This window comes from Nostoc sp., from assembly GCF_036917275.1.
Lineage (GTDB): Bacteria > Cyanobacteriota > Cyanobacteriia > Cyanobacteriales > Nostocaceae > Nostoc.
In genome coordinates this window covers 1-57,671 of sequence record NZ_JBALDF010000062.1, presented here as the reverse complement: position 1 = coordinate 57,671, position 57,671 = coordinate 1, and the positions used below count along the sequence as shown (strand labels likewise).

57 protein-coding genes and 2 pseudogenes (1 of these 59 running past the window's edge) are annotated in these 57,671 nt (G+C 40.9%); 37 read left to right on the top strand and 22 right to left on the bottom strand.

From position 1 onward, the window contains the following. The 5 genes from petD to V7K35_RS25140 all read left to right on the top strand — a co-directional run. Positions 1-282, top strand: the 3' portion of a protein-coding gene (petD, locus tag V7K35_RS25160; RefSeq protein ID WP_334722787.1) for a cytochrome b6-f complex subunit IV. 201 nt of this gene lie to the left of the window's left edge; the window shows 282 of its 483 coding nt (coding positions 202-483); its start codon lies off the left edge, out of view; its stop codon occupies positions 280-282. Positions 283-930: 648 nt separating this feature from the next. Next, entirely contained in the window at positions 931-1,374 is a 444-nt protein-coding gene (locus V7K35_RS25155) for an ATP-binding protein (RefSeq protein WP_334793050.1), read from the top strand. 631 nt (positions 1,375-2,005) lie between these two features. Then, positions 2,006-2,995 (top strand): GDP-mannose 4,6-dehydratase, encoded by a 990-nt coding sequence (locus V7K35_RS25150; RefSeq protein WP_335082675.1) that lies wholly within the window; start codon positions 2,006-2,008, stop codon positions 2,993-2,995. A 10-nt stretch (positions 2,996-3,005) separates the two neighbouring features. Continuing rightward, the gene (locus V7K35_RS25145) at positions 3,006-4,196 is read left to right on the top strand and encodes a glycosyltransferase family 4 protein (protein WP_335082673.1); all 1,191 of its coding nucleotides are present in this window, start codon (positions 3,006-3,008) and stop codon (positions 4,194-4,196) included. Positions 4,197-4,466: 270 nt separating this feature from the next. After that, positions 4,467-4,838, top strand: coding sequence for a hypothetical protein (locus V7K35_RS25140; protein WP_334793047.1), 372 nt, complete (start codon positions 4,467-4,469; stop codon positions 4,836-4,838). A gap of 33 nt (positions 4,839-4,871) precedes the next feature. Here the strand turns inward: V7K35_RS25140 and V7K35_RS25135 are convergent, their stop codons facing one another. Beyond that, complete coding sequence (locus V7K35_RS25135) at positions 4,872-5,303, bottom strand: hypothetical protein (protein ID WP_334793046.1); 432 nt, start codon at positions 5,301-5,303, stop codon at positions 4,872-4,874. A 382-nt stretch (positions 5,304-5,685) separates the two neighbouring features. Here V7K35_RS25135 and V7K35_RS25130 point away from each other — a divergent pair, with 382 nt between their 5' ends. From V7K35_RS25130 to proB, 10 genes and pseudogenes are all read left to right on the top strand, one after another. After that, entirely contained in the window at positions 5,686-6,030 is a 345-nt protein-coding gene (locus V7K35_RS25130; protein ID WP_334793045.1) for a hypothetical protein, read from the top strand. Between the two features lie 187 nt (positions 6,031-6,217). After that, positions 6,218-8,377: a pentapeptide repeat-containing protein gene (locus tag V7K35_RS25125; RefSeq protein ID WP_335082671.1), complete on the top strand. Its 2,160-nt coding sequence runs from the start codon at positions 6,218-6,220 to the stop codon at positions 8,375-8,377. A 173-nt stretch (positions 8,378-8,550) separates the two neighbouring features. Then, positions 8,551-9,042: a hypothetical protein gene (locus tag V7K35_RS25120; protein ID WP_335082669.1), complete on the top strand. Its 492-nt coding sequence runs from the start codon at positions 8,551-8,553 to the stop codon at positions 9,040-9,042. 145 nt (positions 9,043-9,187) lie between these two features. Further along, positions 9,188-9,394, top strand: coding sequence for a hypothetical protein (locus V7K35_RS25115; protein ID WP_298918420.1), 207 nt, complete (start codon positions 9,188-9,190; stop codon positions 9,392-9,394). A gap of 224 nt (positions 9,395-9,618) precedes the next feature. Continuing rightward, the gene (locus tag V7K35_RS25110; protein WP_335082667.1) at positions 9,619-10,860 is read left to right on the top strand and encodes a GNAT family N-acetyltransferase; all 1,242 of its coding nucleotides are present in this window, start codon (positions 9,619-9,621) and stop codon (positions 10,858-10,860) included. Then, complete coding sequence (ruvX, locus tag V7K35_RS25105; protein ID WP_334793041.1) at positions 10,857-11,333, top strand: Holliday junction resolvase RuvX; 477 nt, start codon at positions 10,857-10,859, stop codon at positions 11,331-11,333. Before V7K35_RS25110 ends, ruvX begins: the two co-directional genes overlap by 4 nt. Before the next feature lie 141 nt (positions 11,334-11,474). Next, positions 11,475-12,047: a DUF3727 domain-containing protein gene (locus V7K35_RS25100; RefSeq protein WP_298918427.1), complete on the top strand. Its 573-nt coding sequence runs from the start codon at positions 11,475-11,477 to the stop codon at positions 12,045-12,047. 343 nt (positions 12,048-12,390) lie between these two features. Then, a pseudogene (locus V7K35_RS25095) lies at positions 12,391-12,594 on the top strand (hypothetical protein); the annotation flags it as partial. Positions 12,595-12,689: 95 nt separating this feature from the next. Then, positions 12,690-13,229 carry a YqeG family HAD IIIA-type phosphatase gene (locus V7K35_RS25090; RefSeq protein ID WP_335082665.1) on the top strand — a complete coding sequence of 180 codons (540 nt, stop codon included), beginning with the start codon at positions 12,690-12,692 and terminating at the stop codon, positions 13,227-13,229. Positions 13,230-13,594: 365 nt separating this feature from the next. Beyond that, entirely contained in the window at positions 13,595-14,704 is a 1,110-nt protein-coding gene (proB, locus tag V7K35_RS25085; protein WP_335082663.1) for a glutamate 5-kinase, read from the top strand. A 160-nt stretch (positions 14,705-14,864) separates the two neighbouring features. Here proB and V7K35_RS25080 read toward each other — a convergent pair whose 3' ends face one another. Then, a complete protein-coding gene (locus tag V7K35_RS25080) occupies positions 14,865-15,857 on the bottom strand; it encodes an ROK family protein (RefSeq protein ID WP_335082661.1) in 993 nt (330 codons plus the stop codon). A gap of 117 nt (positions 15,858-15,974) precedes the next feature. Here V7K35_RS25080 and V7K35_RS25075 point away from each other — a divergent pair, with 117 nt between their 5' ends. Further along, complete coding sequence (locus tag V7K35_RS25075; RefSeq protein WP_335082659.1) at positions 15,975-16,196, top strand: hypothetical protein; 222 nt, start codon at positions 15,975-15,977, stop codon at positions 16,194-16,196. A gap of 18 nt (positions 16,197-16,214) precedes the next feature. On the opposite strand, the gene V7K35_RS25070 is transcribed toward V7K35_RS25075, so the two are convergent. Further along, entirely contained in the window at positions 16,215-16,967 is a 753-nt protein-coding gene (locus V7K35_RS25070) for a Mut7-C RNAse domain-containing protein (RefSeq protein WP_335082689.1), read from the bottom strand. 1,108 nt (positions 16,968-18,075) lie between these two features. Here V7K35_RS25070 and V7K35_RS25065 point away from each other — a divergent pair. Next, positions 18,076-19,053: a sucrase ferredoxin gene (locus V7K35_RS25065; RefSeq protein WP_335082657.1), complete on the top strand. Its 978-nt coding sequence runs from the start codon at positions 18,076-18,078 to the stop codon at positions 19,051-19,053. A gap of 227 nt (positions 19,054-19,280) precedes the next feature. On the opposite strand, the gene V7K35_RS25060 is transcribed toward V7K35_RS25065, so the two are convergent. Then, positions 19,281-20,876 carry a helix-turn-helix domain-containing protein gene (locus V7K35_RS25060; protein ID WP_335082687.1) on the bottom strand — a complete coding sequence of 532 codons (1,596 nt, stop codon included), beginning with the start codon at positions 20,874-20,876 and terminating at the stop codon, positions 19,281-19,283. A 1,072-nt stretch (positions 20,877-21,948) separates the two neighbouring features. Between V7K35_RS25060 and fdxB the strand changes: the two genes are divergently transcribed. The 7 genes from fdxB to V7K35_RS25025 all read left to right on the top strand — a co-directional run bounded on the left by fdxB (position 21,949) and on the right by V7K35_RS25025 (position 29,536). Further along, entirely contained in the window at positions 21,949-22,242 is a 294-nt protein-coding gene (gene fdxB / locus V7K35_RS25055; protein ID WP_335082655.1) for a ferredoxin III, nif-specific, read from the top strand. 521 nt (positions 22,243-22,763) lie between these two features. Beyond that, positions 22,764-23,741 carry a cytochrome c oxidase subunit II gene (locus tag V7K35_RS25050; protein WP_335082653.1) on the top strand — a complete coding sequence of 326 codons (978 nt, stop codon included), beginning with the start codon at positions 22,764-22,766 and terminating at the stop codon, positions 23,739-23,741. 199 nt (positions 23,742-23,940) lie between these two features. After that, a complete protein-coding gene (ctaD, locus tag V7K35_RS25045; protein ID WP_335082651.1) occupies positions 23,941-25,629 on the top strand; it encodes a cytochrome c oxidase subunit I in 1,689 nt (562 codons plus the stop codon). A gap of 430 nt (positions 25,630-26,059) precedes the next feature. Then, positions 26,060-26,659: a cytochrome c oxidase subunit 3 gene (locus V7K35_RS25040; RefSeq protein WP_298918626.1), complete on the top strand. Its 600-nt coding sequence runs from the start codon at positions 26,060-26,062 to the stop codon at positions 26,657-26,659. Between the two features lie 684 nt (positions 26,660-27,343). After that, on the top strand, positions 27,344-27,829 hold the full coding sequence (locus V7K35_RS25035) for a hypothetical protein (RefSeq protein ID WP_335082647.1): 486 nt from the start codon (positions 27,344-27,346) through the stop codon (positions 27,827-27,829). Between the two features lie 202 nt (positions 27,830-28,031). Beyond that, positions 28,032-28,643 carry a cupin gene (locus V7K35_RS25030; RefSeq protein WP_335082645.1) on the top strand — a complete coding sequence of 204 codons (612 nt, stop codon included), beginning with the start codon at positions 28,032-28,034 and terminating at the stop codon, positions 28,641-28,643. A 392-nt stretch (positions 28,644-29,035) separates the two neighbouring features. Next, positions 29,036-29,536 carry an ArsC/Spx/MgsR family protein gene (locus tag V7K35_RS25025; RefSeq protein ID WP_335082643.1) on the top strand — a complete coding sequence of 167 codons (501 nt, stop codon included), beginning with the start codon at positions 29,036-29,038 and terminating at the stop codon, positions 29,534-29,536. A 242-nt stretch (positions 29,537-29,778) separates the two neighbouring features. On the opposite strand, the gene V7K35_RS25020 is transcribed toward V7K35_RS25025, so the two are convergent. From V7K35_RS25020 to cysK, 3 genes are all read right to left on the bottom strand, one after another. Further along, positions 29,779-30,648, bottom strand: coding sequence for a hypothetical protein (locus V7K35_RS25020; RefSeq protein ID WP_335082641.1), 870 nt, complete (start codon positions 30,646-30,648; stop codon positions 29,779-29,781). Between the two features lie 198 nt (positions 30,649-30,846). After that, positions 30,847-32,073: a vanadium-dependent haloperoxidase gene (locus V7K35_RS25015; RefSeq protein ID WP_335082639.1), complete on the bottom strand. Its 1,227-nt coding sequence runs from the start codon at positions 32,071-32,073 to the stop codon at positions 30,847-30,849. 527 nt (positions 32,074-32,600) lie between these two features. After that, the gene (gene cysK, locus V7K35_RS25010) at positions 32,601-33,560 is read right to left on the bottom strand and encodes a cysteine synthase A (protein ID WP_335072506.1); all 960 of its coding nucleotides are present in this window, start codon (positions 33,558-33,560) and stop codon (positions 32,601-32,603) included. A 1,036-nt stretch (positions 33,561-34,596) separates the two neighbouring features. Between cysK and V7K35_RS25005 the strand changes: the two genes are divergently transcribed. The 7 genes from V7K35_RS25005 to V7K35_RS24975 all read left to right on the top strand — a co-directional run bounded on the left by V7K35_RS25005 (position 34,597) and on the right by V7K35_RS24975 (position 39,332). Beyond that, positions 34,597-35,019, top strand: coding sequence for a hypothetical protein (locus V7K35_RS25005; protein ID WP_334793023.1), 423 nt, complete (start codon positions 34,597-34,599; stop codon positions 35,017-35,019). A gap of 39 nt (positions 35,020-35,058) precedes the next feature. Further along, positions 35,059-35,340, top strand: coding sequence for a hypothetical protein (locus V7K35_RS25000; protein WP_335082637.1), 282 nt, complete (start codon positions 35,059-35,061; stop codon positions 35,338-35,340). Between the two features lie 2 nt (positions 35,341-35,342). Next, the gene (locus tag V7K35_RS24995) at positions 35,343-35,654 is read left to right on the top strand and encodes a hypothetical protein (protein ID WP_334793021.1); all 312 of its coding nucleotides are present in this window, start codon (positions 35,343-35,345) and stop codon (positions 35,652-35,654) included. 318 nt (positions 35,655-35,972) lie between these two features. Continuing rightward, positions 35,973-36,335, top strand: a complete 363-nt coding sequence (locus tag V7K35_RS24990) for a hypothetical protein (RefSeq protein WP_335082635.1) — start codon at positions 35,973-35,975, stop codon at positions 36,333-36,335. Positions 36,336-36,356: 21 nt separating this feature from the next. After that, positions 36,357-37,364 carry an LLM class flavin-dependent oxidoreductase gene (locus tag V7K35_RS24985; protein ID WP_335082633.1) on the top strand — a complete coding sequence of 336 codons (1,008 nt, stop codon included), beginning with the start codon at positions 36,357-36,359 and terminating at the stop codon, positions 37,362-37,364. Next, a complete protein-coding gene (locus V7K35_RS24980; RefSeq protein WP_335082631.1) occupies positions 37,354-37,728 on the top strand; it encodes a hypothetical protein in 375 nt (124 codons plus the stop codon). The genes V7K35_RS24985 and V7K35_RS24980 overlap by 11 nt, the downstream gene beginning before the upstream one ends. Before the next feature lie 134 nt (positions 37,729-37,862). Further along, positions 37,863-39,332: a Fic family protein gene (locus V7K35_RS24975; RefSeq protein WP_335082629.1), complete on the top strand. Its 1,470-nt coding sequence runs from the start codon at positions 37,863-37,865 to the stop codon at positions 39,330-39,332. A 218-nt stretch (positions 39,333-39,550) separates the two neighbouring features. Here the strand turns inward: V7K35_RS24975 and hypB are convergent, their stop codons facing one another. The 7 genes from hypB to V7K35_RS24940 form a co-directional block, all read right to left on the bottom strand. Beyond that, the gene (gene hypB / locus V7K35_RS24970) at positions 39,551-40,375 is read right to left on the bottom strand and encodes a hydrogenase nickel incorporation protein HypB (RefSeq protein WP_335082625.1); all 825 of its coding nucleotides are present in this window, start codon (positions 40,373-40,375) and stop codon (positions 39,551-39,553) included. After that, a complete protein-coding gene (gene hypA, locus V7K35_RS24965) occupies positions 40,366-40,707 on the bottom strand; it encodes a hydrogenase maturation nickel metallochaperone HypA (RefSeq protein WP_335082623.1) in 342 nt (113 codons plus the stop codon). The genes hypB and hypA overlap by 10 nt, the downstream gene beginning before the upstream one ends. Before the next feature lie 20 nt (positions 40,708-40,727). Continuing rightward, positions 40,728-41,831 (bottom strand): hydrogenase expression/formation protein HypE, encoded by a 1,104-nt coding sequence (gene hypE / locus V7K35_RS24960; protein WP_335082621.1) that lies wholly within the window; start codon positions 41,829-41,831, stop codon positions 40,728-40,730. 72 nt (positions 41,832-41,903) lie between these two features. Continuing rightward, on the bottom strand, positions 41,904-43,088 hold the full coding sequence (gene hypD / locus V7K35_RS24955) for a hydrogenase formation protein HypD (RefSeq protein WP_335082617.1): 1,185 nt from the start codon (positions 43,086-43,088) through the stop codon (positions 41,904-41,906). Positions 43,089-43,247: 159 nt separating this feature from the next. Next, on the bottom strand, positions 43,248-43,508 hold the full coding sequence (locus tag V7K35_RS24950) for a HypC/HybG/HupF family hydrogenase formation chaperone (protein ID WP_335082615.1): 261 nt from the start codon (positions 43,506-43,508) through the stop codon (positions 43,248-43,250). Between the two features lie 46 nt (positions 43,509-43,554). Then, positions 43,555-45,903, bottom strand: coding sequence for a carbamoyltransferase HypF (hypF, locus tag V7K35_RS24945; RefSeq protein ID WP_335082613.1), 2,349 nt, complete (start codon positions 45,901-45,903; stop codon positions 43,555-43,557). Next, positions 45,893-47,110, bottom strand: a complete 1,218-nt coding sequence (locus tag V7K35_RS24940; protein WP_335082611.1) for a hypothetical protein — start codon at positions 47,108-47,110, stop codon at positions 45,893-45,895. The genes hypF and V7K35_RS24940 overlap by 11 nt, the downstream gene beginning before the upstream one ends. Positions 47,111-47,317: 207 nt before the next feature. On the opposite strand from V7K35_RS24940, the gene V7K35_RS24935 reads away from it, so the two are divergent. Next, positions 47,318-47,611 carry a hypothetical protein gene (locus V7K35_RS24935; RefSeq protein ID WP_335082609.1) on the top strand — a complete coding sequence of 98 codons (294 nt, stop codon included), beginning with the start codon at positions 47,318-47,320 and terminating at the stop codon, positions 47,609-47,611. A 69-nt stretch (positions 47,612-47,680) separates the two neighbouring features. Here V7K35_RS24935 and V7K35_RS24930 read toward each other — a convergent pair whose 3' ends face one another. The 4 genes from V7K35_RS24930 to V7K35_RS24915 form a co-directional block, all read right to left on the bottom strand. Further along, positions 47,681-48,526 (bottom strand): NifU family protein, encoded by an 846-nt coding sequence (locus V7K35_RS24930; protein ID WP_335082685.1) that lies wholly within the window; start codon positions 48,524-48,526, stop codon positions 47,681-47,683. A 166-nt stretch (positions 48,527-48,692) separates the two neighbouring features. Next, entirely contained in the window at positions 48,693-48,917 is a 225-nt protein-coding gene (locus V7K35_RS24925) for a hypothetical protein (RefSeq protein ID WP_335082607.1), read from the bottom strand. Positions 48,918-48,925: 8 nt separating this feature from the next. Beyond that, entirely contained in the window at positions 48,926-49,192 is a 267-nt protein-coding gene (locus V7K35_RS24920; RefSeq protein WP_335082605.1) for a hypothetical protein, read from the bottom strand. 72 nt (positions 49,193-49,264) lie between these two features. Then, on the bottom strand, positions 49,265-50,233 hold the full coding sequence (locus V7K35_RS24915) for a hypothetical protein (RefSeq protein ID WP_335082603.1): 969 nt from the start codon (positions 50,231-50,233) through the stop codon (positions 49,265-49,267). A 435-nt stretch (positions 50,234-50,668) separates the two neighbouring features. Between V7K35_RS24915 and V7K35_RS24910 the strand changes: the two genes are divergently transcribed. From V7K35_RS24910 to V7K35_RS24895, 4 genes are all read left to right on the top strand, one after another. Continuing rightward, positions 50,669-51,460 (top strand): Rpn family recombination-promoting nuclease/putative transposase, encoded by a 792-nt coding sequence (locus V7K35_RS24910; protein ID WP_335082601.1) that lies wholly within the window; start codon positions 50,669-50,671, stop codon positions 51,458-51,460. Positions 51,461-51,480: 20 nt separating this feature from the next. Further along, a complete protein-coding gene (locus V7K35_RS24905) occupies positions 51,481-51,666 on the top strand; it encodes a hypothetical protein (RefSeq protein ID WP_335082599.1) in 186 nt (61 codons plus the stop codon). A 441-nt stretch (positions 51,667-52,107) separates the two neighbouring features. Then, complete coding sequence (locus V7K35_RS24900) at positions 52,108-53,070, top strand: hydrogenase small subunit (RefSeq protein WP_335082597.1); 963 nt, start codon at positions 52,108-52,110, stop codon at positions 53,068-53,070. A gap of 160 nt (positions 53,071-53,230) precedes the next feature. Beyond that, positions 53,231-54,826, top strand: coding sequence for a nickel-dependent hydrogenase large subunit (locus V7K35_RS24895; RefSeq protein WP_335082595.1), 1,596 nt, complete (start codon positions 53,231-53,233; stop codon positions 54,824-54,826). Positions 54,827-54,917: 91 nt separating this feature from the next. Here V7K35_RS24895 and V7K35_RS24890 read toward each other — a convergent pair whose 3' ends face one another. Then, complete coding sequence (locus tag V7K35_RS24890) at positions 54,918-55,271, bottom strand: DUF5615 family PIN-like protein (protein ID WP_334811318.1); 354 nt, start codon at positions 55,269-55,271, stop codon at positions 54,918-54,920. After that, a complete protein-coding gene (locus V7K35_RS24885) occupies positions 55,268-55,600 on the bottom strand; it encodes a DUF433 domain-containing protein (RefSeq protein ID WP_298918554.1) in 333 nt (110 codons plus the stop codon). The genes V7K35_RS24890 and V7K35_RS24885 overlap by 4 nt, the downstream gene beginning before the upstream one ends. Positions 55,601-55,782: 182 nt before the next feature. On the opposite strand from V7K35_RS24885, the gene V7K35_RS24880 reads away from it, so the two are divergent. After that, positions 55,783-56,016: an antitoxin family protein gene (locus V7K35_RS24880; RefSeq protein ID WP_335082593.1), complete on the top strand. Its 234-nt coding sequence runs from the start codon at positions 55,783-55,785 to the stop codon at positions 56,014-56,016. A 57-nt stretch (positions 56,017-56,073) separates the two neighbouring features. On the opposite strand, the gene V7K35_RS24875 is transcribed toward V7K35_RS24880, so the two are convergent. Both V7K35_RS24875 and V7K35_RS24870 read right to left on the bottom strand, forming a co-directional pair. Next, positions 56,074-57,087: a hypothetical protein gene (locus V7K35_RS24875; RefSeq protein ID WP_335082591.1), complete on the bottom strand. Its 1,014-nt coding sequence runs from the start codon at positions 57,085-57,087 to the stop codon at positions 56,074-56,076. A 396-nt stretch (positions 57,088-57,483) separates the two neighbouring features. Beyond that, positions 57,484-57,671, bottom strand: a pseudogene (locus tag V7K35_RS24870) (hypothetical protein); the annotation flags it as partial.

Genomic DNA, 57,671 nt, shown 5'->3' with positions numbered 1-57,671 from the left:
CCTTTCGCCACCCCATTGGAAATTTTGCCGGAGTGGTACTTGTATCCAGTTTTCCAAATTTTGCGATCGCTTCCTAACAAACTTTTAGGAGTGTTAGCAATGGGTTCGGTACCAGTGGGGCTAATCCTCGTTCCCTTTATTGAGAACGTCAATAAGTTCCAAAACCCTTTCCGCCGTCCAGTTGCAACCACAGTATTCCTCTTTGGTACCCTTGTCACCCTGTGGCTGGGTATTGGTGCTGCCTTACCATTGGATAAATCTTTGACCTTGGGACTATTCTAAATTAGTCACCACAAAGTGCTTTGACGCCTGTGAGTTTCAAAAGAATATGCAGATGTGCTTTTGAAATAAATTTACAGGCGTTAATTTTAACAATAAACAATTCATTAGCCCAACCTCAATTGGAGGCTGCGCCAACGTGTCATCACCCAAGGGGAACGACTGCTTTGCTCATATCACTAAAGTTGTAGCAAGTAGTCTGGGGGATAACGCATCCTCTTCAAGTCTTTCAGCGTCAACCGTAGTCATACGGGGATTGAAGGACTCCTGAATAAACGGTGAAACACCACGCCAAATTGAAAATTTGGTGTAAAAGAATTTAGTGGCAGTTCTAAATTCTTCACGAAAAGATTCCTGAGTTCTGGATTATTTTTTAAGAGTCCAGCTTGCATTCGGGATCTTCAGTTTTGGATTGAAAAGCTATTCCAAAATCCAAAATCATCAAAAGTCACCAAATAAAAACATTTTTTACTTACTTAACGTAAGTTGCTAGTTATAATCCTGGAAGCGCCAAAATAGTTGATGCTTTGTATTTTGGTACACAGAATATCTATATCTCAATTGAGATTTTCCTATATCAGAGAAATTTTGCGCTATTGGCAAAATTTAATAACTAGCAACTTGGGTTTACTTGTACTTAAGTCACAGTTAATGCTTAGTATAGTGCAGCAAGACCATCTGACGGTTAAGAGCGAACTCAGTCTCCTAAACCAGGTGCAAGAATGGTTCGAGCAATTTTGTCTGCAACATTTGTCTCAACTTGGCTGGTCAAAAACCCAACTTGATCGCCTGAATTTAGCATTAGCAGAAGGCTTTACCAACGCTGTTCGTCACGCTCATCATGCTTTACCCCCGGAAACAACGATTGAGATTAAGGTTTATCTGTGGATTGACCGACTAGAGATTAGAATTTGGGATTATGGAAAACCTTTTAATCCTGATGCGATCGCAGAACCAGCCCCAGGGACTCTGCAAGTAGGCGGGTATGGATGGTTTCTCCTGCGGCGGTTGGCTGACCGTGTTGTATACGAACGTGGTACAGATGGTAGAAATTGTCTTTTGATCGTCAAATACTCTGTAGAAGCACAAAAGTAAAAGTGAAGCAGTCAAGGCTAAAGGAAGGTAGAATATTTCCGATGCCAATTTTCGGTTTTGGGAAAGGAGTACCAGCATCGGGCGCGTTAATCCTCCTACCATCTCAATTGACAAGACTTGGGGCAAAATCCCTTGTTCAAGGTAGGCAAACTGACACCGACCTGTACTAGTCAACTCTTGGAAATGCTGCGCGTAGCTCGATTATATTTAGGAGTAAGACAAGCAGAACTTCTCCTCTGGTCACTGTTGTATTATGCGTATAAATATTTACGTAGGTACGGAGATTTTACCCTGAGTTGAGCCACTCACTTCAAAACAAAAGCATCAGCAGAATAAGTCTCTGCTCAAATATGTAGTTATTTGATTGATAAAAGCGTACTTATTTTTCAAGAATATGTGATGTAAATCGGGATAATATGTTTTTTACGTAAAATTGCTTAGTGATTATGATTTTTTTGTAAAGCCTCAAAGAATATTGTTGTATAAAAAGAATTAACGAATACAGTAAAGATAGCATTCGAGTTATACTAGCTCCCTTGTTAAGATTTGTCAGCAGTGTTGAGAGTTTTAATTTTTGTTCTCTAACAAGTGCAATTTAGTGCTTCATAGAGATAGAGGAGATAGGGGACATATGACTAAGACAGCCCTAATTACAGGAATAACTGGTCAAGATGGCTACTATCTCAGCCATTTGCTTCTCAACCGAGGTTACCGAGTTGTAGGATTAGTACCCCCGCATCGACAACCTAATTTGACAAAACTGGGAATATTGGCAAATCAGGTAGAAATTTTTACGGTTGACTTGAGAGATAATGCGGCGCTGTTGACCGCAGTTGAACAGCTGCGTCCCCAAGAAATTTACAATCTGGCGGCTCCCAGTTTTGTACCCGACTCTTGGAACGACCCGTTGGCAACCCTGGATCTGATAACTGGTACGGCTACCAGGCTTTTGGAAGCAGTACGACAGGTTGGTTTGTCTACCAGGTTTTATCAAGCTAGTAGTTCGGAAATGTTTGGCGATGTATTTATTTCGCCTCAAGATGAGGAAACTCCTTTTCGTCCCAAAAATCCTTATGCTGCGGCCAAGATGCACGCCCACTGGACAATGGTGCATCACAGACAGCGCTATGGACTATTTGCCTGTAGTGGAATTTTATATAACCATGAGTCCCCTCTACGACCACCTCAGTTTGTCACCCGCAAAGTTTCTTTGGCAGTTGCATCGATTAAATTAGGTTTAACTGACACTTTAGAAATGGGTAATCTAGATGCCAAACGCGATTGGGGATTTGCAGGAGATTATGTAAAAGCAATGTGGCTAATGTTGCAAGTTGATCAGCCAGAAGAATATGTGATTGGCACTGGGAAACTACACAGTGTTAGAGATTTAGTTGCCACAGCCTTTGAGTCTGTGGGATTGGATTGGACGCATCATGTAGTCCAAAATACCAGCTTATTGCGAAAGGATGAGCATTTTCAACTAGTGGCTAACCGCAGTAAAGCTAAAAGAAACCTCGGCTGGGAACCCCAAGTGAGCTTTGAAGAACTTTTAGAGAAAATGGTAAAAACAGATTTAGATCGGTTACAAAGCGGTATAATCGCGCCTTTACCGCGAGTGTAAATAATCTAACATGCGTATCACTCCAGTGACAGAAAACCTAAAGTTAGGTGATAAAGTTAACAAAAAGACTAACCATGTCTTTGTGTTTTTAGAAATTTTTGCCCACGAAGGTGGTATTCAATCATATATAAAAGATATTTTTCGCGCCTATCTGAGATTTAGCCAAGTCTACAAGGCAGAAGTCTTTTTGCTGCGAGATAGTCCTGATAGCTTAAATCCGTTTGAAGACGAGAACTTAAAATTTCATTACTTTAAAAATCAGTCTCCTTATTTGGGGAGACTGCAAATGGCAGCAGCTTTACTTAAGTGTCTGTTGCAAAGCCGACCGCAGCAAGTTTTCTGCGGTCATATTAACTTAGCAGTATTAGTACAAACTCTTTGCCAGCCCTTGGGGATTCCTTATACCGTACTAACTTACGGCAAAGAAGTCTGGGAACCCCTGAAAAATCAAGAACGTCACGCCCTGACATCAGCAAATAGAATTTGGACAATTAGTCGCTACAGCCGCGATCGCGCTTGTCTTGCTAATGCTCTAAACCCCAAAATCGTAGAAATGATGCCTTGTGCAATTGATGGGGATAAATTTACTCCTGGTTGTAAGCAGCCAGAATTAATCCAGAAGTATGGCTTAACTGGTGCTAAGGTATTAATGACAGTCGCGCGGTTATGGTCAGGGGATATTTACAAAGGTGTAGATGTAACGATTCGGGCATTACCACAAATCGCTCAGGTTTTCCCAGAAGTGAAATATTTGGTAATTGGTCGCGGTGATGACCAACCGCGATTAGCTAAACTTGCAAAAAATTTAGGTGTGAGCGATCGCGTCATGTTTGCTGGTTTCGTTGCTACAGAAGAATTAATGGAGCATTACCGCCTTGCTGATGCCTACATTATGCCTTCCCAAGAAGGCTTTGGCATTGTTTATCTGGAGGCAATGGCTTGTGGAGTACCTGTATTATCCGGTGACGACGATGGCTCCGCTGACCCCTTACAAGATGGTAAACTGGGATGGCGAGTACCACACCGCAGTCCTGATGCTGTAGCAGCGGCTTGTATAGAAATGCTTCAAGGGGATGACCAGCGCTGTGATCAAGAGTGGCTGCGAGAACAAGCGATCGCTCTGTTTGGTATAGATGCCTTCCAACAGCACTTGCAAAAAATGCTTCTATCCTCAGTAATAGATCCATTTAAGTCCAAATGACTTATGCCTAAAATCGCTATCTTAGAGGGAGGGAAAATAAAACTAAGCTGAAAATAATGGATAAACAATGGCTAAAAGCTTAAAAAAAATACTCGTTAAAATAAGATAAAGGTAGGGTGGGCTACACCCGAATTTACGCTTGTGGACAAGAAGGAGTTGACTCCTTTGGTTGAAACAAGAAGCAGACCCTCTAAAGTTTTCTTTAGTTGAATGACTAGCTCTGAAAAAGTTTAGTCAAGTTTTGTATAGCAGCAGGACGACATTTAAAAAATGAGCCTTAAGTCATTTCAATTGAATCTTTTAAATCTCCGCCCTTGGCTCACCCTACTAGCAGTTATTTGGTTGCTGGCATCAGTGGGCTTGGGTTGGTTGGTTAATTCGTTACTAATTATTTTCGGGTTGCTGTTGTTGGCACCCATTGTGGCTTTTTTTGGCTTTCGTTGGTGGCTGCAACGCAACTTGGTTGCTGATCAATGTCCCGTCTGTGAATATGAATTTACAGGTTTAAATAACAGTCAGTTGCAATGTCCTAACTGTGGAGAGTCGCTGTTAGTACAAAATAGTCATTTCCAGCGCTTCGCACCAGAAGGCACAATTGATGTCACTGCTGTCGAAGTTCCAGCCCAATCACTGGAAGATTAGTCAAGGATTGCTGCTCACTGGTCAAATGACTATTTATTTTGTTTGTTGCGAGATTGAGAGGGTGTAGCTATACTGTTGCTTGGATAATTCGCCCACATACAGCGAGTATTTTCCTGCCTGCCAGTAACCAGAAACTTCTGACTTGCCTCCTGAGTAACTATCTGCCATTACACAAAAGCGCCCCCCAGGCCCATTGAGCAACAGCGTTGGCTTGCCTTGACTCTCTACTGTCAATCGCAAATAAGGAAGTGATTCTGTAACCTGGATCACTTGACTAGGTTCAGTGGTAATATTACCACAATTACTTTTGACTGTTCCTCCAGAGTTTCCCTTCAAAATTAGTGGATCTGATTGGAGATTCCGATTAATTTGGATTGTTGGTGTCTGTGCCAAATTAGCCTCAGTGAAAACTAAACTCATCGCCAAAGCTGTGGGAACAATTGTAAGTAGCCTAAGCGTTTTCATTTTAATTAATGCTCCAGATTTTTTCTAGAGCAATGTTATATAGTCTGATTTAATAGACGACAGCAATCCGTCTTGGTTCCAAAAGCTGTCGTATAAAGCAATACCATTCATTTAAGGATTGTTTGTGAAGATTGATGGTCTCTACACCCATCAATCGTGCAAATTATCTATGTTCTATGGCGCTTTTACACCAAAAGATTTCACCGGACATTTCGCACTTCAATCCGTAACACGTTAATCTTCCATAAATCATCATAATTTTTACCCGTCAGAAAGGCATTGCACACACAGACATTAGCTAAAATCACTAAGACAAGCACCAAAAATAAAATTTGATTGGTTTGCTGTCGAATAAGTGACCTAGCTGAGGTATAAAAAATTGATGAATCCTCAAAGAGAAGAAGACTTGCAGCGTCGCCTCGATAAGCTAGAGGCAGAGATTAATTCTTCGCCTAAAGTGGTTCCCCAACCACAAGAACAAAAACACGTACGTCAGTCTGTTTTTGCCAACTTGAACTTGCAACTGGAGCGATTTCAGATTTGGTTCAACAGCTTATCTGGGGCGAAAAAGCTGGTAGTTTCGGGTGTGACGGTGCTAGTAGGCTTGGCGATGCTGCAAGCAGTGTTTAAACTAGTTGCATCTGTAATTAGTCTGGCATTTTTGGCAGTGTTAGTGTATGTTGGATACAAATTTTTTGCATCTAATAGCTTTCAAGGTAAGCAATAATTGATGTTAATATGCATTTACTTTGCACTCTGCCTGGAGTCATGAAAGTCAGGAGCCAGAATACAAAAGGCTTCTGACTTATGACTTCTAAATTCTATTTCAATATGCTTTTGTTTTTGCTGATTAGCTTAGTCTATTTTAATTGTGCCGATCGCGGCGTAGAAATAATGTCAAAGGGAATTATGCGATGACGACACCAATTCTCAACAGAAGTAATCAATCTGGTCAGTCAAAAAAACCGGAAAGAGCCAATTCGCTGTTGCTATCAAGTAGGCGTTTTGCTGCTTGGGCGGCTGAAATCACACTAATAGTTACCAGTGGGTTGATTCCCTTCGGCATTGGTGTCTATGCCAATTCTAGAAGCGATTTTAATCGAGTGCCCCTTAACCCCATACTGGTAGTCACCGAAAGAGCGATCGCTAGACCCCTGGCTCTACCTGTAAGCTATGGCATTCGTAACGTAGCATGGCCGACTAATATTTTGTGGACAATCGCCCTGTTAGCGCCTGTAACTCTCTCGTGGTGGCAATTGTATTTACTGGCTAAGACTGGTAGCACAATTCCTAAACGTTGGTTAAAGGTGCGGGTTGTCAACGAGCAAGGCAAGCCACCGGGATTGGGGGCAGTTGTAATTAGAGAAGGAGTTGGGCGTTGGACTGTACCCATTTCCATCGCCTATCTACTGTGGCGCTACAGCTTTGCTTTTCCTAATTTAGGATTATTCACATTTTTGTCTTTGTTAATGATTGTGGGTGAAGGGATCGGCTTACCATCGCGCCGGGGGCGTCGCGCACTACATGATCAACTTGCAGGCACTTATACAATAGATGCGGCTCGCCCCTTGCCATCCTCACTCTTAGCTAACAACAGACAAGCTCAGTCTGCTGGCGGTAATGATCAAGCAGAAGAATGGCAAGAGGGAAATGAAGAATTAGCAGCAGCCCAAACCAACCAGTCGCCTAATCTATGGCGGCAGATCCAGCAAAATCCTAATCTGACTTTGTTTGGGGTAGGGCTTACAAGCATGACTGCTGTGTTGGCAACTTTAATCGGCACTCAAGTCTACATCCAAATTCAACAATCCCAGCGAGCAACTAAGCAAATCAACAGCCAACAGTTTCTCGAACTCGTCAAACAATTGAGTCCCAACTCTGGGGCGAGTAATGAACAACGCCAAAGTGCAATTCTGGCTATGGGTGGTCTTAATGACCCACAATCTATTAAATTTCTGGCGGATCTCTTAGTTAGCGAAACCAACCCCAGCCTCGTAGATACGATTCAACAAGCTTTGACAACTGTCGGGCCCAAAGCCATCCCGGAACTAAAAAATAAGAATCTATTTTTAGTGGGTAAACTGGAGTCTGTGGGTAGTACTGCAAGCCAAGAGCGGGAATTGCGGCAAGGGCGGCTACAAAGAAACCAGCGGACGATCAACAAGATTCTCTCTGTTTACAGCGGTAAAATCGAGGGCGTTGACCTTAGTAGCACCCAATTAGGTCAAAGCGGTACTCCGGGAAGTTCCTTTTTTAACTTGGTATTAGACAACGTTGATTTATCAGGAGTTAAGTTAAAGTCTGCAAATCTTAACCAAGCCAGTTTGAAGGGTAGCCGCTTCCGGAGTGCGGGTGAGGATGGACGTTGGGATACCTATGACGATGTGATGGCTGATTTAAGCCAAGCTCAGTTGCAGCAAGCCAATCTTACTGATGCTAACCTCAGTCGCGTCTTGATGAACCGGATCGATTTGAGCCGCGCCATTCTCAACAGAGCCAACTTATCTAATGCGCGTCTATTTGACGCTAAACTCAACAGCACCCAACTAGTAGGAGCCGATCTGCGAAACGCAGTTTTGGAAAAAGCCAGCTTGACTGGAGCAGATTTAGGCGACGCTAAATTGAACGAAGCAAATCTGTACGCTGCGCGTTTAGGTCGCGTCACTGCTATCGGAACACAATTATCCTTTGCCAACTTAACTAACACTGATTGGCAAGGGGCAGATTTATCAGGAGCCTATTTGGATCGTGCTAATCTCAGTAATGCTAACCTGAGTGCCACACGTCTGGCTGGTGCCGTTTTGCGCTCTGCCCAGATGGAAAACGTCAACTTACAAAATGCCGACTTGAGTCTTGCAGATTTACGAGGGGCAAATGTAGCAGGAGCAGATTTTAAGGGGGCAATTCTCGCCCCTAGCAAACAAGATCCAGCAGATCAATTTGTCCAAACTCCAGATTTAGGCTCAGTATCTGCCGTAGTCCAAGGCGTTGATTTTTCTCAAGCCAAAAATTTAGATGCCAAGCAATTAGCGTACATTTGTACTCAAGGAGGCATTCATCCCCGTTGCCCGTAGAATGGAGGGGGGCAGGGGAGCAGAGGGGCAGGGGGAGCAGGGGAGAATGAGGGAGAGGAAAAGTTATTCCCAATGCCCCATACTTCTCTACGAAAAGCCGCGCCAAAGACGCCGCTCAGTACAAGTGCCCAATGCCCAATGCCCAATAACAAAATGGTGTGAGGAATTCGGTTATGAAGTATATTCCATATTTGGTTTCAGTTTTAGGGGCTGGTTTGGTCTTGAATCTGGCGAGTACGAAACCAGCACAAGCTCAGGTAGCCTATGGCAGTTATATCGGTATAGGCCCCAGTATTGGTTTTACTGATGGTATCCAATTTGGGGGAGTTATAGCGGGACGCTACAAGCTTTTGGAAGCGCCAATTTCCCTCCGTGCCCAAGTGTTAATTGGTAATAATACGGCAGTTGTGCCAACGGTTTCTTACGATTTCCCTCTTAACTGGCAAGCTGATGTCTACCTGGGTGCTGGGTTAGTGTTGGCTGGTGGTGGTGGTTCTTCTCCTGTAGGGGACAAAATTAGCTTTGCTTTACAACCGGGCATTGATTATATGATCCCAAATAGTAATACTGTCCTTTTTGGCAACGCCATCATTGCTTTTGATGCCTACCGTGATAGCGGTGGTACAGCGATCGCCGTACAAGGTGGTGTAGGTTTGAGATTTTAATGGGCAGATGAAAACCCTTGAGCGATCGCTATCCCTAAAAAGCGTTAAAGTTCATTGCAAATTCATAAGTTAGTCCAAACAACGTGATAGTTTTTGGTTATTGAAGAGAGACAGCACAGGATTAACACAGGAGAACACAGTGGCAATGGAATCAAATTTATTGACAAATGCGGGCGCAGATGAAGTGAATCAAGATTTCAGTGAATATGTCGCCAACCTGCAACTTCATATGACTCTGCAAGCTCGCAATCTTGTTCCAACCCTGAAGCAAACACTGGTAGATAGTCGCCAGCAATTACTCCATCAAACCCAAGCCCACTTTGAAAAGCTAGTTTCTCGACAAGGGCTGTAAATATATACAAATTTTAATCAAAATTCAAATAAAATAAAGGCAGATGTTGTTGGGTCAATGCCAATGGTGTTCTCACAAGGTCTGCTTTTTCTGCCTTTTTTAAGTATTGAGTTACTAAAATCACCCTTTTGGCCCAATTATGAAAGGGCAGAAACTAGTTAATATTATTGCAGCAGTTCCTTTGAAGAGCAGTTAATTAAGGCTAAATAGCGGCTCGAATTAAAATGACTTCATTACTTCCCAGAAACCTCAGCGTTGTTATCCGACCAGTCCAATACCGGGATTTGGACGGCATTGAGCGCATAACTCAAGAGTCATTCGCAGCCCTTACTCCCCAAGGAGCAGGTTTTGCCATCAGCCAGATGCTCATGCTGCGTCGCTGGTATGGATTACTCAAATTTTTGAGTTGGTTCCCCAACCCGCTCCAGTATCGCCTCTGTGCTTATGTTGCAGAACAAGGGCGGATGCTTCTAGGAATGATTCAAGTATCACCCTTTAACCGGACACGCAGCACTTGGCGCATTGATCAAGTATTGTTAGAGCGTGGTGTCGATAAACAAGGAATTGGCTCGCAACTTTTGCGTCATTGCTTTGAATCGATTTTGGAAGCTCGCACTTGGCTACTGGAAGTTAACATCAACGATATTGAGGCGCTGGCACTATATCGACAAAATGGATTCCAGCGTCTTGCAGAAATGACGTATTGGGAAATTGGGCCAGAATTACTGGCTGAATTGACACAAGCAGAACCAGATTTGCCCAATCTCTTGCCAGTGAGTAATGCTGATGCCCAGTTGCTATATCAACTAGATACAGCATCTATGCCACCTCTGGTACGTCAGGTTTTTGACCGCAATACCCGCGATTTTAAAACCAGTTTGTTTGGTGCTTTAACTGATGCTGTGAAGCAATGGTTGACCAAAACAGAAGTAGTCAGTGGTTATGTATTTGAACCCCAACGCAAAGCTGCGATTGGCTATTTTCAGGTGCAACTTGACCGGAAGGGGGAAGTTCCCCACTCTGCAACGCTGACAGTTCATCCTGCTTACACCTGGCTGTATCCAGAATTGCTATCTCAACTGGCTCGGATTGCCCAAGATTTTCCTCAGCAAGGGTTACAACTTGCCTCCTCAGACTATCAGGCGGAGCGAGAAGAATATTTGGAACGAATTGGCGCAAAACGCATAAAGCATACATTAGTTATGTCTCGCTCTGTGTGGCACAAGCTACGGGAGTCTAAATTTGTCTCCTTAGAAGGGATTCAGTGGACTGATATGCTGCAAGGTTTACAACCAGCACGTAAACCGATACCCGGTGGAATGTCATGGATACAACCAGGAAAGCTGCCATCTTCAGATAAACCACTGCAAAGCTTGTCAGAACCAATTAACTTTTCGGTAAAAAACCCTAGCATAGAAGTATCGCCGATTCCAGAATCAGCAGATGCAGAGCAGGAGAATGAATGAGATCGCAGGAGCAGCCAAAACCGTTTATTTCAGCGTTGGGACTAGATTTTGGTCGCAAGCGGATTGGTGTGGCTGGGTGCGATCGCACGGGTTTAATTGCCACGGGGATCACCACAATTGATCGTACATCTTTTGAGCAGGATGTTGAGCAAATCCGGCAAATAGTTAATGAACGTGAGGTGCAAATCCTAGTTATGGGCTTACCTTATTCAATGGATGGCTCAATAGGATTTCAGGCACGTCAAGTTCAGAAATTTACTACAAAACTTGCTAGAGTACTGAAACTGCCTGTGGAATATGTGGATGAGCGATTAACTTCATTTCAAGCAGAGCAACTGCTGATAGCTGAGAACCGCTCCCCGTCACGCCATAAAGGTTTGATTGACCGCAAGGCAGCCGCTTTGATTTTACAACAATGGCTAGATGTTAAGCGTGCTAAATCCCGCAGTTCAATGGCGGCTATTGAGTATTGATACCTTTTAACATGATATTCTGAAAACGATTAGCCAGCAGTTGTATCTACGTATCAAGCTATTTGATAGACATAATATGTGATTAAATAGTTGAGCAATTTCCAAACTTGCTGGTATTTATTAAATTTATACATTTCGGCTATGTTTTCCTCTCCATTCCCTGAAGAAAATGATAACGCTCATGCAGGTTCCATCACTTTAACCGATGACAAAGGGCGATCGCTCGAATGTTACATAGAGCATTCCCTGGAGGTAGATGGACAAGAATACGTTTTGCTTCTTCCTGTAGACTCACCTGTAGAAATTTTTTCTTGGGAAGGTGACGGCGAGGAAGAAGAAGCGGTTCTGGTAGAAGATGACACCACCATTGATCAAATTTTTGCTAATGCCCAAGCTGTACTATCTGAGCAGAACCTGATACTGAAGAACACAGCCTACGCTTTGACAGTTGCAGGTGATTTACCGCCAGTTGAAGAATCAGAACTCTTCACCTTAGAAATCGAAGATGAAGAGGCAGATTTAGAGCCAGAGCAATTACAGCTACTCGCTAGCTTCTATGATGAAGATCAGGAGTATGCAATTTATACACCCCTCGATCCCCTGTTGTTTTTTGCACGGATAGCAAAAACAGGTGAACCTGAATTACTCTCTCCAGAGGAGTTTCGCCAAGTGCAACCTCTGTTAGAGGAACATCTTTTTAATGAAGTGGAATAAGATAAAAATTCAAAATGTAACATTTTCATTTTGAATTTTTTACTTGAGAATTTTCATTGTGATCAAAATCTACTTAAACCTTTTGTCATGTCCGATTAAATGTGGAAGCAATGAAACATTGACAATAAATTGGGATATTTTGTGTTAGTTAAGATTTTGAAAAAAGCATTTTGGCAAGGATTTTCAATCTAAAATTCAAGTTGCGCTGGAAGCGCATCAAAGGTGCGACCCAAAATCCAAAATTGGTATGAGGTGCTGAAAATGACTTATAGCGACTTTACACTAAGTAAATTTAAAAAGTCATTTAGCATCCGTATTGGTGAAGAAACTGATTTATGGATAAGGTGGATTAGGTCAATGTGCGGCCGCAATGTTGGCAGCACAATTGTTTAATCAATAAGAAGGAAATAAAATCAGAAAAATTTACGGTGCGTTAACAACAAAGGATATTTGGAAGTTTTTGAAGTTAGAAGAAAACGATATATTTCTTGATTTGAGTAATTATTACATCAAAGAGATAGATAAGATTTTAGGGATTTTATCTTAAAGTGTTCAGGGAGATATTCCAGGATGGAGTTCGATTAACTAAACTATATTGGGTTATGCTCATTTGTCTGAGCTATCTACATTTGACTGTTGACTATGATCTGGAACAATCTTTTACAGCCTGACTTGATTTTAGAGGGTTCAGTGTTGAACCTAACATCAGATATTATCCAAAAATACGGTCTGAAGGGACTGGTATTGGATGTAGATGAAACCTTAGTACCTTTTAGAGTAGGGGTGGCTTCACCAGAACTACAACGCTGGGTAGAGCAAATTCGTGCCAGTACTGCATTGTGCTTGGTGAGTAACAACCTCAGTGAAGCGCGAATTGGTGGAATTGCGCGATCGCTTAATCTACCTTATTACTTAGGTGCAGCCAAGCCTTCCCGACGCAAAATTAGGGCAGCGCTTAGGGCAATGGATCTACCAGTGCATCAAGTGGGGATGGTAGGCGATCGCTTATTTACCGATGTTTTAGCAGGTAATCGCTTGGGGATGTTTACCATTTTAGTCGAACCGATTGTCCATGTAGATGCAGCTCTCCGTTCTCATCCTATCCGCAACTTTGAAGTTTGGATATCTGAAATTCTCGGAGCCTCTATTACCCCCAAGAAAACCAAGATTCACAAAAGTTGAGAAATCGTCAGGAAAGTAAATCTAAAGAAATGATTAAGGAATCTGGATGTGATTCAAAAGTCGGGGATCATAAGTATTAATAACATGAGGTCAGCCAAAAAAGACCTTAACTCATACTAAGTAAATATACTTCCGTAAAGCGTCAACCTTCACTATAGAGGGATTGGCGCTTTACAATTTTGGATTTTAGATTTTAGATTTTGGATTGAATCTAAAATAGACTTCTCTGTAGGTGGATTAAAGCTTAAAAGGCTGTTTTGATAGACTTTAGTCTGTTCGCGTAGCGTGTGACTTAGGGCAGTCTAAAAAAACTTATGCAAGATGTCTAATCTAAAATCTAAAATTTAAAATCTAAAATTGTAAAGATGTCACTAACAATTGTTGTCAAAATCGGCACTTCTAGCCTAACTCAACCAGAAACAGGACAATTAGCACTTTCTACCATTGCCACTTTGGCGGAAACACTCTGTCATTTAAGACGCCAGGGACATCGAGTAATTTTGGTTTCTTCTGGTGCTGTGGGGGTGGGATGTGCGCGGTTGGGCTTAACCGAACGTCCCAAGGCGATCGCTCTAAAACAGGCTGTAGCAGCAGTCGGCCAAGGCAGGTTAATCCGGGTATACGATGATTTATTTACTACTTTACAACAGCCAATTGCTCAAGTATTACTGACTCGGACTGACTTGGTACAGCGCAGCCGCTATCTCAATGTCTACAATACTTTTAAGGAATTGGTGGGACTGGGAGTGATTCCTATAGTCAATGAAAATGATACCGTAGCAATAGACGAACTAAAATTTGGCGACAATGACACCCTTTCGGCATTGGTTGCTAGCCTAGTAAAAGCAGATTGGCTATTTTTGCTCACCGATGTCGATAGGCTGTACTCAGCCGATCCGCGTTCCGTGCCAGATGCTCAACCGATCGCTTTAGTTAGTAGCATTAAAGAATTGGCTCAATTACAGATACAAACAAGTTCCCAAGGTTCTCAGTGGGGCACTGGCGGTATGGTAACAAAAATTTCGGCTGCAAGGATTGCCATTGCTGCTGGAGTGCGGACTGTAATTACCCAAGGGCGATTTCCCCGAAATATAGAAAAAATTATCCAAGGTGAACTTATTGGGACGCATTTTGAACCGCAACCTGAACCAACTTCTGCGCGTAAACGTTGGATAGCTTACGGTCTTCTACCTGCGGGTAAATTGTATTTAGATGAAGGTGCGATCGCGGCACTTTCTCTAGCGGGAAAATCGTTATTAGCAGCTGGAATTAAGGCAGTAGAAGGAAAGTTTGACGCACAAGACGCTGTGCAATTGTGTGACACCAACGGTAACGAAATTGGTAGAGGACTTGTGAATTACAACAGCAATGAACTGCAAAAGATTTGTGGACATCATTCACGGGAAATTTCGACAATTTTAGGTTATGCCGGCGTAGAAACTGTGATTCACCGGGATAATTTGGTTTTGACTTAAGATGGAAATAAAATAAATTTCGGAGCAACAATTGGATACAGTTATTTTGAGGATAATAACCTTTGCGTCAATACAGAATTTTATATAGAAGAAGTTGAACAATTTTTATTAGTCCCTTCGCTGCTTCACCATAAGAATTAGCATCCCTTTAAAGCAGATGTCAGACTAACATAGAAGCGATCGCCACAGCCCCCCACAAAGGCGCATCATCACCCAGCACCGCCGGCACAATTTCAAAATCAACTTCCGGCAAAGCCGTCTCCCGCGCCACCTGACGCATCACCTGCCAAAAATCCTCCCCCGCCTTCGTCACACCACCTCCCAACACAAAGCGCTGCGGATTCATCAAGTTGGCCACATTGCCAATACCTACACCTAGCGCCCAAGCAGCCTTGTGCAAAACTTCCTTGGCCAAATCATCCCCAGCCGCCGCCGCTTCACTTATCAACTGCCCCGTCAATAACGTTAAATTATCCCCCACCAAACCCCTTAAAACTTCTCCATCTCTGAGTCCTCCGCGCCTCTGCGGTACCCTGCGGGAAGCCGCTAGCGCGTCTATGTTTTCCAAAATTTCCCTAGCATTTTGCGCCATATAAGGCCCAGAAGCCAAACGTTCCACACATCCCCGCTTGCCACATAAACAAACTGGCCCAGCAGGATCTACAACCATGTGTCCAATTTCGCCAGCCATTCCACCAGCACCCCGCCAAGGTTTACCGTTGAGTATCCAACCACCACCCACGCCAGTGCTGACAGTAATGTAAAACAAACTATCGTATCCCTGTCCCGCACCAAAACGATGTTCTCCCAAAGCAGCAACATTAGCATCATTATCTACACCAACAGGAACACCAAACTCATCCTCCAACAAGCTTTTGAGAGGAATGTTTTCCCATCCAGCGACATGATGAGATAGTCGCACCGTCCCTGTGGAAGCGTCAACTGGCCCCCCAAAACTGACACCGATCGCAGCAGGTTTTGTGTCTTGCAGCAAAGAGTAAATGAGCGATCGCATAATTTCCAAGTCAGTACTAGCATTTGCATTCACTGGTGAGAGACGACGTTCATAACGCAACCACTTTCTAGAACCGATATTTACCAATCCTGCTGCCAACTTAGTTCCGCCAAAATCGAGAGCTAAAATTAATGTCATAATTTTTTATACCTCTTTTGAATTATGACAATACGTGGTTTATTTCTCAAGAAAGATGTTTGCAAGCAAAATAAATTAAATACTACTAAAGAAAACAGCATAATAATTTAGTAACTTATGACTCCCAATCAACCCAATCCACTCATCGATTTATCTCACGCCAAAGAACCTCCTCGCTCTATTGATATGGATAAAGCTCAAGAGGCAGATGTCATTGAACCAGACGAAGTTAGTGGACAGAGTAAGCAAAACCCCACTCCTGATGATTTGAATCGCCAAGATAAAGATCCCAGAATTGGGGGTAGTCAAATAATTAGTGGGAATATTTCAGCTGGGTAAATAATTATCATGACTAAATTACTCACCTCTTTGGGAGTCAAGTACTCCATCAATAAACTGTTGTAATCGTTCATAATGCGAACCTTTCCAATAAATGCGATCGCAGTCTTGGCAACGCTGGAATTGATCTATTTGCGATCGCACATTTTCTGGCACTTGGTCAATGATCGATTGCTTATCTACAGATTCTAATAATCCATTGCAACGTAAACACCGTTTAAATGGTGAGATTAATTTAAACAAGTCAAAGCGTTGCAGTACTTCTAGGATTTGTTGTTGAGGGTTAGTGTTTCTAACGTAATACCCATACATTACCAAACTACGCATCAATAGACCTTTATCACGAGTCAAGAGAATCCGCCCTTGGCTAGAGGATATTTGGGCTAATTTCTCATCCTCGTAGTCATTGCGGTATAAAGTATCAAAACCTAAAAGTCGTAGAGATGTCGCAAGCTTCCCCAAATGAATATCTAAAACAAAACGGATAATACTGAGCGGTTTTGGTTGAACCGAAACGCTTGGTATAATAACACCCCTAGCTGAAATTGGATAAACATTAATCGTATCTCCATCCGAAACTATGTAATAAAAATTTACATATTCACCATTAACATTTATAAAATCAACTTCTGGATGAGGGACACCCAAAGACTCAATCATGTCCTTAATTGAGGCTTTCTCCTCAAAAAAATGGGAGATTCTCACTTGCTTGTGATGCCGTGGTAAAAAATGATTCAATTCTGCATGAAAATAGAAATATGCGATCGCCATAGCCACAGATATTTGGATTAGTAGGGTAGCACAGGTGTGTACCCTTACTGGCAACAATTCTGTCACAATTGCTAAACTTTATCTATTGTATTCAAAGAATCAATGCTTACTCAAGTGAGCTATCTCCAGGATAAAATGCCTGTTAACCTTGATTTAACCAACCTTCTAGAGGCGACAAAGTATAAAGAAATTATAAAGATTCTCAAACACTTGCATTTATTATTGAGTTCAGTTACAGTCAAAGCAGATGGATATAATCAAACCCTGACATGAGCTTCAGGAAGTTAGATTAGGTAAAAGGGTAAATAACAGGTTTGTTAATGTTGATGTCAGTGACGCTGCTAATAATTAGTCACTAGTTTTGAACATTATATTTATGAGGCATGAAGTACGGGGCACTAAAGCATTTACCCCTAACTTAATTGTTTTTATTTTTCTCAGTTAATTGAGAATTATTTGCAATATAAATATATGGATAAATAGATTAAAAGGAGATAGTGGGGAAAAAGTTTTAAAACAGTATTGGGCTAGTAAAAAATTTTATTTTTGTCATGTATTATAGCATCTATCTTTAGAAATATATTCATTACAAAAATAGTAGAAAATTAGAGATTTATGTGTAAGAACAGGCACTTTAACTTGCTATGTAGATAATTTTAGCAAAACTTCAGATAACTATGTTGCTATAGGAATATTTTTGATTGTAATATCAGCTACATCGATATTATAAGCGAGTTTATTGCCTATTACTCTCCAAGGGATTGCACAAAATTGAACATATTTGATTTTGGGAAAGAAACCAAGTTCATAAAAGCCGAGTTTCAACAAGTGAAAATTTATAAAATACCAAATAGTAATAAAACTACATACAAAATTAACACCGCTCATACGGAAAAATCTATCTTGACACTGTTTATCTTTATTGTGGAGAATTTATTAACCGGAAAGACCTCGCTCAATAATGATGTTATTAAGTGGCTACCTAGTTTGAACTGGGAAATCAATATTGTTCTTTTTTATCTCCTTTAGCCAAGGGTATTGTAGCTAAGAACACAATTGTATTTTGTAATACCTTTTGTCCAGAAAATATGCTAATGAGTACAGCGAGATGAATACTTTTTTTTGTTCTGACAATTCACTGCAAGCGGGAGAAGATGTTATTGGTAGCGCCACCAATTATCAAACTTATATTTTAGTTGAATGTCCTTTACCTTGGACATCAGAAGCCTTTAATTCCAAATGGGTGCCTGAGAATTTGAGGATTTTGGTAAAGGAAGTGAAGCGTGCTAAACTACCGATTAGATTCCTCTTAATTGCTAATGATGTATCACATAAAGTAAACCACACTACGCTTTTGATTTATCAAAAAGAAGAGGGACTAAGTAATGGATACCAGAAGCAAGAGTTTAAGCTAGCAAATATTGAGCAAGTAGCAGCAGTTGTCCAAAAATGGTTATGGGGTATCAGTTCTAATTCTGAGGTAGAAACCAGTGCAACTAAAGATATTTTAGTGTGTACCCACGGTAGCCATGATAAGTGCTGTGCCAGATATGGCGCTCCCTTTTACTTCAATGTTACAGCGAGTAATGCTGATTTGTGCTTGGACAATGTGCGAGTTTGGAAATCATCGCACTTTGGTGGACATCGGTTTGCACCAACAGTCATAGACTTGCCAGAAGGAAGATACTATGGTCGTATCGATCAAGCTTCATTTAGATCAATTTTGACTCGGACTGGCGATATTCAATGCTTAAATAAAGTTTATCGAGGCTGGGGAATTCTGCCTGCTGCACTTCAGATTTTGGAAAGAGAACTAATCCTCTGCAATGGATGGGATTGGTTTAACTACAAAGTTGCAGGCAAAATTTTGGAGCAAAGTTTAGACAATAATACTATTCTGGGTGAGCTAAGTTTTGAACAACCTTCTGGTTCTCTCTACACTTACCAAGCTAAACTTGTGAAAGATGAAACTAAGACTCAACAACTGAAGAGTTCATGCAATGCTACACAAGAGTTAATCGTCACAAAATATGCTGTAGCTAGTCTTTGGCTTAGTTCTAGTAAGGTGATGAGTTATAGTGCATAAAAAGCTAGGGGTATGCATCTACCTAATTTGTAACTCGTAATTCGTAATAAGCCTCTCTATGAGACGCTGCGTGTAGCTTACTTTCCCGTAGTGGTACGCAGACTCGCTAATGTAATTAAGAAAGTTAGTTAGTCAGATTTCATCTGGGTTTCTAGGCTTGTATCTGTAGCCTGATTTTGAAAAATTAGTATAACTCCTCACTTAAAATCCAAATTCCAAATCCAAAATCAAGATTGAGCCATATTTAGCACTTTTCGTAATAGTACTTGGTCTTCTAATTTAGCTTTTAAACGACCATTTTCTATATCTCGAATCCAGCTTTGGCTTTTACCTGTGAGCTTTGCCAACTCCCTTTGGGAGATATTCAAATTTTTTCGCGCCTGCAAAATCTGTTCACCCAGCAAATCGTTTGTAGTTTTGGGCTTCCTTTTGGCTTTAGCAGTTCTTGTTTTCTTCTTTTCTGATTCTGAGATTTGCTGTTCCCATTCTGGTGGGAGTTCAAAAGCCAAAATCCGCGCATTCATTAGCAGATTCCACTTCCCACGGGGGCCTGTGTCTGTGAGGCGAGTTTCAGCACCACCGTCATTAGTCCAAAATTCTAATGCTTCATCTGGATCTTCAGGAAGATCAATTAACTTCGCCCACAAAGGTTGAATTTCTGGTGGGTAAGTAACTGGATCGAAAAGTGGTTTCATTCCATAATGATTGAGAATTTCTAAATCGCTTTCAAAAGTTCGCAGTAGACGTTTGCGTTCTTCCCGTTGTCTGGATGCAAGGGCAACTTTTTCTTCACCGTAAGCAATCCGCAGCAAGGTAGGAATGGTGATGCGTTGTTCTTTGCCCATTTTGGTTTTAAACAGCAACCATAACATTAGTCGGACTGCGCCTTCATGTTGCTGCCAAATGCTCATGACTGTGGTTAGTAGGGTTTTGGGGAGACTGCCGTATTGATAGAATGCAGTTCGCTCTTTACATGCTTGTTTGTTTAAGAAATATTGCGCCCATATGCCCGCTTTGACTTTAAAAGTTAGCCCAACAAGATATTTGCATCCAAGATTGTCTTCTTGAAAGTGGTGCTGAATGTCCACCAAGTGCCATAAGCGGCTGCCTGTAACAGAGAATCCGTTAATTCGACCTTGTTGAGGCCAATCAATGGAGATAATCAGGGAGCAAGCTTGTTGAACGATATTTTTCATTAAAGCCAGCTTGGCAGCTTTGCTCAAATCTTTGCGTTTCTCCATCCCCAAATATTTCTCAATTTGTCGCTCGTCGATCGCAAATTCTTGCTCCCAAGGTTGCTCTAAGGCTGTGGCATAAGCTGCAAAAATCAGATGTATGCAAGCGGCTCTAATGTCAAGTCCCTCAATTGCTGCTAAATCTGTGGCCTTGTCGCTGACTTTAAATGGATCTTGGATGTGAAAAGCGATCGCACCTCGGCCTTGGTTGACTTGTCGCCCATAAGATAGGTAGCCTTCTTCATCAGTTTCCCAATGTAGCGATGTGCGTTGCGCCAATACATTACAAGCTTCCCAAATAGCGATCGCCGAAGCAAATGGGTTATTCTTGCCGTTAGAAAACAAGTCTAAGCTGGTAGCATCTCTAGGTTCAACTTTGCATCTCCCCTTTTTCGCCTGCCAGGGAATTGGAGAATTAGTTGGACAAGCTATCACACATTGTGGTTCTGAATAATAGCCTTCACAATTATTACAAAGACCAGGATCAACCCAGTATTCATTGTTCTCTATTTTGATTGCACCCGTAGGACATTGGGGGCGGCAGTTGTCACATCCAACGCAACTGTTGTTAGGAATTGTATAAGGCATATGGCTCTTTTCCCACTCTAATCGTTGAGATGTCTGGCTCAGGTCTCCCCTGGATGAGTCCTGTTTATTCATGACTCGCTACCACATTATTTTTCTGGCGAGAATAATATTTTCTCACCACACTCACTCACCACATCCATATTTTTACTTTGTATCCAATTAAAAGGTATTTAAGGCTTGAAAAATTAGCCTAAGAAAACTTCTTTATTAACTATACATTTCATAAAAAAAATGATGAGTTTGTTCGTCCTGAGCTTAGAAAAAAAACTTAACATTTATTTAATTACGTACTGAATGAACATTTTACTTTTGACTACAAACTGTTTATAGAAAATATTTAAGTCTATTCTAATTAGATTTTGTTTGACTTATTAATAATTTTAATATTTAATACCTGATAATATTCTGCCATAAAAATTACAGTTAATTTATAAATTGATTTTGTTTGTTTATGGCAAAAAGTAATATTTGTTTTGTCAGCATTTATCTAAATATTTAAATCAAAATAAATTGATGATTATTATTGCTTTATAAAATACATACTGCATATATAAAATTGTAACTAAAAAACATTTAATTTTGTATATAGATATACTGTTTATCTAAATTTATTTGCCAAAATATAAATATATTTGAAAAACAATATCATTACTCTTATAGATATAGTTGCATTTGCTAGAAATAATAGTTAAATCGGGGGTTAGAAACTGCATCTACATAAGGCTTTACCCACAGAGGTAGCTTGCAAACCCTCAATTTTCCTTCTCTTGTTCCTATGCAGAGTATAGGAATGCTTCATTGAGGGCTGCTTCAGTCAGATATTGAGTCAGAGACTCTATAAATGCGTTCCCATGCGGAGTATAGGAACGAGGAAAATTCAAACATCCGTAATTATTATTGGGAATAAGTTTCATCTAATATTTGAAATAAAAAAGGATGTAAAATTGTGTTCAAAGTCATCGAATTTTGATGAGACAAAAGTAAGTTTTAAATAGAAAAAAATAAAAGATTAGGATAATATGATGATTAATGCACAAACAGATTGACAGGCAAAATTGCCGAGGATTTATTCATGGCACAACTAACAGGGTTGACATTTGGCGGTAAGGCTTGGACACCAAAGTTTGCTCAGGAAATTGACAAAGAAAAATGTATCGGCTGTGGCAGATGCGTTAAAGTATGCGGGTACAATGTGCTAGGTTTGAAGGCACTCAATGAAGAAGGTGAATTTGTAGAAGATGAAGATGAAGAAGAAGTTGAACGCAAAGTAATGGCAGTTACTTCTCCAGATAACTGTATTGGTTGTGAAGCGTGTTCACGGATTTGCCCCAAGAACTGCTACACCCATGTTGAATTAAGCAATTAAGGTTTTTGGAGTTAGTGAAAATTGTTGTTCATTCAAAGAGGCACTGTTTGCATAAAGCGCAAATGCGCTAGGCAAGGTAACTTGAGGGGAATACTAAATATTTACTGGAGCTAGATACAAAGTTCACAGTGAACAAATCCGTGAATCGCAAATTGTTAGCTATTAACAAATTTAAACTTGCTGCTAATATAGCCTAATCAATATTAGGACTAACAGTGCCCTCTTGGAACAACTAGCTTTTCTGGAAGCAGGGGGCTACCTTTTTCATAGGAGTGGAAATATAATTTGTAAGTTTCTGGGGGAAAGATATGGAAAAAATCTGGAAGTTTCCCCCATTTTTTATGGCTGCACGTTAGAAAGTTAATAAGTGAAAACAAAAAACGCTGCCCTGTGAAAATGTAAAACCTAGTAGTTACAAACAGGGAATGGGGAATAGGGAATAGGGAATGGATAACAATACCCAATGCCCAAAACCCAGAAAATCACACCTTAAAAGACGGTTTACAAAGCAGGTAGCATGTATGCAACAAGTTCCTGTTTCACTATGGACTCTGGTTGCTGGGATAGTAGTTACAGCAATCAGCATTTGGATTGGTCAAAACCACACTCTCATGCCGGTGCAAGCTTCGCTTCAAGCGCCTTTGGTAGACGGTTTTTTCAACGTCATGTTTACCATTGCGATCGCACTCTTCTTAGTGGTAGAAGGAACAATTGTAGTTTTTTTGATTCAGTTTCGTCGCCGTCCGGGTGACGATACCGATGGCGTGCCAATAGAAGGTAACTTGCCCTTAGAAGTCTTTTGGACAGCAATTCCTACAGTGATTGTCCTCCTCTTGGGCATCTACAGTGTAGATGTTTTTAACCGAATGGGAGGCTTTGATCCTGCGGGTCATCCTCATTCAGCAGCTCATGTTGCTCATACGCCGGGGAGTGCGATTGCTGCTACACTCAGCGATACTTCCCAAGCAACAACTGCCCCAACAATTGGTATCGGTGCGTCTCCTCAAACCTTAGACAAACCAGCCGATTTAGTTGTTGATGTCAAAGGCATACAATACGCTTGGTTATTTAACTACCCTGATAGTGGCATTACCTCTGGGGAATTGCACATTCCCGTCGGTGCTGATGTGCAACTCAACCTTTCAGCACAAGATGTAATTCACTCATTCTGGGTACCAAACTTCCGCTTGAAACAAGATGCGCTTCCTGGTATCCCTACCGAACTACGATTTGTTGCCACTAAACCAGGTACATATCCTGTAGTTTGTGCTGAGTTGTGCGGTGGTTATCATGGTTCAATGCGGACACAGGTAATTGTCCACACACCAGAAGACTATAAAACCTGGCGGACAGAAAATCAGATTGCTCAAAAGGAAAACTTAAATCAAGTCGTTGCAGTTAATCCAGCCGACTTATCAACATCAGAGTTTCTCGCGCCCCACACCCATGATATGGGAATTAGTGCAGCAACTCTAGAGTCAGTAGTCATTCGTCATTAGTCACATTTACAGGGATTTTTAGTTGAGTAGACTACAAAAAAAAAGACCTAACCCCCTACCCCCTTCCGTAATAGGGAAGGGGAAAATTCAAAGCCTCTCTCCTTTAAGGAGAGAGGAATGGAAGTGAGGTCTATTCATTTGAAAACTGCTGTAATTACTTTGGACGTTTGACCTTACACTCGGCATAGTGGTAAAAAATATGACGCAGGTAGAATTTCCCCGGAATACTCCACCAGAAGAAAATAAACCGAAAATGGTGGCTAGCCACACCTCCCACCCGCAGGCGTGGAAATGGCAAGACTATTTTACATTTAATGTTGACCACAAGGTTATTGGTATCCAATACCTAGTAACGGCGTTCGTGTTTTATCTGATCGGCGGACTGATGGCGATCGCTCTGCGGGTCGAATTAGCAACACCAGAATCAGACGTACTCGACCCCAATCTGTATAACGCTTTCATGACCAATCACGGGACGATTATGATCTTCCTGTGGATTGTCCCCAGCGCCATTGGGGGATTTGGTAACTTTTTGGTGCCGTTGATGGTTGGTGCTAGGGATATGGCTTTCCCGAAGCTGAACGCGATCGCCTTTTGGTTAAATCCACCAGCAGGGGCGCTGATATTAGGTAGTTTCATTTTTGGCGGTTCGCAATCGGGTTGGACAGCTTATCCACCCTTGAGCTTGGTGACAGCACCAATCGCTCAAACTATGTGGATACTTGCGATCGTTTTAGTCGGAACTTCCTCAATTTTGGGTTCACTGAACTTTGTGATCACCATTTTGTTGATGAAGGTTCCTAGCATGAAATGGGATCAAGTACCCTTGTTTTGCTGGGCAATCTTGGCAACCTCCTTGCTGGCACTTCTCTCCACACCTGTATTAGCAGCCGGTTTAGTTCTGCTGTTATTCGACCTCAACTTTGGTACTTCCTTCTTTAAACCAGATGCGGGCGGTAACGTTGTAATTTATCAACACTTATTCTGGTTTTACTCTCACCCGGCAGTATATTTAATGATTCTGCCCATCTTCGGCATCATGTCGGAGGTAATTCCAGTTCACTCCCGCAAGCCAATCTTTGGCTATAAAGCGATCGCTTATTCTAGTGTAGCAATCTGCGCTGTCGGTCTGTTCGTCTGGGTACACCACATGTTTACCAGTGGCACACCCGGTTGGATGCGGATGTTCTTCACCATCTCCACTCTCATAGTTGCAGTTCCCACAGGTGTGAAGATTTTTGCCTGGGTTGCTACCCTTTGGGGTGGTAAAATCCGCTTCACCAGCGCGATGCTTTTCGCTATTGGCTTGTTGTCCATGTTTGTCATGGGCGGCTTAAGCGGTGTGACGATGGGAACAGCCCCTTTTGATATTCACATCCATGACACATATTATGTAGTAGGACATTTCCACTACGTTCTGTTTGGCGGTTCCGTATTTGGCATCTACGCCGGTATTTATCACTGGTTCCCCAAAATGACCGGACGAATGCTGAATGAAAACTTGGGACGGATTCATTTCGCCCTCACCTTCATCGGCACTAATCTCACCTTTTTACCCATGCACGAGTTGGGTTTGAAAGGAATGCCGCGACGAGTGGCAATGTATGACCCCCAATTTATCGATCTCAATAAAATTTGTACCTATGGTTCAATTGTTTTGGGGATATCGGTAATTCCCTTTGCTATCAATATTATCTATAGTTGGCTGAAGGGGCCTTTGGCTGGTGATAATCCTTGGCAAGCTTTGACCTTAGAATGGACAACTAGCTCACCACCTGCAATTGAAAACTGGGAAGTATTGCCGGTTGTGACTCATGGGCCTTATGACTACGGTCATGGTAACAGGATTGAAATACAGCCATCTGCAACGCCGGAAGCTAGTGCTTAGTTAGTAGAGTGATTTTAAGTGCGATCGCACTTAAAATCACTGAAACTTCTAGTCATTAGATTTGAGAACTCAAAACTCCAAGCTTGGAACTCAAAACTTCAAGCTTGGAACACGAACGCCCGAATTCAATAAACGATTGCCCGAATTCAATAAACGATTGCCCGAATTCAATAAACGACCGCCCGAATTCAATAAACGACCGCCCGAATTCAATAAACGGATGCCCGAATTCAATAAACGAACGCCCGAATTCAATAAACAACCGCCCGAATTCAATAAACAACCGCCCGAATTCAATAAACAACCGCCCGAATTCAATAAACGACCGCCCGGATTCAATAAACGGATGCCCGAATTCAATAAACGAAACTCGGAATTTTCAAAATTCCTGAACAAGTCAAGAGTTTGGCTAAACAAGGATTAAAAATCTATGACTATAGCTACAACCACAAGCGAAGATCACAGTGTAGGACACGAAGAACATCCAGATTTAAGAGTTTGGGGACTGTTGACATTCCTCGCCTCTGAATCGCTGATGTTTGGGGGATTTTTTGCCACTTACTTGTTTTTCCGAGGTACTACAGCAGTTTGGCCTCCAGAAGGAAGCGAAGTAGAACTACTTGTACCGACGATTAACACCATTATTCTGGTGTCTAGTAGTTTCGTCATTCACTTCGGTGATACGGCGATTAAAAAGAATGATGTCAAGGGAATGCAACTGTGGTATGGAATTACTGCAATCATGGGTGCGATTTTCTTAGGTGGTCAGGTTTATGAGTACTCAACTTTAGGATATGGTCTGACTACCAACGTTTTCGCCAACTGCTTTTATATCATGACTGGGTTCCACGGTTTGCACGTTTTTGTGGGACTGTTATTGATATTACGTGTATTGTGGCGATCGCGCCGTCCCGGTGAATATTCGGCAACCAATCATACTTTCATCGAAATGACAGAAATTTACTGGCACTTCGTAGATATTATCTGGATTGTTCTATTTACCCTAGTGTACGTTCTCACATTGTTTTAAATTGGGCATGGAGCATTGGTTATTAATTCACGCGATATGCGACTTAATATTTTGACCTCACTTCCATTCCTCTCTTCTAAAAGGTTACCGTGTTACACAAGTCCTATTACCCCCCTTAATCCCCCCTTATAAAGGGGAGAAACAGAAAAAATGTTGTTCCCTCCTCTTTATAAGGGGAGAAACAGAAAAAATGTTGTTCCCTCCTCTTCATAAGAGGAGAAACAGAAAAAATGTTGTTCCCTCCTCTTTATAAGGGGAGAAACAGAAAAAATGTTCTTCCCTCCTCTTCATAAGGGGAGAAACAGAAAAAAATATTGTTCCCTCCTCTTTATAAGGGGAGAAACAGAAAAAAATATTGTTCCCTCCTCTTTATAAGGGGAGAAACAGAAAAAAATATTGTTCCCTCCCCTTTATAAGGGGAGAAACAGAAAAAATCTTGTTCCCTCCCCTTTATAAGGGGAGGGTTAGGGTGGGGTAAAACCGAGATTTATCAACTACTTGAGACTTGTGTATACACGGTAGCTCCTAAAAGGAGAGAGGCTTTGATTCTTGCTCCCTAACGCTGCAAGGGGGGTTAGGGGTTAGGTTTGAGAGAAAGTCGCACATGGCGTTAATTCTTCTCCCTCATCTCCCTCATCTCCCTCATCTCCCTCATCCCCCCTACTCCCCATTCAGGAGATTATTATGCAACTTGATGCAAACAAATTCTCATGGTTCCAGGTTCCAGAGGACATCAAAAATTTATTAATTCTAGCTGCACAAAGCTGGGAGAATACATCAGAATCGGAAAAGTATATTCACCAAGCTTTAGCCGAAACTGGTGAAAATACAGATGTCTTGGTAGCAGCATATAGATATTTCTATTATAAAAATAATTATTCTCTTGCTTTGCAAACAACAGTCAAATTATTAGATAAAATTAAAGAACGAGAGAAACTTCCCGATGACTGGGAGCAACTTAAGCCTATATTAGTCAATCGCAAAGAAGACCCACAAATCCGATTGTACTTATATACTTATGCTGCTTCTGGATTAGTACTAGCGAATTTAGGTGAAATTGAGCAAGCAAAAGAAATTAGCACGAAAGTCAAACAAATAGACGAGAAGAATGATTTTGGAGCCGGAATTCTCCTGGATATTTTGACACGTCCAGCAGAAGAAGATGATTAATTAGTCAACAATTAAGGTGAACAGTCATGAACAATTGGTTATCTACTACGTCATATTCCTCTTACTCCCTCTTGGGAGCGGGTACTAATAGTAACCCTATCATTTCTCCTATTAAGATACCTACTAAACTTGACGTAGGCAGTCTTCCTAATGTTTCTCCAATCTTTGTCCTTCAATCTTATCGGCTATCAATTTAAAAGTTATGAAAGGTAAGGATTGGCTGCTAACGGGGGACGGTCAGTATCAAGCCTGTAAATCTGTGAGAGCATGGGATTTATTGAGAGAAAATTACCGCCTTTATCGATTTTTAACTGAGGTGGAAGATGTTCTCAATAGCGTTGACGATGAAGCCAGTCGTCTACCAGAACTTCAGATGCTCGTAAGGCGCTTGATAGTAAATTCTTACTGGGTGCGAAGTCAATATTTAGAGCCTTCGCCCAAAACGGGAACCTCTGTTTCACTCCTATACGATGAATTGGGTTTTCCGTTGACAGTGCAAACAGTAACATTTGCACCGGGAACCCGTTCAACCATTCATAATCATGGGACATGGGGAATAGTGGCGGTGTTAAAAGGTCAAGAAAAAAATACTTTTTGGCGACGCACCCATAGCCCAGAATTTCAGGACAAAATTGAACCGACGGGAGAGGTAACTCTATTTCCAGGGGATATTATCAGCTTCGTTCCCGATGCAATTCACAGTGTAGAAGCAGTCGGTGATGAACCAACTGTGACTTTTAATGTTTACGGCGAAACTGATCCGAAAGAGAGATTTGAGTTTGACTCAGTTACTGATAAGGCTAGGAATTTTTAATTAGGCATCGTCATATCATGTCCGCTGAATTGGTCATCATAAAAGAACCTCACCCTGCCTATAGCTAAAGCTACAGGCTCCCCTCCCCTACTAAGCTACGGTGTACACATAAGTCTGAAAATAGCTGAAGAAGACAGGTTTTACCCCACCCTAACCCTCCCTGATGTGTTGGGGAGGGAACCGGAAATCAATCTATCTCATTTCCCCCCTTTATAAGGGGGGATTAAGGGGAGTGATACGACTTGTGTGTACACCGTAGCCCCTACTATGGGAGGGGTCAGGTAGGAATCATAAGTAATTTACCGGACATGATATCAGCATTAATTTCATAGTTAACGCTTTAGTACTAAAGCGTTAACTACAAACAATTGAGTAATTAGGAGGTAGTTAATATGGCAAGGGTAATTTTCTATAGCAAACCGGGCTGTCAAGGTGGTACTAAGCAAAAAGTTTTGCTCACAGCTGCCGGTCATGAGGTGGTAGCATATAACCTGTTAACAGAACCTTGGACAGTTGAACGTTTGCGCTCATTCTTTGGCGATCGCCCCGTAGCCGAATGGTTTAATCCTTCCTCCCCAAAGGTAAAATCTGGTGAAATAGTTCCCGAAAAAACTGATGCAGAAACCGCTTTGCAGTTGATGTTGAGAGAGCCACTGTTAATTCGCCGTCCTTTGTTAGAAATAGGCGATCGCCGCGAGGTAGGATTCGATGTACAAAAAATTGATGCTTGGATTGGCTTAAAGCCTGCGGACGAATCCTTGCAGGAAATGAGCGAAAACCTGATGAAGCAAGATTTGCAAAACTGCTCCCACGGTCATAATCAGCCTAAGAAACAAGGTGACTGTAACCATCATGGTCAGCAACATCAAAAGCAAGGCAACTGTAGTCATTAGATTTCTTGCAAAAGTCCCTAACACCCCACCCCCAGCCACTCCCCGCAAGCCTGCGGTGTACACACAAGTCCTAAAAACCTAGCTTGATGAGGCTTTCCTCGTTCTCATGTAGAGCATGGAATGCATTCATCGAGGCTCCGACTCAATGTCTGATTGGAGGCAGAGCCTCTAATCAGCCATTCCCATGCAGAGCATAGGAACGAGAGAATCCGACATAAACCGAATTTGCTACTCGCACCCCACTACTTAGAATGGTATAAATTTGCTTGGGGAATAAAAGAGAAGCGTGTCAGCACGTTGTTGATAAATGTAAACCTAGTGGAAGCATCTGTATTGAGTGTCGCGTACACGAAGTCTACTACCTGCTGCTGCTTAAACACTGAAGGTTGCACAAAAGTAGGCTGACCATAAATTGATATTACTTGCTGCGGGTTCATCCCAATCCGGATGCGTTGGTAAACAGGCCCGCTTTTGGGCATGGCTGGTTCTGCTGGCAATATGACTCCCAAAATTTTGTCTGGAGTTTCCAATCCAACGTTCATACCCTCGACTCGACCATCTGTGAGAATTATATTTACTGGTGCCTGGCCATCTTTTAGATATGCGAGTCGCTCAAGCTTGTAAATAGAAATGTCATTGCGCTGCTCAGACAAAGGCTCGCCCATCAACTTCAGGACTTGTTGACGGCTCATCCCAATTTTAATGCCCTGAGCAAAACGAGGAATATTATTAGTAGTTATAGTTTTGAGTTCACTAGTAACGCCCGACAGATAACCATCAATCATTGAGACCTTGGTGATAATTGGCTCTTGGCGATAATTCAGGATTTCAATGTGCAAATCTGAGTTGGAGAACACCTTGATATCAGTTGGTTTTCCCATCACCTTTTCAATCTCAGTTTCTGTCATACCTTCGTATAACAAACTAGATTTAAGTGGTTGACGTTCAATCTTAATATCAGTGAGGATTTTCGGCAAAAAGGACGGTTTGTGATCAGCTTGGGACTCAGTATGAACTTGATTCTGTCTGGAGGCAGGAGTTTGAGCTATTGAGGGTATAGCGGTAGCTGTGAGACTAAATGCCACAAGGCACAAGTGAAGCCGCAATTTCATTGGGATGATCTTTTGTATGGAAGTTAATAGTAAGGAGAAATGCGATTAATCGCGTCTGTACAGGAGTTAGGAGTTAGAGTTATAAATTCAAGAATTTTAACTTTTCACTCCTAATTTTCTTTAAAACGCTGTTGTGTATGCCAATTAAATACACAGCAGCTGATTTTAAACGGCTTATAAACCAATGCTTTGGGAAATTTATTTGCTTGAGGGAGCGGAATCTACCTGATCTAAGGGGGCCAGAGGGGCAGAATTATTTAGATTAACTGTACCGGGGGCTGGTTTTGGATCAGAGAAACTAGCTGGGGCGTTCCTTTCTCTTCCAGTCGGGTTGACAGTTGTTGGTGCGACGGGGCCAAGTTGTGTTGTACTAGCTGCTGGGATATTGATCAGTGGGTCAGGTGGATTCTTCACCACAGGAGCAGTTGAAAACTGTCCGTTTTGTCTGATGGGTACCAAGATGATCCTCAGCTTGCCAGGATTACTTGGGTCTGAACTCAGTTGTGGCCCTACAGTAATGGTGGCTCTCTTTTGCACGAGTGTAGTAGTCGGCGTACCATTAGAATTAAAGGATGGTGGACGACTATACACAGAAACAGCAGTATTGCCACCAAGTGGAGAACCGTCGTCTCTATAACCCCTCACTACTGTACTACCAATGGTATACCCCAAGGCTTCACCAGCTACTGAGTCAGAGTAGTAGTGTACACCTCCTTGCCTGCGGCTAAGGGAGGCTTCTCTACCCAAGGCAACGAAGTTCTCCACTGGTTCTTCAGGAAAACATGCCGAACCCACAGCCATAAATACGCCAGCGGAGGTGGAGTGACCGGAGGGGTAAGATGGGTGGTAAGGTGTAGGTAACTTCGGATTATTAGCTTGGAAAGTATAACCAGTCACTTGATCAGGGCGGGGACGCAGGTACATGAATTTGTTGTACCACGCAGATAGAAGACCAGCATAAATGCCTTCGTTCAGCATGGCGCTACAACGCGCTGCCAAGGGTGGACTATATTTATAAAGTTGAGCTAAATGGTCAAAATAGTAGTTATAGTTTGAAGCAGGTGGGTCAAAGTTCCAGCGAGTAATAATTTTGATAACATCAGGATTGTTACGAGTAGCTGCCAATTGGTTCAATTCCCTCAGTTCATCTGCGGTTTGGACAGAGGTATTAGAGGGCGGTGGGGGAAGGATGAACTTGTCAAATCTTCTCACCGGATTCTGAGGGATCACCCAGTTGGGAGCAGTAGGAGCAACAATCTGCGAATCATCTAAGCTTGTTGGAAACTGCGGATTCGTGAAAGTATCTTTAGGGTTGAAGCGTACACTATCAGGCTGATTGGGAACCTGAGCATAAGCCGCTGGAATAACAGTCAAAGCAAGCAGATATGCAACAGATGCACTCTTGAGAAAGAACGAATTTTTCATGATTGCCAGTGCTTAGTAAATACTAAATGTGTCGTGAAAAAGACTGAAGAACAATCTAAATGATCGCTATGATCAAAGATGACTTATAAGGTAAAGATTAAGCCTGGTAGGTTAGGGAGCCAGCACCTTAGACAGGTTGCCAGACTAAAATGACTTTGATTATCAAAAACCAAAATCTAATCATTTATTTAACTTTGCTGGATACGGGAACACCAACCTAAGTAAAAATAAATATCAGTTAAGCTTTTAAAATTTACTTTATAAATAATCTATCAGGAACAAAAATATTGCTGGTAACAGCATATTTCTTCCTGTTAACTTTTAAAATCTATCTTAAGGTATAGAAAAATCTCATTTTGGCGTCAACTAATGTTGGGGTTTAACTAGCGATCGCCCAAAAACACCGTTAAGGTATATAGCTAATTGAACAGTAGAGTTAGGTAGTCGAAAGTATATGTAAATATTATTTAGGAGCCAGAAGACTCGTGAATTCTGGCTCCTAACTTGTTGGATCTGTTCAAGTTTCCTTAGCGGACGCTAGCAGTTTCTAAGGACAAATCTTGAAACATAGGTGTGCTGAGATAACGTTCGCCAAAGGAAGGCTGAATCATCACGATTAAACGTCCGGCGTTTTCTGGACGTTTACCGACTTGAATTGCGGCGCACAAAGCTGCACCAGAGGATATCCCAGACAATAAGCCTTCTTCTTTTGCTAAACGTCGCCCATAGGCGATCGCTTGTTCATCGCTGACTCTTATTACTTCATCAACCAATTCTAGACGGAGAACATCGGGGATAAATCCGGCACCAATACCTTGAATTTTATGTGGCCCCGCTTCACCACCGGAGAGAACTGGGCTGTTGCTGGGTTCAATTGCGATCGCCTGAAAAGTCTGCTTACGCTGTTTGATTACTTCTGCAATTCCAGTAATCGTCCCACCAGTACCTACCCCAGCAATGACGATATCCACTTCCCCGTCTGTATCTGCCCAAATTTCTTCTGCGGTGGTTTCTTGGTGAACTTTGGGATTAGCAGGGTTGCGGAACTGTTGCAGCATAAAAGCATTGGGAGTATTAGCCACAATTTCTTCGGCTTTGCGAATAGCCCCCCGCATCCCCTCAGCACCTGGTGTCAATTCTAAAGACGCACCATAAGCTCTGAGCATAGCTCGTCGTTCTTGGCTCATCGTCTCTGGCATTGTCAAAATTAAACGGTAGCCACGCGCCGCTGCTACCATCGCTAGAGCAATTCCTGTATTACCTGAGGTAGGCTCTACTAAAATGGTTTTTCCAGGGAAAATTGAGCCGGCTGCTTCTGCTGAGAGTACCATACTTAACCCAATGCGGTCTTTCACCGAAGCCGCTGGGTTCATCCCTTCTAATTTGACAACTATCCTTGCTACTACTCCCTCAGCTTGAGGAATTTTGTTCAATTGAACTAAAGGAGTTCGTCCGATAAGTTCTGTCACATCTTGAGCAATTCGCATTATTTAACTCCTAAAATCCTAAATTCAAGTACAGAGTATTTACTTATAACAATAAGCTTTTGTGTATTTAATTTTTAGTTTAGTGTGCATGAGTGCATATACTATATATTCTAACTCAACCACAAAATCTGAAAGTTTAGGAAGAACTTTTATCAGATATCCCATTCATTCTCACTTCACCAGAGGTCTAGCAAGCCATACTTCTATTTTACCATTTAGAATTACTAACTATTGCCTCTTAGGCTGAGATTCAATTTCTGTCATTCTGTATATATGCATAACTTTTACCATTTTTTTCAAGATTTTCTATTTATTACAGAAATATAATTTACTTTCACAACATTTAATTGCTTTTCTGAATTTATTAGTCTATCTTTATCAAGAGACAATGATATTTGATTTTGAGTGCAGGTTTAGTTGGCTCAAAATTGCATCAAAAACAGTCCTTACCCGTTGCTTACATTGCTTTTAGGTTGAGTACAGAAATACCAGAACCCCACTTTGTAAATACTAGAACCCCGTCCTAAAAACACTAGTACCCATACCCCAATAAATTTTTGTAAGACTTATCAGATGGGAATTACAAGCTTTGAGTACTATTCTAATAAATTTAATAATCTTAACGGGGCTAGAGTAAACTGTTTTGTAGAGAGCGGCTGATATAAATCGTATAGGATTTACGCAGAGATTCCCCTCTACCCCCCAACATTCCTGAGCGAAAGCTTAGTGAACTAGGGGGGACTTCTTAATCTCTCTTTTGAGAGTAGGATGAAACCAGATTATTTGAATCTGAGTGCGTTATTTATGACTAAATAATCCTACATTTTGTGAAAAGGTTGGTAACTTTTGAGTGATCAGTAGTCAGTGATCAGTGGTAATTAGAAAAATAACTGACCACTAATGATTGTGAAAATTACCTACTACATATATTTTAATATCAAAACTGTTTGAGAGGTAGAAATATATAGCTACTTTGGATAAACAGCAAAAGATATTTTCTTACTGGGTGCATACTACCTAGCAAGGGAGAGCCAAGATGAAAGCCAAACTTTTAAATGTTCTTATAGTTTGCGTAGTTACCTTAGCAGTGCTTTCTCCAGAACTAGTAGTATTTGGTATAGTTTGGGAGCGACATCTGGAGTTAGTAAAATTCCAGAATTTAGCCTGCGAAGTTAACAAGACTAGTACAGATGCTCCCACCTTGGCTCCCCAGACAGAAGGTACACATTCCCCTCAGACTAGCATCCAATCCTCTGACCGTAATGTGGTTCATCAAATGCTGACTGTTGCTGAACAATATAAATTTGCCACTATTCTACAATGGTTCTTCTTGTTAACCCCTATTTGTATTGGGTTTGGGATTCTCTTTTACGACAGATATCTTGTTCATCGTGCGGCTGTTTTAAAAGAACAAGTTGAAATGTTGGAAAGACTGTGGCAGCAAAGTATTGAACAGTAACCAATTCGCAATTTACTCACTCAAATCAACAAAAAAACCATGACAGAACAACGCGAACAACTGTATTTTAATCTGATTGATGAGTTACTTAAATGCCCTAATGGTCAGGAACCAGAACTTTTACAATCTCACCCAGAATTGATTGATTCTGGCTTAGTGCAAACAATGTTACAAGTAGCAACTATGTTTGCCCATGAAGGTAATCAAGATGGTGCACAATTTTTATTTTTTGTAGGGCGTGAGCTAGCTAAAGAACTCGGTTTATACCCGGAAGTTCCCAATACTGAAGTTGCAAATCCTGAAGCTGCGAATAAGGAGTAAAAATGCTGTTGACTTCAACGGATGCGGGACAAATAGCTTTAGAACTGCTCATGGCAGATTGGAACATTTCAGAAGAGAATAGGGAGTGGTTCACAATCTTTAACTCTCGTCTGATTGGCGAAAGTTGGTACACTGTGGAACTAGGTGTACAAGGATTTCCAGATAGATGGTTTCTTCAAGTATATGACAATGGAGTATGTGATCCAAACTATACATTTATATCACCTATCGGTGGTTCGGAAGGATTCACAGACGTCAAAAATGTGCCAGATATTGTAGCAGAGGTCTTAGTTTGTGAACGGAATACTCGATAACAAGACTTAATAACTAAATATTAGGAATTCAAAATTTAAGTGTGCTATTTAAATGCACTTTGCTTGAATTCATAATTTAAATTGAATGTAATTTGTGTTTGGGAATTGTGTAATTTCAGGATAGCTGTTTTATGCCTTAACCCCAATACTTTTATATTTAACATCTAATAAAAGTGCTTGATATAAATATGAGGTAAACCCAAACAAGGTGTACCTCATATTTGTATAATTCAATATTGAATATTTAATATTTTATTCAAATTGTATAAGCTATTTTGTCATATTTAGTTGGTAAATTATGTTATATTAAATAGCGTGATGGACGCTACAGAAATATCAGTTCCAATGATTGCTGAAGATATCTTAGCCAAAGAATTCACAAGAGTCGTCAACCATTACTACCCGCAAGTTGGGGAATTGCTGGATGGGTGTTATGTGAAAGTCATCACCTGTTTTTGGGGACGACCTGCCAGACGTTTGCAATATATAGGAATTTATTGCTCTAACGAAATGATTTCCTGTGTGCAAGCTCAAAAAGAAATACTCAGAGAAGTAGCAAACAACATGGGTCTAATGCAGGTAGTCTGCATGAATGCCAAGCGATTGTTGCGCGATCCGATGTCGAAGCTCAAACAAAATAACCCACGCCTATGGTTGGAGTTGCAGTGGGTTGCCACCTAAAATAGCAATCACAAACAAGTAATGAAAACTGGAATTTTCTGCAATTACGATAATTATCACCAAGATGCTCGTCGTGCCATCTTTGAGCAAGTCGCGCTGATAAAACAGGCAGAAAGCTTAGGTTTTGAGGAAGCCTGGGTGAGTGAGCACCATTTTAGTGAATCCAATCTCAGCCCGTCGATGTTGGTTTTAATGGCACACCTAGCAGGATTGACTTCAACCATCCAATTAGGCACTGCGGCGGTGTTACTGCCATTTCATAACCCGATTAGAGTAGCAGAAGATATCGCCACTCTGGATAACCTCTGCAATGGACGATTATTATTTGGAGTTGCCAAAGGCGGCCCCTTCCCCCAACAAAACAAGCATTTTGCGACACTCCCAAGTGAATCCCGTCCTAAGATGCTAGAAGCGATCGCATTGATTCACAAGCTGTTATATGAAACTGATGTATCATTTAATGGCGAGTATTTTCAATGCGATCGCCTGACAATTTACCCAAAACCATTGCAGAGTCAAATACCAGTGTATGTTGCCACTGGCGGGGATGACGGTATCGAGTTTGCCGCTAAACATTCCTTCAGCTTGATGGGTGGGCCACCGTTTTCTCTGGAGAGATTGAAGGATACTGTTACTAAATATCGAGCCTTAAATTCTAGTGGTGCGGAAAACTTCGTGTTGGCACGCTTTTTTTATGTTGGCAAAACATTTGATGAAGCAGTGAGTGAAGCGTTACCTTTCATCCGCCAATTTAGCCAGAAAATGAAAGCTAATTCGGCTCAATTATTGCAGAATAGTGCGAATCCCAACCAAAAACCATTTGATCGCACAAACATTTGTTTCGACGAAGATTATTTGATTGAGAACTCAATTATCGGTGATGTGGAGACTTGTCGAGACAAAATCAAGAAATTTCAGGACGAATTAGATTTAGGTACGCTAGCACTCAAACCCTCGTCTTCGGATCTGCAAAAAAACCTAGAGAGTTTGACGCGCTACAACCAAGAGGTGCGAAATTATGTCTTCTAAACTATACCTGCTTCCTCCCGATGATTTACCTCCATCTGAGGTAACAAAACAGGATGGAATGTTGCAGATGGAGCTAGAGCAATCTACTGGTAGATGCTTTTATCAAGCTTGCGATCGCATTACGCGAGTCCTGTTATCTAATTGTCAGTGGTATCTCACAACAAATGCTAGCATCCTAACATTAATTATTGACTGCCCTGACATATTATCTTACTGGCATATAGTCAGCAATATTGCCCAGTTGGGTAATAGATTAGAGCGGTTTGCTAGCAATGGTAAAATTCGCGTTTATCCGCCATTTGGTAAGGGGATGCCATTTGAAATCAGCGTAAATGAAATATCAGCTTATCGAGATTGGCTTTGAGGGAAATAGAAACTGGGAATCACACAAAATATAGCTGTCTTACACCCTGTACTCCTAAAGTGCAGGGTGTTGCAATTTTATAAAAGTTACAATATAATCCTTGTTTTATTGTTATTTCAGATAACTCAGAGTGTATGCGCTGGCAACCTATAGATAATTTACCGCAAGATTGGCAAAAATTGGCTAGCTCAGAGCTACCACCATTAGTTACTGTCTGGAATGAACAAGCTGACCGCCTTCGGAACTCTGGTGCATTCAAGATTTTTATGGAAAAGATGCGCCGGGAAATAGCAATTGAAACCGGAATTATAGAGCGACTGTATACAATTGACCGAGGTATTACCCAATTACTTATTGAGCAGGGTATAAATGAGGCACTAATCCCACATGGACTTACAGACAGACCTATTAAGCAAGTTGTAGCTTTGATTCAAGATCAAGAAATGGCTATTGAGGGATTATTTGATTTTGTAGGTGGTCAACGTTCTCTAACGCCGTTTTATGTTAGAGAACTGCATCAGTTGCTTACCAAAAATCAGACTCATACCGAAGGGTTAGATCAATCCACAGGAAAAATTACTAGTGTTTTTCTAATTCGAGGTGATTGGAAGAAGTGGCCTAATAATCCATTGAGAACAGATGGTTCCATTGATGAGTACTGTCCACCAGAACAGGTAGCATCTGAGATGGATAATCTTATTCAATGGCATCATCAGCATCAAGAAAACAAAGTTGCGCCAGAAGTTGAAGCTGCATGGCTACACCATCGATTTACTCAAATTCATCCATTTCAAGATGGAAATGGGCGGGTTGCTCGCTGTCTTGCTAGCCTAGTTTTTATACAGGCTAGATGGTTTCCTCTTGTACTTACTCGTGATGATCGTTCAGCTTATATTGCATCTTTAGAACAAGCAGATCAAGGCGAACTTTCTGGTTTGATTCACTTGTTTGCTAAAAGTCAGAAACAGTCATTTATCCGCAGTCTGGGCTTGTCAGAACAAATTCTGTCAGAAACAAGGCAGACTCGTACTATCCTTGCATCTATTACTGATAAACTTAAACAGCGTCAGTTATCGTCCATTCCAGAACGATGTCAAAAAGCTGAGAGATTTGCCGAAAATTTGTTTAACATAGCATCCAATCAGTTGCAAAATCTTTCTGAAGAAATCAAGCTATCTGTACAAAATTTAGTAGAAGATCCTCAAGTTTTTACAGTATCAGCTTCAGCCGGGGACGAGCGTTCATATTATCATCGTTATCAAATTGTGGAGACAGCAAAACAGCAAGGTTACTTCGCTAATCTCCAAAGCTATCACAGTTGGGTGCAATTGGTTATTATAGTAGAAAAAATACCGACAGTGATATTGTTGTCATTTCATGTTTTGGGGCGGGAATATTTAGGTTTATTGGTATGTTCTGTATGTGCTTATCACAGGGATGAGACAGAAGAAGGCGATCGCAATATTAGTGATATTCAACCATTAACTGAGTCACCATTTCAATTTTCCTATGCAGATGAAGAAGATAACTTGGTAAACCGTTTTAATGAGTGGTTAGAAGAAGCTACTATTACAGGACTTGAATACTGGAATAGTAGCCTCTAATGCTCAATACCAACAGCGAGAGTCAGCATTCTGTAAATAATGCGTTGACTTCAGGAATTTTTTTCAGTTCATCAACGGCTAGCTGTGCCATTTCTGTTTAAACGAAGTGAAGCAATCTCCAAAACATTGCGCTTGCTTCGCTTCGTTGCACTCGCAAAGACGAATTATAGGTTTTAGTTTAAACGCTCCAGGTAGCAAAGGGAAGCGCAGAGCTTTTGTTATAACGATATAGTTAGCCACGCATACCAATTATCCAACCCTACACCAGTAGTTGCAGAAACCTGAAAAATCTGAATTTTAGGATTTACTTGTTTAGCATATTCTATGCACTTTTGAACATCAAAATCTACATAAGGTAGCAAATCAATTTTAGTGAGAATCATGATGTCACTAGCACGGAACATATGCGGATATTTTAGCGGCTTATCTTCTCCTTCCGTGACAGATAGAATAACGACTTTTGCATTTTCTCCCAAATCAAATAAGGCTGGACAAACCAAATTTCCCACATTTTCAATCATCACAACTGAATTTAGTGGCGGATTCAGTTGTTGTAAACCCCTGTCTATCATTGATGCATCTAAATGACAGCCTGTTCCGGTGTTTATTTGGATGACTTTAGAGCCTGTTTCTTTAATTTTTTTGGCATCATTAGCCGTTTCTTGGTCGCCTTCAATAACACTGATAGATAATTGATGCTTTAAATCATTGATAGTTCGTGTCAAAAGAGTTGTTTTACCTGCACCGGGAGAACTCATTAAATTTAATGCAAGAATATTTCGACCTTTAAACCATCCGCGATTTTGGGCTGCTAGCAGATTATTTTTTGCTAAAATATCCTGTTCTAAAGATATCGTTGTGTTGTGTATTTTAGCATGAATTTGAGGTGCTTCTATATGAGTGTCATGACTGTGGGAATGAGTGATGATAGTCCCATCTGGTAGAGTGTGAGTATGATGATGGTGATTATGTTCAGCTTCACCTGTTTCCAGATTAGTAATTTTAGTTTCGCTATCATCAGAACAACCGCAAGTTACACACATAATTCCTCTATTTCTATTTCTTTAATTTTTAGTTCTTCACCATTAATTAAATCTAATTGCACGCTTCCACAGTTACAAATACCAAATGGTTTATCTAAAGCAATTTCTGCACCACATTGGCGACATCGCCCTAAGCCAGGAATTTCTAAAATTTCTAACGTCGCCCCTGCTAAAACTGTGCCTTGAGTGCAAATATCAAAACAAAATCGGATAGCGTCGGGCATAATGGCTGAAAGTTTGCCAATTTCTAATAAAACTCGCTGCACTTTTGCACCTTTGGCGTGTTCAGTCACAATTGCGACAATATTTTGAGTAATTCCAAGTTCGTGCATACGATAAAATCTATTAAAAATTAACAAATTCGTGGCAATTGGTCGCCTACCAACATATCAACAATCCTTTCAGCACCAAAAACTGTTTTTAACAATACAATACCTGGGGGTGAAGGAATAACTTCGCCAATAATACAAGCATCTTTTCCCGCAGGATGAGATTTCATAGCAGATAAAACAGTTTTTGTATATTTAGCTGCTACTACCACAACTAGCTTACCTTCATTAGCTAAATACAACGGGTCTAAACCGAGAATTTCGCAAACTCCGTTGACTTCTTCCCTTACTGGAATAGATTCTTCAAAGAGACGAATTCCCACATCAGAACTGAGGGCAAATTCATTTAATACTGTAGCTAAACCACCGCGTGTAGCATCTCGCATAGCATGAACTTGAGGACATACATGGAGAATAGTTTCTACTAAACTATGCAATGGCTGACAATCACTTTCAATATTAGTGTCTAAGGCTAATTCCCCACGAGCAATTAAAATTGCTGTCCCATGATTGCCTATTTCACCATTAATTATTATTGCATCTCCAGGTTTAATATTTTGGGCAGAAATACTAATTCCTCGCGGGATGATACCAATACCGGCAGTATTAATAAAGAGTTTATCGGCAGCACCACGATGTACAACTTTTGTGTCACCAGTAACAATTTGAACACCAGCTTCTTTTGCGGCTGCTTTCATGCTGGCTGCGACACGCCGCAAAGTTTCTACAGGTAATCCTTCTTCTAAAATTACGCTACAAGTTAAATATAAAGGTTTAGCACCGCTGACAGCTAAATCATTAACTGTGCCGTTTATAGCTAATTCTCCTATATCACTACCGGGAAAAAATAACGGGTCTACAACATAAGAGTCTGTAGTAAATGCGAGTCTGTCTCCTTGTTGTATGAGAGGGGCTAAGTTGAAGCTAGCTTGGTCTTGTAATTGCGAAAGAATCGGGTTATCAAAACTGCTAACAAAGATATCATCAATTAAATCACGCATGGCTTTCCCACCACTGCCGTGTGCGAGAGTTATATGAGTGTCTTGCACTTTTCTTTGGCGACGGCGGACTTGTTCTATTTTTTGGAATAGAGGATTTTGTACTTGATTCTTGGAGGATAAATCCATATTAAAATTAACTTTTTTTTAACGCAAAGGTACGCAGAGGGAAGCGCAAAGGTACGCAGAGTATTTGTAGTATTAGTCTGAGGAGAAGCCACAGGCGGGGAGAGGTTCTTGAGTTATAGTTAGTTTTGGTTTTTGGGCGATTGTTCTTTTGGCAATGGTGGAGAGTCGTCCATATTTGTAATAGGCTGCACAAGCGCCTTCGGAAGATACCATACAAGTACCGATTGGTGTTTCTGGTGTGCAAGCTGTACCGAATACTTTGCACTCCCAAGGTTTTAAGACTCCTTTAAGGATTTCTCCACATTTACAAGCTTTATGGTCGGCTACTTTGAGGTTAGGAATGGTAAATTTAAGTTCGGCATCAAATTGGGCATATTCAGGTTTAATTTGTAATCCTGAATAGGGAATATCACCTAAGCCACGCCAATCAAAACTATTTCGTATGGCGAAAACTTTATTTATGGCTTGTAGCGCTACTATATTCCCGCTTTTTTGGACAATTCGGTTATATTGGTTTTCGACTTCACAACGATTTTCTACTAGCTGTTGTAATAGCATCCAAATCGATTGAAGAATATCTAAGGGTTCAAATCCTGAGACGACTATTGGCTTATTATATTGTTGGGAAATAAATTGATATGGGTCAGTGCCAATTACCATGCTGACATGACCAGGGCCAACAAATCCATCTAGTTGTAAGTCGGGATTATCTAATAGTGCTTTCAGGGCGGGAACCACGAGGACGTGATTGGAAAACATACTAAAGTTATAAATTTTTTCGGCTGCTGCTTGGAGAATGGTGAAGGCGGTGCTGGGGGCTGTGGTTTCAAAGCCTAAGGCGAAGAAGACTACTTCCTTGTCGGGGTTATCTCTGGCAATTTGCAGGCTGTCTAGGGGAGAGTACACCATACGGATGTCTGCGCCTTGTGCCCTAGCTTGCAGTAAACTGGTATTGGAACCAGGAACTCGCATCGCGTCGCCAAAAGTAGCAAAGATGACGTTATGATTTTGAGAGATTGCGATCGCATCATCTAATCTCCCTTTTGGCATTACGCATACTGGACAACCAGGCCCATGAATTAGTTCAATGGCTTGGGGTAAAATTTCTTCGATACCATATTTAAATATGGAGTGGGTATGTCCGCCGCATACTTCCATGATTTTGATAGGTTTTTCTAGCCGATTGCATAATTTGGCGATTTCGCGGTGGATGGCTTCAGCTTTTTCAGGTTCGCGGAATTCGTCAACATATTTCATAAGGATTAGGGAATAGTAAATTTTACGTCAATACAGCACAGTTAAGTATTTCTTTTCTCTGTGCCGCGCCAGTTGCTTCTCCTAAGGGAGACGCTGCGCGAACAAGTCGGGGAACCCGCCCAACGCACTGGCTTCTCTGCGCCTCTGTGGTTCGTTAAGTTAAGTACTAATCTCTATTTGTGCTGCTGCTAATTCTTGGAAGAGTTGTAATGTTTCTGCTGCTTCTTGTTCGTTAATTCGATTCATGGCAAAGCCAACATGTACTAGTACCCAATCCCCAATACAAGCTTCGGGGGGATGTTGTTCATCTACGATACAAGCAATATTTACTTCTCGCTTAACACCACCAATGTTAACTATGGCTAATTTGTGGTTAACGTTGGTTATTTCTATAATTTGTCCGGGGATTCCTAAGCACATTTTTATTTTCTTCGCGGCTTTGCGTGAGAGAAGTTTTTATTCTAAATCAGCATTTTCTGATTAATTGTGCGGCTGCAATAACTGCTTGCCCTAAAGATAATCCGCCGTCATTAGCTGGAATTAAGCTATGAGTGAGTACTTTTATTCCCAAGGTTTGTAATCCTTTGGTAACTTGCTCTAACAATATACAATTTTGAAATACTCCTCCTGTTAGGACAACCTGATTAATCAGATTTTTTTGACAAAGATGCTTAACCATTTCCACAATCGCATTAGCTAAACCTTTGTGAAATTTTGCAGCTATAACTAGTTGTGGAATCTGCTGTTTTAAGTCATTGAGTAAGGCTTGCCACATTGGGCGCGGGTCTATACAATAAATACTATCTGAAAATATAAAATTGAAAGGATATTTTGGCGTTTCTTTATGATTATTTAAGCTGCTAACATCTACTATAGCTTCCATTGCGATCGCAGCTTGTCCTTCATAGCTACATTCATCTCTATAAATACCGATAGCCGCTGCCACTGCATCGAACAACCGCCCCACGGAGGAAGCTGGAGGTGAGTTAATCCCTTTCTCTATAAGTTGATTGAGTAGCTTTAGTGGTTTTTTATTTAAAAATTTTACTATTTCTAAATCACTATATTCTTGTTGGCAATCATTCCAAAGGTTAGCAGTTATTAATTGAGCATAGGTATTACGCCAAGGCTGATAAATTGCTTGTTCACCACTAATCATTACTACTGGTTTAAATGTTGCTAATCGCTGAAACTTTCGGTAATCAGCTAAAAGAAATTCTCCGCCCCAGAGTGTACCATCATCACCGTAACCTAAACCATCTAAAGCGATACCTAATACCGGAGGTGAATCTAGAGGAATACCATTTTCAGCCATGCAAGCAGCGATATGCGCGTGGTGATGTTGGATTTGATGAATTTTGATTTGATTTGTATCTGCGAGTTCTTTACCAAGTTTACTTGAGAGATATTCAGGATGTTTATCGATGGCAATTACTTCTGGTTGATGTTCAAATAAATTTAAGTATAAATTTAAAGTCTCTTGGTAAGCATTGAAAGTTGCAGCATTTTCTAAATCTCCCATATGTTGAGAGAGAATTGCTTCTCCTTCACGCAACAGGCAAAAGGTATTTTTTAACTCACTACCCATTGCTAAAATTTGCGGTACATCATGAAATCCTGGTGGTAGACTAATAGGTGCGGGTGCATATCCTCTGGCACGGCGAATTGTTTGGGTTTTATCGCCGATAACTCTCACAACTGAATCATCTACCCGATTAATAATCTCTCGATTGTGAAAGAGAAAATAATCAGCGATTGTCCCTAATTTTTCTCTTGCTTCGTCATTATCAATACATTGTGGTTCATCTGCAAGATTGCCACTTGTTAAAACAATTGGGCGATTCATTCGCCGCAGAATTAAATGATGTAAGGGCGTATAAGGTAGCATGAAACCAAGGGTATTCTGCCCCGATGCTATCGATGGTGCTACTACTTTTTTCCCTGTCGCTTGTAGTAAAACAATTGGTGCAGCAGGACTTGTCAATAATTCTTTTTCTTTGGCGTTGACAGTACAATATTGTTCAATTATCTCAATATCTCGCGCCATTAAAGCGAAGGGTTTGTGATAGCGCCTTTTGCGCTGACGCAGTTTTTGTACAACGGTTTCCTGAGTTGCATCGCAAGCCAGATGAATACCACCTAACCCTTTAATTCCCACAATCTCACCCTTTTGCAACAGGGTACAAACGGCATCAACATCATCCATCATGGAAAACATGGAAGCAGTAACTGATTTACCATCGGCGCGTTCTAACCAAGCTGTGGGGCCACAAGCATAACAAGCTACAGGTTGGGCGTGAAAACGGCGGTTTTCGACATCGTGGTATTCCTTTGCACATTCTGAACACATGGCAAACGCAGACATACTGGTATTGCATCTGTCGTAAGGAATGGCACGAATAATACTCAGGCGGGGGCCGCAATGAGTGCAGTTAGTAAAGGGGTAACGATAAAAGCGGCTAAAGGGGTCAAATATTTCTTGTTGACATTGCGGACAAGTGGCTGCATCAGGGGTAATTTCTGTTTTTATGGCATTACTGACACTAGTAGAAATCACAAAATTATCAAATTTCAATTCACGTTCATAAATAATTCTTGTTAGTTGATTAATTTTTGCCAACGGTGGACATTCTGTTTGCAATCTGGCAACAAATTTGGTTATTGCTTCCTCACTACCAGATACCCTAATTAAAACACCTTGACCATCATTACAAACATCTCCTTGCAAACCGCAGGCTTTAGCAAGACGATATACAGTAGGGCGAAATCCTACTCCTTGAACAGTGCCACGAACTCTAATTTCTTCAGTCGGCATAGTTAAACTGCCACAGCAATATTCGGTTATTTCCAGAATCAGCTATTATCGCCGTATTGCCACAAATTTTTATTCCGTAACACCAATTTAAGCTATCTCGTTTAGGTAATCCGAAATTACGATTTTCACCTTTACTTTGAAAACTTGTTTGTCCTGCCAACCCATTTGCTACTGCACCTTGCAGTGATAAAATTGATTCTGGTTTTCTCCATCCTAACAAACGGGAATTAGCAGTATCTGCAACTACTAACCAATCCTCAGTTATCCCCACACCATAAGGCATACTCAAACTACTAGCACTAGGATAATAAACTCCTTGATTCATCTCCACAAAATCAAAGTTTTGTTGCCCTAAAACTACTGCACAAGGGGTATTGTTTTCTGTTGGTATTCCCTGCCAAATCATTACCCGGTGATTACCTGCATCACTGATAACCAGATTTTCTCCCCAAAAGGTGATATCGTGACACCAACGCATACTCGCTGCGGTTGCAGAAGCACCGCCGTTTTCATTGCGAGATATCATATCTGGTTGTCCCAAAACTAAATCAGCAGGTTGACCATTTTCTGTTGGTAACTGATGCCAAATTAATACCCTTCGATTACCAGTGTCAGCAATAAATAGCCGTCCTTGATGATAGAAAACACCATAGGGCCAGTGCATTGTATTAGCTGATGCTGCTTGATTTCCTCGATTTGGTTCATTATCAGTAAAATTAACTTGCCCTAACACCAAATCTGCCGGAACATTGTTATCTTCAGGTAAGTTTTTCCAAATCAGAACCCGATGATTCCAAGCATCTGCTACAGCTAATCCTTTGTCGCAAGCACAAATCCCAGTTGGTACACTTAGAGTTGCCCTTCCTGGTGAACTTTTAGCATTTTGTCCCTCATAATAAAAGTCAGGTTGTCCAATTACCCAATCAGCAGGTTGACTATCTCTCGTGGGTAAATTCTGCCATCCCAATAATCGATGATGTCCCGTATCTGATACCCATAAGGGGCCAGTTTCTGATAACAAACAAGCAGCACGAGGCCCGAACATTGTTGTGGGACTGGGTGCTACAGGTATCACTAATTGTTGTGGTTCAATAATGTTACCTAAAATTACCTCTGCACCTTGAGGTGATAGAGGTAAATATTGAGAAATTTCTGTTGCTTCTAGCGGTAATTGTGATATGGGATTAATTTTGATTGGGATATCCATGAACCGCAGATAGACGCTGATAATTATTTAAAAACATTAATGTTGAATAGCATGTAACAACAGTAACAATTTTGGATATGTTTTTATTTTCAATTAAGTTAAAATCTTTAATCAACTTCCGTATTAATCAATCTGAAAAAATTTTTGCTAACCTCCAGTGGCTTTTGCTACACAGCGATATTTGTCATGAGTGCGCGATGTACTGAAATGAGAAAACAATCAGACATTTTGAGAAAGCATTTAGCCATTTTGCTTGCTGAATCTACTGAAATGAGAAAGCAATCAAGCATTTTGAGAAAGCAATATGCCTTTTTGCTTGCTGAATCTACCGAAATGAGAAAGCAATTAGACATTTTGAGAAAGCATTTAGCCATTTTGCTTTCTCAAAACACTGAAATGAATAAGCGAATTACACAAATGAGAAATAATTCAGGTATATTGAGAAAGCAATCTGCCTTTTTACTTGCACAAAACACTCAAATGAATGCGCGAAATACTTAAATTTAAAGGCAATGTAGCCTTGACTTCCTAATCAGCAAGTATATTTGATGAGATATTACCTTCGCGTGATCATTTTTGCAGTTTTACAAAAACCTTATCGTCTTTAATGTTTACTGGATACGATTGAAGCGAAATCTCAGGTGCAGTTAAGCATTCACCTGTCTCTAACTTGTACTGGAATCCGTGGGAAGGACAGGTAATAATACTATTTTCAACCTTACCCTCTTCTAGGGGAGATCCTAAATGAGTGCAAGCATTACGGTAACATTTTACCGTAACACCTTGACGATATAAAATTAGTGAATTACCAGCAAGTTGTACTGCCAACACGCTAAATTCAGGAACTTGATTAATAGTCGCAACTTTGATCCAAGCAGAAGTTATCTTTGAAGAAAAAGGACTGATTAAACCAGAATTTGCGTTATTAACAGTAGGGTTATTATTGACTGCAATTACTTTGGTAATTTCGGGACAATGGTTTTTGATTGTCTGTTCTACTCCCTGAGATAAAGTCAAAGTAGAAGCCGGACAACTGCTGCAAGTTCCGATTAATCTAACTTCTATTGTATCTGGTGGCTTAATTGCTACTAGTTCTACATCCCCATTATGGCTTTTTAAACCTGGGCGAACTTCTTCAAGTGCTGTCTCAACACGTTGTGCTAATGGTAGTTTTGGTGGTTTTACTAGTTCGTGATACAGTAGCACTGCATACACTACTTCATCAGTAACAGCATGACGTAAAGCTGACATTGATTCTTGTTTTAGACTTTTAATCAAACTAGTCAATGCAGCTTTATGCAAAGCTTCAATTGCTCTTTTTAAACCTACTGCTACACACCGTTGGCTTTCATCCCATTGGGATATAATTGCTTCAAAGCGGTTAATTTCCTGAACTAATTCTTCAAGGTTAGTCATTGGTAGATTAGGCATTAGGCTTTAGTAACTGTAGGGTGTGTTACCGCGTTAGCGTAACGTACCATTTCAGGTTTTCGGTGCGTTACGCAAGCCGTAACATACCTTTCACCATTTTCTAATTATTTGCGCGTATCTATTTAGGCATTAGTTATTCACAAAGGATAATTTACTTCATTTTGAAATCCTTAAGGAGAAATGGCATAATCATGCCTGTCACTAAGCTAGATAATATTATTGGGAAGTATAAAGGAATTGGGGCTTGTGCGAGTAACACTAGTAGCAAGAAACCTATAGCAACACCAATAGTAGTTTGCTTGATAAAAAATATTGGGTCGCGTAGTAGCTTTCCTTTTAAAAATAACTTGACAGAAAACCATCCTATCTCTAACATATTTTCTCCTAATAATTTGTCAAAAAGTTTAATAAAGCAAGCCCTAAGATGATGGCAGGAATTGCACCGGCAGGAGCAAATAATGCACCAAGCATTGCTGAAAACTGATAGCCTATATCTTTTCCAGCTAACAGCATTCCACCAATTGCACCGCCGACCATAGATAAGGCTGTTGCTATGATTACCCACACGAATTCTGTTGCTATGTTCAGATCACCATCTGCTAAACTTGTGAGAAAATTTATCACATTTGCATAGGTAAAAATATCTCTCATGCTGTTTTGTCCTCTTGATTAAAGTGAAGAGTGAAGAGTTAGGAATTAAATTAGATCCATAAATTATAATTCTTAACCCTTCATTTCTGCTTCCACATCTTGTAGCGCTTGGGTTACTACCTCTGCTTGTTCCATTTGTTGATATTTCGTAAATATTTCTAAAGCGTCTTGATAGTAGATACGCGCTTGCAAAAGATTTTTAGGATTACCAGCTTCTGGTTTATCCTGGTCGTCTGGTAAGTTGAAGAGGGCGTTAGCTTTGTTAGAAATTGTGTTAGCGTACTCTAAAGGTGTATCTTTGGGATTACGCACTTTTAGCGCTTCGTCATAAGCTGCGATCGCCCTTAAATTATTCTCAACAGGATGGGAACTCACTAAATATTGCAAAGCGTTACCTAAATTGTTTTGCAACATTGCATATTCTCTGGGATGGTCAATCAAATTAATATGCTTCAGCGCCACCTCAAATGATTGCACTGCTAACCCTTGACGCAAGTATTCCCGTTCCGATGCTAAGGGCATAGAAAGGTAAGCGATCGCAATATTGTTATATAAAATCGCGTATTCTTGGGGGTAATCGTCCCAAGTAAACACCCGCAAAGCCTCGTGATAAGCTTGGATGCTGTCGGTTATCCGTGCCAAATTGAATGGTACAAGCGACTGCAACACCAGCCCAAAATTCATCTGCGTCTCTGCTACTTCCTCTGGCGTTGCTAATTGTTGTAAAATCGGTAGCGCTTCTTCATAACCTGCTTTCGCTTGCAGCAGCAGTTGGTAATCAGCATCCGGTATTGCCTGTAATGTCCCTGCCATGCCCACTTGGGCGCGGGCTTTCAGCAAAGGATATTCCTCAGCACACATCTCATAGGCCCGGTAATATAACCCAACTGCATTTCGCAAGTCTTGGGCAGCTTTGGGCTTTTTTTGAAAGCCCTGTGCTATCTCGATTAGCATCTGGATTTTTTCCTCTGTTGAGGCTGACTCCGATGCAACAGCTGCTAACGCAGCCTTCACCGCTGAATCTGTAATGCTAGGGGTCATAACTCTGCCGTACTCTAGCCAATTGGGAATTGAGTCTGTCAACGCCCACGAATGATCAAGACACGCTTTCGCATCTAATCACGGGCCATACTGATTTACGCAGGCTTCGAGTCCTTTAGGCGGAATTCCCCTTTTTTGTCTGAGGCTAGGATTAGGGACTGGCGATTAGGGAAGAGTTTTCCCAGTACCCAATACCCAATTCCCAGTCATTAAAATATAAAACACCCTATTTCTAAAATTCTAGGGGGAAATTGCTAATATTAATGTCAGCTTTAAACACCTAATATTTTTTAAATACTTTTTGTATCATCATCTTATACAATTTAAATATTTTTTATTGAATTATTGACATACATAATATTTAGTGTACTTTAAATATTCGCCACGGGATCGTCGAAGTGTAAAATACATTCATCAACTGTAAAACAAGCTCCCTTGAAAACAGACAGCATCTTCTATCGGATCTTTCAGAGTATCCCTAGCACTTTCTTTGAACTGATTAACCAACCGCCCCAACTAGCTAGTGCTTACCAATTTTCTTCAGTAGAAGTTAAACAACTGGCGTTTAGAATCGATGGTGTTTTTCTCCCAAATGCAGTAGAATTGCCCATTTATTTTGCCGAAGTGCAATTTCAACCAGATAAAAAGTTATACTCACGTTTATTTACTGAAATCTTTAACTATCTTGACAAAACCGAATTAACCAACAATTGGCGTGGTGTTGTCATCTTTCCCAACCGCAGCGTTGATACTGGAGATACCGAAAGATATGCAGAATTACTCAACTCACAACGCGTGACTCGCGTCTATCTTGACGAATTAAGCTCTAATTCAGCATCATCAATCGGCATTGAGACAATTAAACTGATCATCGAACCTGAATCAACGGCGACAATAAAAGCTATAGAAATAGTCAACAGTGCCCGACAGCAAATTCCAGATGTTGCTACTATTAGGGAAATTATACAATTGATAGAGACAATATTAATCTATAAGTTGCCGCGATTGAGCCAGCAGGAGATAGGAAAAATGTTTGGATCAAATGAGTTAAAGCAAACTAGATTTTACCAAGATGTTTTTGCAGAAGGTAGACAAGAAGGTAAGTTAGAAGCTAAGTTAGAAACCATACCCCAGTTATTAGGGTATGGTTTAAGTATTCAGCAGATAGCTCAAGTGTTAGGTTTGGACGAACAACTTGTTAGGCAAGCTGCACAACCAAAATCCTAAAACAGGAAGAGATTGGGAAAATGTTTGGCTCGAATGAATTAAAGCAAACTAGATTTTACCAAGATGTTTTTGCAGAAGGTAAACAAGAAGGGAAGTTAGAAACGATACCTCAGTTATTAGCGCTGGGGTTAAGTATTGAGCAGATAGCTCAAGCGTTAGGTTTGGAGGAACAAGTTGTTAGGCGATCTGCACAACCAAAATCCTAAAACAACTGATATATAGCTAACGGGGCACAAAGTTTTGTGCCCCTATTTTTGGATCATTTATTATATGAAAATCTGATGGCTTAAAATACTCGCCACTTCACACAATTAATAGTTGATAGTAATTATTATTAATAATCACAGACTTTTAACCGGGATAAATTAAGCACGTTGAGTTTGCTAAGGTCAAAACTTAAAAAAAAGGTAGTTTTTATTTTTACTATTTTGCATTTATTAAACGTGTCACATATATAACAAATATAGCCCTTGAAAATAATTTTGAGATAATTTAACTTGTTGTTAATGATTAATTCTTTTTTAATGAAAATGAATTAAATCAAAAAATATCTTAGAATTGAAAAATAAATATTGATAACCAGGTGAGGTTTTACAAGCATTATCACCTACATCATGCATGTTAAACAATAGAAAAACACCTAGCTAATGACTAACGTACTATGGCTACAGGGTGGTGCTTGTTCAGGCAACACCATGTCATTTCTCAACGCCGAAGAACCGACAGTCTGCGATTTAATTGCCGACTTTGGCATCAACTTACTTTGGCATCCATCCTTGGGGTTAGAAATAGGCAACAACTTGCAAACAATGCTGTGGGATTGCATTTCTGGCACAATTCCCTTAGATATCTTGGTATTTGAGGGGAGTGTTGTTAACGCCCCCAATGGCACAGGCGAATGGAATCGGTTTGCCGATCGCGCCATGAAAGATTGGTTAGCAGACCTCGCCAAAGTTGCTCATTTTATCGTAGCTGTGGGCGACTGTGCCACATGGGGAGGAATTCCCGCCATGTCACCAAACCCCACCGAGTCGGAAGGTTTGCAATTTCTCAAGCGTCAAGAAGGCGGCTTTTTAGGTAAAGACTTCTTGTCTCAAGCCGGATTACCTGTAATTAATATACCTGGATGTCCCTCCCATCCCGACTGGATTACGCAGATATTAGTTGCGATCGCTACTGGACGCATAGCAGACATTGCTTTAGATGAACTAAATCGTCCCCAAACCTTCTTCAACAGTTATACCCAAACAGGTTGTACCCGCAACGTCCACTTTGCTTACAAAGCATCAACCGCCGAATTTGGTCAGCGTAAAGGATGCCTATTTTATGACTTGGGTTGTCGCGGCCCCATGACCCATTCTTCCTGCAACCGCATCTTATGGAACCGCGTCTCTTCCAAAACTCGCGCCGGAATGCCTTGTTTAGGTTGCACCGAACCAGAATTTCCGTTCTTTGACCTCAAACCCGGAACCGTATTTAAAACCCAAACAGTGATGGGAGTTCCCAAAGAATTACCGCCAGGGGTGAACAAAAAAGACTACGCTTTACTCACAATGATTGCCAAAGATGCTGCACCAGCTTGGGCAGAAGAAGACTTTTTCACAGTTTAGTCATTAGTCAGTCGTTTCCGAAGTTCTGATGCCTGCGGCAACCCCTTCGGGGAACGGAGGAAGCCTCCGCTCAGACTTCTCTCTTTGTCATTTGTAAAGAACTAATGACCAATGACTAATGACTAATGACCAAACACTAATGACTAAGGACAAATGACAAATGACAATTCAATCATTAGACATTTCGCCTGTCGGTAGAGTTGAAGGCGATTTAGATGTCCGAGTTGACATTGATAATGGACGGGTAGTCAACGCTTGGACACACGCGGAACTATTTCGCGGATTTGAAGTTATCCTTCGCGGTAAAGACCCCCAAGCCGGATTAATTGTTACACCTCGGATTTGCGGTATTTGCGGCGGTTCTCACCTGACTTGTGCATCTTGGGCATTAGATACAGCTTGGGAAACAGAAGTTCCTCGCAATGCAATTTTGGCGAGAAATCTCGGTCAAATTGTCGAGACAATTCAAAGCATCCCCCGCTATTTTTATGGTTTGTTTGCCATTGATTTAACAAATAGAAAATACCGCAATAGTCGCTTTTATGAGGAAGCTGTTAGACGCTTTGCTGCTTTCACTGGCAAATCTTATGAACTAGGCATAACAATTTCCGCTAAACCCGTAGAAATTTATGCACTATTAGGCGGACAATGGCCGCATTCTAGCTACATGGTTCCCGGTGGCGTGATGTGCGCCCCGACTTTAACAGACATTACCCGCGCTTGGGCGATTCTAGAATATTTCCGCACCAATTGGTTAGAACCAGTGTGGTTGGGTTGTTCTTTAGAACGCTACGAACAAATCCAGACTTATGACGACTTCAGGGATTGGCTGGATGAAAACCGAAATCATCGAGATTCCGACTTAGGTTTTTATTGGCGCATGGGTTTAGATATCGGTCTAGATAGATATGGTGCTGGTGTTGGTAAATATGTCACTTGGGGATATTTAGCCCATGAAGATAAATACCAAAAGCCGACTATCGAAGGACGAAATGCGGCGATGATCATGAAAAGTGGAGTGTATGACAGCTTCACACACACTCACACCTTAATGGATCAGTCATTTACCCGCGAGAATACAACTCACTCCTGGTACGATGAAGGGACAGAAGACGTTCACCCAAGCGATCGCACCACTAAACCCACTGCGAATAATACAAAAGATTTCGATAACGCCTACTCTTGGTCGAGTGCAGTCCTACACAAAGACTTCGGACGTTTGGAAGTTGGCCCCTTAGCGCGGCAATTAGTTGCAGGTGGTAAACATGGCGAATCTTGGCAGCACTACGACGGCTTTATCCTCGATGTCTTCAAACGGATGGGTGGCGCTAGTATCCATGTGCGTCAGCTTGCACGACTTCACGAAATTGTCAAGTTATATCGGCAAGCCGAACACTGTTTGCGCGAATTCAAATTAAACGACCCCTGGTATATCAAACCCAAAGAAAAAGATGGTCGCGGTTGGGGTGCAACAGAAGCAGCACGCGGTTCCTTGTCTCACTGGGTAGAAGTGGAGGGCGGTAAGATTAAGAATTACCAGGTGATTGCCCCAGGTACATGGAATATTGGCCCTCGTGACGGTGAAGGAATTCGCGGCCCCATTGAAGAAGCTTTAATTGGCACACCCATTTACGATTCTAGCGATCCTGTGGAAGTTGGTCATGTGGCGCGATCGTTTGATTCTTGTTTAGTGTGTACAGTTCACGCCCATGATGCTAAAACTGGTGAAGAGTTAGCGCGTTTTCGGACTGCTTAAAAGATGCTATAACTAATGGCTAATTATTTTTCAGTTAGTCATTAGCTGTGTTTTTTAGCATGTTAGATATTATGAACTCTCCTGTTGCTCCTCAGAATGGAATAGACATTATTTGATTGACCCACTCTTCAGCAGTAGAAACTTCCCAAACCAGGATGACAGCTTCAAGGGCTTCACTGATTGAGAGATTTTGAGAGAGAACCAGAACCCCACAACTAGTTTGTGACATAATGAACTGACCAAATTCAGCAGGCATAGTCTTACGATCATGGGTTATAAGAACTCTGCTATTCTGTGCTGCTATCGCCAATACCTCTGAGTCTTTCTTGCCTTCAAGTCCTGCTGCATAGGCTGATTGAAAATCAAGATTTGGTTGTCTGCGTACTGCACCAGTTACGATTGCTTGCTTAAGGTCAGCATCTGCTTGAAATCGAACTGATGTCATACCTTGTTCTGCTTCTGTGTTTGAGCGGCTTTTAACTTTTGATACAGAAGCGGATTCTTGTCTCTACAGGACTGTTGCAGTTTCTCAAACTCTGCTTCACCCTCCTTTAAGTACGCATCAACTAACTCTCGGTTGGCAAGATAGAAGGCTATGGCTCCATAAACCTTCTCCAGCGAGAGCAAAGGGAAGTCATGAGCAATGCTTTCTGGGGATTCTCCATTTAAAAAAGCATACACAACTGAATCGAGGGAAATGCGCGTCTGTACGATCCAGTAACCTTCACCTCGTTGTTCAATATACTGCTTTGTTAGGGTTGGTGTTACTGTCATAGGGCATGGTGGCGACTCTTTGCCTACATATTAGGCGATCGCGCCTAGATTAATATGTCAATATTTTAGTGACAGATTTGCTTAAAGCAAGATTTCATAACTGGTTTTAGTCATTAGCTGTTTTTTACCACATGAGATATTATGCCATGATTAGAAGTAGCTAGGGCATGAGGGAAAAGTTTATGACTATAACTATAGAAGCTGTTTATGAACAAGGGGTACTCAGGCTATCACAGCCGATTCCCTTAGCCGAAGGAACTCGTGTTGAAGTCACTGTAATTTCTACTGAGGCTAAACCTAAAAACAAAACTCCTAGAGAGATTCTGGCACAAATTGCAGCCATACCCTTAGAAGTTAGCAATGATAAATTTTCTGGTCGAGATCATGACACTATTCTTTATCCTTCTTATATATAGTGCAGCTATCTACAGTGTACCGCAGTGTTAGGTTTGACAATATCAAAGACTATTGTCTCAAGAAACCATGTAACCTATTAGGAATTTCAAAGATGAAGAAACTAATATACTGAATATTATCCAAGTAATTCTGCCAACAATTTGTCTAGTCAATTTTTTATTATTATTTTCAAACTCCTCTATAGCTTTTTCATCTCCTCGTGTAATAGAAAAGCTTGGATATTCCTCAAATTTATTTACTCGTTTGTCTATAAAATTTTCAATTTTAAATCCTGAAAATAACCCAGTTAGAAAAATTGCTGCCAAAAATATGAAAAGATTCTGTAGTGTTTCAACTGAGATTTCTTCTTTGATTCCTAAAATAGGAAACAAGTAATTTGAGTATTGGCATACAATTATTAAAAGCACGATAGGCGATGCGTAACGAATAATCTCACTCAAGAACTTCCCTTGCTTTTTGAAAAACCTCTGAACAAAGCTAGATTCAGGAGAATCTCTCAAACCCTCATACCAATTGATCACGACATTCAATAATTCGATTGCAATAATATTATTGACAAAATCAACTTTACAGATACTAGAAGATCGCGCCTCTATTAACTCCTGAATGTTATCACTTGTAAGAATTAGCTGAAACATATCTTTAGGTGGAATATAATTACCAAGCCTTAACTTTATCGAATGTCTTTGAGGAATTTGATAGCCCGGTAATTTAATTACAAAATCCCAGTGTATCGTAACCGTTTGAATTCTTTCATTAATAGTGTTCCAATTCTCTCTTTCAAATTCAGCCCAAGTAGAGTAGTCCTTAATTTTTTTATTTGAGAGAATGAAATTAATTGAGCCGATACTTGCAGTTAGATCATGATTCCTGAGTTTAGCTCGTATTTGTTCATTAATATTTATGATATCCCCTAGTTCCAAAGTCTTTTTACCTGGAAGTAAACGGATCTCTGTATCAGGCTTTGCATTAAGTTGATAAAAGAGAGACTTGAAATCATCAAGGAACGTATTTGCTCCAGTCTGTTGTGGAACAATACTTGAATTTTCATAGGTTTGAGAATTATTCATGACAGTAAATTTTGCAGTATATAGAGTCAAAATTATAACTTTTATAATTTTTCAATGTCAACATTACAGTCTAATGGTACAGCTTACAAATGGCAGATATCTGTAAAATAAACGAACAGAAAGGTCGCCGGGTCATCCGCTCCACAATATTGTTTGCCTGTTGTTAGAACTACAAATATATTAGGACTTACGCACACTCTACGAATTTTTGGCGTCCTTGGCGTCTTGGCGGTTCGATAGATTAAGCTTTTTAGCAATTCTTTGCGTAAGTCCTGTATATCAGATCTGATATAAATAACGGCATGGATGAAAACGATAAACCTTTAGTTTGGTTGCATGGTGAGGTTAAAACTCCGTCATTCAGCCTGGAAGCACGCATAAAAGTAGATGTACTGCTCAGATGCAGCAAGGTGAAAACCTTGGTATGCCTACATTTGCTACTTCGGCGTTCGCATTTGCTACTTTGGCGACTACATTTGTTACTTCGGCGTTCGCATTTGTTACTTCGGCGTTCGCATTTGCTATTTCGGCGTTCGCATTTGTTACTTCGGCGTTCGCATTTGTTACTTCGGCGTTCGCATTTG

What these genes read in the sequence shown, in the direction of transcription:
- V7K35_RS24915 (WP_335082603.1), bottom strand. Translation starts at nt 50,233, where the DNA reads ATGACCCCTAGCATTACAGATTCAGCGGTGAAGGCTGCGTTAGCAGCT.
- V7K35_RS25060 (WP_335082687.1), bottom strand. Translation starts at nt 20,876, where the DNA reads ATGCCTTATACAATTCCTAACAACAGTTGCGTTGGATGTGACAACTGC.
- hypF (WP_335082613.1), bottom strand. Translation starts at nt 45,903, where the DNA reads ATGCCGACTGAAGAAATTAGAGTTCGTGGCACTGTTCAAGGAGTAGGA.
- fdxB (WP_335082655.1), top strand. Translation starts at nt 21,949, where the DNA reads ATGGCACAACTAACAGGGTTGACATTTGGCGGTAAGGCTTGGACACCA.
- V7K35_RS25145 (WP_335082673.1), top strand. Translation starts at nt 3,006, where the DNA reads ATGCGTATCACTCCAGTGACAGAAAACCTAAAGTTAGGTGATAAAGTT.
- V7K35_RS24890 (WP_334811318.1), bottom strand. Translation starts at nt 55,271, where the DNA reads ATGACATCAGTTCGATTTCAAGCAGATGCTGACCTTAAGCAAGCAATC.
- V7K35_RS25130 (WP_334793045.1), top strand. Translation starts at nt 5,686, where the DNA reads ATGAATCCTCAAAGAGAAGAAGACTTGCAGCGTCGCCTCGATAAGCTA.
- V7K35_RS25140 (WP_334793047.1), top strand. Translation starts at nt 4,467, where the DNA reads ATGAGCCTTAAGTCATTTCAATTGAATCTTTTAAATCTCCGCCCTTGG.
- V7K35_RS25030 (WP_335082645.1), top strand. Translation starts at nt 28,032, where the DNA reads ATGAAAGGTAAGGATTGGCTGCTAACGGGGGACGGTCAGTATCAAGCC.
- V7K35_RS25090 (WP_335082665.1), top strand. Translation starts at nt 12,690, where the DNA reads ATGATCTGGAACAATCTTTTACAGCCTGACTTGATTTTAGAGGGTTCA.
- V7K35_RS24900 (WP_335082597.1), top strand. Translation starts at nt 52,108, where the DNA reads ATGACTAACGTACTATGGCTACAGGGTGGTGCTTGTTCAGGCAACACC.
- V7K35_RS24935 (WP_335082609.1), top strand. Translation starts at nt 47,318, where the DNA reads ATGAGAAAACAATCAGACATTTTGAGAAAGCATTTAGCCATTTTGCTT.
- V7K35_RS25100 (WP_298918427.1), top strand. Translation starts at nt 11,475, where the DNA reads ATGTTTTCCTCTCCATTCCCTGAAGAAAATGATAACGCTCATGCAGGT.
- V7K35_RS24895 (WP_335082595.1), top strand. Translation starts at nt 53,231, where the DNA reads ATGACAATTCAATCATTAGACATTTCGCCTGTCGGTAGAGTTGAAGGC.
- V7K35_RS25050 (WP_335082653.1), top strand. Translation starts at nt 22,764, where the DNA reads ATGCAACAAGTTCCTGTTTCACTATGGACTCTGGTTGCTGGGATAGTA.
- V7K35_RS25125 (WP_335082671.1), top strand. Translation starts at nt 6,218, where the DNA reads ATGACGACACCAATTCTCAACAGAAGTAATCAATCTGGTCAGTCAAAA.
- V7K35_RS24925 (WP_335082607.1), bottom strand. Translation starts at nt 48,917, where the DNA reads ATGTTAGAGATAGGATGGTTTTCTGTCAAGTTATTTTTAAAAGGAAAG.
- V7K35_RS24930 (WP_335082685.1), bottom strand. Translation starts at nt 48,526, where the DNA reads ATGACTAACCTTGAAGAATTAGTTCAGGAAATTAACCGCTTTGAAGCA.
- V7K35_RS25120 (WP_335082669.1), top strand. Translation starts at nt 8,551, where the DNA reads ATGAAGTATATTCCATATTTGGTTTCAGTTTTAGGGGCTGGTTTGGTC.
- V7K35_RS25150 (WP_335082675.1), top strand. Translation starts at nt 2,006, where the DNA reads ATGACTAAGACAGCCCTAATTACAGGAATAACTGGTCAAGATGGCTAC.
- V7K35_RS25035 (WP_335082647.1), top strand. Translation starts at nt 27,344, where the DNA reads ATGCAACTTGATGCAAACAAATTCTCATGGTTCCAGGTTCCAGAGGAC.
- V7K35_RS24920 (WP_335082605.1), bottom strand. Translation starts at nt 49,192, where the DNA reads ATGAGAGATATTTTTACCTATGCAAATGTGATAAATTTTCTCACAAGT.
- V7K35_RS24975 (WP_335082629.1), top strand. Translation starts at nt 37,863, where the DNA reads ATGCGCTGGCAACCTATAGATAATTTACCGCAAGATTGGCAAAAATTG.
- V7K35_RS25110 (WP_335082667.1), top strand. Translation starts at nt 9,619, where the DNA reads ATGACTTCATTACTTCCCAGAAACCTCAGCGTTGTTATCCGACCAGTC.
- V7K35_RS24880 (WP_335082593.1), top strand. Translation starts at nt 55,783, where the DNA reads ATGACTATAACTATAGAAGCTGTTTATGAACAAGGGGTACTCAGGCTA.
- V7K35_RS25080 (WP_335082661.1), bottom strand. Translation starts at nt 15,857, where the DNA reads ATGACATTAATTTTAGCTCTCGATTTTGGCGGAACTAAGTTGGCAGCA.
- hypD (WP_335082617.1), bottom strand. Translation starts at nt 43,088, where the DNA reads ATGAAATATGTTGACGAATTCCGCGAACCTGAAAAAGCTGAAGCCATC.
- V7K35_RS25025 (WP_335082643.1), top strand. Translation starts at nt 29,036, where the DNA reads ATGGCAAGGGTAATTTTCTATAGCAAACCGGGCTGTCAAGGTGGTACT.
- V7K35_RS25115 (WP_298918420.1), top strand. Translation starts at nt 9,188, where the DNA reads ATGGAATCAAATTTATTGACAAATGCGGGCGCAGATGAAGTGAATCAA.
- ctaD (WP_335082651.1), top strand. Translation starts at nt 23,941, where the DNA reads ATGACGCAGGTAGAATTTCCCCGGAATACTCCACCAGAAGAAAATAAA.
- V7K35_RS25040 (WP_298918626.1), top strand. Translation starts at nt 26,060, where the DNA reads ATGACTATAGCTACAACCACAAGCGAAGATCACAGTGTAGGACACGAA.
- V7K35_RS24980 (WP_335082631.1), top strand. Translation starts at nt 37,354, where the DNA reads ATGTCTTCTAAACTATACCTGCTTCCTCCCGATGATTTACCTCCATCT.
- cysK (WP_335072506.1), bottom strand. Translation starts at nt 33,560, where the DNA reads ATGCGAATTGCTCAAGATGTGACAGAACTTATCGGACGAACTCCTTTA.
- V7K35_RS24995 (WP_334793021.1), top strand. Translation starts at nt 35,343, where the DNA reads ATGCTGTTGACTTCAACGGATGCGGGACAAATAGCTTTAGAACTGCTC.
- V7K35_RS24905 (WP_335082599.1), top strand. Translation starts at nt 51,481, where the DNA reads ATGTTTGGCTCGAATGAATTAAAGCAAACTAGATTTTACCAAGATGTT.
- ruvX (WP_334793041.1), top strand. Translation starts at nt 10,857, where the DNA reads ATGAGATCGCAGGAGCAGCCAAAACCGTTTATTTCAGCGTTGGGACTA.
- V7K35_RS24875 (WP_335082591.1), bottom strand. Translation starts at nt 57,087, where the DNA reads ATGAATAATTCTCAAACCTATGAAAATTCAAGTATTGTTCCACAACAG.
- V7K35_RS25015 (WP_335082639.1), bottom strand. Translation starts at nt 32,073, where the DNA reads ATGAAAAATTCGTTCTTTCTCAAGAGTGCATCTGTTGCATATCTGCTT.
- V7K35_RS24985 (WP_335082633.1), top strand. Translation starts at nt 36,357, where the DNA reads ATGAAAACTGGAATTTTCTGCAATTACGATAATTATCACCAAGATGCT.
- V7K35_RS25070 (WP_335082689.1), bottom strand. Translation starts at nt 16,967, where the DNA reads ATGGCGATCGCATATTTCTATTTTCATGCAGAATTGAATCATTTTTTA.
- V7K35_RS24950 (WP_335082615.1), bottom strand. Translation starts at nt 43,508, where the DNA reads ATGTGCTTAGGAATCCCCGGACAAATTATAGAAATAACCAACGTTAAC.
- V7K35_RS24940 (WP_335082611.1), bottom strand. Translation starts at nt 47,110, where the DNA reads ATGGATATCCCAATCAAAATTAATCCCATATCACAATTACCGCTAGAA.
- V7K35_RS24990 (WP_335082635.1), top strand. Translation starts at nt 35,973, where the DNA reads ATGGACGCTACAGAAATATCAGTTCCAATGATTGCTGAAGATATCTTA.
- V7K35_RS25000 (WP_335082637.1), top strand. Translation starts at nt 35,059, where the DNA reads ATGACAGAACAACGCGAACAACTGTATTTTAATCTGATTGATGAGTTA.
- proB (WP_335082663.1), top strand. Translation starts at nt 13,595, where the DNA reads ATGTCACTAACAATTGTTGTCAAAATCGGCACTTCTAGCCTAACTCAA.
- hypB (WP_335082625.1), bottom strand. Translation starts at nt 40,375, where the DNA reads ATGTGTGTAACTTGCGGTTGTTCTGATGATAGCGAAACTAAAATTACT.
- V7K35_RS25020 (WP_335082641.1), bottom strand. Translation starts at nt 30,648, where the DNA reads ATGAAATTGCGGCTTCACTTGTGCCTTGTGGCATTTAGTCTCACAGCT.
- V7K35_RS25075 (WP_335082659.1), top strand. Translation starts at nt 15,975, where the DNA reads ATGACTCCCAATCAACCCAATCCACTCATCGATTTATCTCACGCCAAA.
- V7K35_RS25065 (WP_335082657.1), top strand. Translation starts at nt 18,076, where the DNA reads ATGAATACTTTTTTTTGTTCTGACAATTCACTGCAAGCGGGAGAAGAT.
- V7K35_RS25135 (WP_334793046.1), bottom strand. Translation starts at nt 5,303, where the DNA reads ATGAAAACGCTTAGGCTACTTACAATTGTTCCCACAGCTTTGGCGATG.
- V7K35_RS25155 (WP_334793050.1), top strand. Translation starts at nt 931, where the DNA reads ATGCTTAGTATAGTGCAGCAAGACCATCTGACGGTTAAGAGCGAACTC.
- V7K35_RS25005 (WP_334793023.1), top strand. Translation starts at nt 34,597, where the DNA reads ATGAAAGCCAAACTTTTAAATGTTCTTATAGTTTGCGTAGTTACCTTA.
- hypA (WP_335082623.1), bottom strand. Translation starts at nt 40,707, where the DNA reads ATGCACGAACTTGGAATTACTCAAAATATTGTCGCAATTGTGACTGAA.
- hypE (WP_335082621.1), bottom strand. Translation starts at nt 41,831, where the DNA reads ATGGATTTATCCTCCAAGAATCAAGTACAAAATCCTCTATTCCAAAAA.
- V7K35_RS24885 (WP_298918554.1), bottom strand. Translation starts at nt 55,600, where the DNA reads ATGACAGTAACACCAACCCTAACAAAGCAGTATATTGAACAACGAGGT.